Source organism: Ruegeria sp. CDSC051, assembly GCF_059610665.1.
The window spans coordinates 338,945-394,382 of sequence record NZ_JBXWOC010000005.1; the positions used below are offsets into that span (position 1 = coordinate 338,945).

The following is a 55,438-nucleotide window of genomic DNA, read 5'->3' on the forward strand; positions in this document are numbered from 1 at the left end:
GAACCTGGCATCATGACCGAAATGGCCGTTGACGCCTGCAAGAAAGCGCTGGCACAGGCTGGGCGCAACGGGGACGATGTTGATCTGGTAATCTGCGCGGCTTCGAACCATGAACGGGCTTATCCTGCAATCGCGATCGAGATCCAGCAGGCGCTGGGATGCAAAGGGTTCGGATTCGATATGAACGTTGCCTGTTCTTCGGCCACGTTCGGCATTCAGGCGGCGGCGGATATGGTCAGGTCCGGTTCGGTCAAATGTGCGCTTGTGGTAAACCCCGAGATTTGCACGGGCCACCTGGAATGGCGTGACCGAGATTGCCACTTTATTTTTGGTGACGTGGCAACGGCCACCGTGATCGAACGGATCGAGGATGCGACCGGACCGCATTTCGAGATTTTGTCGACCAGCTGCGCCACGGATTTTTCCAACAACATCCGAAACAATAATGGCTTCCTGCGTCGCACTCGGCCAGAGGGATTGACCGACCGCCGCGACATGCAGTTCATGCAAAACGGCCGTAAAGTGTTCAAAGAGGTTCTTCCAATGGTCAGCAAACACATTGCCGATCACATGGACGCCGAAGGGATCAGCAACGCCGATCTCAAACGTCTTTGGCTGCATCAGGCGAACAAAACGATGAATGATTTCATCGGTAAAAAAGTCATGGGCCGCGAGCCCGCCCCCGGAGAGCAGCCAAACATCCTGCAAGACTATGCGAACACGTCCTCGGCAGGGTCGATCATCGCATTTTCGAAATACTCGGACGATTTCACCGATGGCGAGATCGGTCTTATCTGTTCCTTCGGAGCGGGGTATTCCGTGGGTTCGGTAATCGTGAAACGGCACGGTTAAGACAACACTCCGCGCAACTACAAATTCGTACAAGAAAACCGGGCTCATTCTACCCGGCTTGGTTGTTTGATCCTTGTTTCAGCACTGGCATCACCCCGTCCGGCGGCAAGCGGCAAAAGCCCCAGCATGCGAGCGTTCAGATCGGGTCAAGCTTGACCTAGCATGTCATGAGTATCGGTACGCACACCAAACTAGATCAAGACACGCAGCTTCCCTTGCCTCAGCTCACGCTTTCTTCTTCCAGGTGCAGCTTCATTTCGATCAGAACATGCTGCAGCAGGCTGGTTTCCTTCAACAGGCGTTTGGCCTCGTTCACCGTGATGATACCGTCTTCGATAGCAGACTGGTATTCGGTCATAAGCATGGCAAAGCGTTGGCTCAACGCGATGACATCCGAATTCACACCTCCGGTGCGAGGAGCGTCAGTGTTGCGGCCATCATATGACAGCGTAATGTTCTTGAGGTCGGCCAAAGCCGACGTCACATGCGGAAAGTTGGCCACCGCCTCAAGGCGTGCAACTGCATCAACCGGCATGAACCGATCAGCATGCTCTGCATTATCTGAATAATATCGGCCAAGCGTGGCTTTGGATTTACCCGTGATCTCACACGCGGACTCAATTCCAACGTCCTTGACCAACGCTTCGGTGTGCTTTTTGAGATAGGCCCCGATATCTGCCATGTTTTTACCTTTGCTACCTGCCTTCCCCACTACATCTGCCATTGCGGGGGAAAGGGAAATGAAATTTCCCATACCTGAGTCATAATTGAAATGCGATATGTTGGCTATCCCTCAGATATGCGAGGGTTTTGTGAGTGAGTGGCGGCAATAATGCCGGTAGCGAGTGATAGCGGGGCACATATTAGCCCCGCTTCGTTTAGGCCGCTTATAGGCCGAAGGCGTCGCTGTTGTGAGTGCAGGGGCTCCATCCCCAAAGAGCGTGAGCTCATCCCCTAACTGGACAACGGCGGCGTCGCTCATTTCGCCACATGAGATGGCTTGCCCAGGCGGGGCTGGCGAATTAGACCCGAGCCATGGCAAAACTTTACTTCAACTACTCGACTATGAACGCGGGCAAATCGACCGTGTTGCTGCAGGCCTCGCATAATTATCGCGAGCGCGGCATGGATACTTACCTGATGACGGCTGCATTGGATGGACGCGCCGGTGCTGGGAAAATTGCCTCGCGGATTGGGATATCATCCGAGGCTGATACTTTTGACACCGATGATGATGTTTTCGCCATGATCGAAGCCCGTCTGGCGCAAGGCAAAATTGCATGTGTCTTTATCGACGAAGCCCAGTTCCTGACCGAAGATCAGGTCTGGCAACTGGCCCGCGCCGTAGATGACCTGAACGTGCCGGTGCTGGCCTATGGGTTGCGGGTCGATTTTCAGGGCCGGCTGTTTCCCGGGTCGGCCGCCTTGCTGGCGCTGGCGGATGAGATGCGTGAGGTTCGCACGATCTGCGAATGCGGCCGCAAGGCAACAATGGTGATTCGTCAGGACGAGAATGGAAATCCCATCACCCAGGGTGCTCAGGTTCAAATTGGTGGCAACGAAACCTATGTCTCGCTGTGCCGCAGGCATTGGCGCGAGGCCGTGGGCACCTAAACCGGATTTGGCAGCGGACGCCCCTGAACAAAGGCCGCAACATTATCTAGCGCCATGTGCCCCATATCGCTGCGGACCTCCTCAGTCGCGGTACCCAGGTGGGGCAGCAGGGTCACGTTCTGCAAATCTGTCAGAGCTTGCGGCACTGCGGGTTCGAATTCGTAGACATCCAGACCCGCACCCGCGATTTGCTTTTCTTGCAACGCCGAAATCAGGGCCGATTCATCCAATACCTCTCCCCGAGAAATATTGATCAGGATGGCAGCAGCGTTCATCGCCTGCAGCACCTGCGCATTGATCAGATGCCGGGTTTCGGCACCGCCCGGCACAGCCAGGATCAGGAAATCTACACCGGCAGCCAAAGCTTTGAGGTCTGGGACATAATCCGCCGGAAACTCTAGCTCCTTTGGGCTACGCGATTGATAGGCGACGTGCATACCAAACCCATAGTGGCAACGTCGCGCGATGGCTTGCCCAATGCGCCCCATGCCCACAATGCCGACCCGTTTGCCGGTCACGTGATGGCCCAACATCTGTGTCGGGTGCCAGCCCTGCCAAAGGTTTGAACGTACCAGCCGTTCGCCTTCTCCGGCGCGGCGGGCCGTGGACAGCAGCAATGTCATGGCGATATCGGCAGTCGCATCTGTGACAGCGCCCGGCGTGTTGGTCACGGCAATTCCGGCGTTACGGGCCGCGTCCACATCAATGTGATTGTACCCAACCCCGAAATTCGCCAGCAGCTTGCATCGCGGTTTCGGCACCTCAGCAAAGATCTGGGCAGAAAACAGGTCGCCCAAGGTCGGCACCACGACATCGAATTCGGACAGCGCATGCCCCATTTCCTTGGGTGACATCGGCAAGGTTTCACTGCGCATCTCTGCGTCGAACTCTGCGCGTGCACGTGCTTCGACAGAGGCGGTCATCGGTCGGGCAATGAACACACGCATCAGTGCATCCGCCCACCGGTTGGAACCTTGCCATCCGGCCCGATCAGGACGATCTCACCAGTCTCATCGGGCAATCCCAAAACAAGCACTTCGGACATGAACTTGCCGATCTGGCGCGGAGGGAAATTTACCACCGCCATCACCTGCTTGCCCACCAATGAGGCGGGATCATAATGCGCAGTGATCTGGGCCGAGGTTTTCCGCTCGCCGATGTCTCGTCCAAAATCGATCCACATCTTGATCGCTGGCTTGCGCGCTTCGGGGAAGGGCTCGGCGCGGATAACCTCGCCGACGCGAATGTCGACCTTAAGAAAATCGTCGAATGTAATTTCACCCACGAGACAGCTCCTTGGACCGATCGGTTGCGGCTTTAACAGCGCGGTGCAGCAGGTCGGGAAAACCGAATTCGTCGTGCATCAGGACCTCAAGCGCGGCCTGCGTGGTTCCATTAGGCGAAGTGACATTGACGCGCAGTTGCGAAGGGTCCTCGTCAGACGCCATGGCCAAGGCCCCTGCCCCGGCGACCGTGGACTTGGCCAGCCTCATCGCCAAATCATGTGGCAGGCCCTGAGCCTGACCCGCGGCAGCGAGCGTTTCTATAAGGTGGAATACATAGGCAGGGCCGGACCCGCTCAGCCCGGTAACGGCATCAATCTGCGCCTCATCCTGCAATCTGACCGTCTCACCGACCGCAGATAGCAGGTTTTCGGCTAGGGCCAGATCCGCATCCGAAACAGCAGAATTTCCAATCAACGCCGTGATTCCCTGTCGGATCGCCGCCGGGGTGTTCGGCATGGCACGCACGATTGGTGTTTTCTGGCCCAACACCTCTTCGAATGTGGAGATTGAGGTGCCTGCCGCGACCGACACGAACAGGCTGCGCCCGCCGCCCAAGGCTGTAATTGCGGGCAGCGCATCGCCCATCATCTGCGGCTTTACCGCGACCAGCACAACTGCAGGCGCCTCGGGTAGCGGGGTATTGATGTTGACGCCCGACGATTTCAGCCAATCCGACGGGAAAGGGTCAATCACCCAGACTGACGAGGCAGGAAGGCCATGCTCTAACCACCCGGCAAGCATGGCCGATCCCATCTTGCCGCATCCCAAAAGCACCAGCCCCTGTTCGGCGACGCGTGACATGTCCATGATTGCCCCTCCGCTTATTTGGCTCGGGGCAAAGCTTTACGCGCGGCCGTAGGCCTCTGCAATGGCGACTTGCATCGCGTCTTCCGGGGTACGGTTGCCCCATGTGACCAGTTGGATCGCGGGATAATAACGCTCGGCGCTCAGGACCGCTGCAGTGATCATCGTATCAATCTGTTCCGGGCTGGCCATCTGACCACCCGCAAGAACCAGACCGTACCGGTAAACCATCAGCTTCTGATTGGCCCAGTATGTGAAGGCCCCGGCCCAGCACTGATCGTTCATCTTGTTCAGAAGTTCATAAAGCTCGGTCTCGCGCGCCTCAGGTGGCTCCATCTCGAACGAGCACACCATACGCAGCGTTTCGTCATAATTCGACCAGGCCAGCGTAATCGAGTAGGTGCGCCACTGTCCTTCGACAGCCATTGCGATCTGATCATCCCCGATCCGATCAAAGTCCCAATCGTGATGTTCGGCAAGATGTTCAACAATGTCGATCGGATGAAGGTCTTCGTCAAGAAACTGCTCGGAAAGGGCCATAATGCCACCTCACTAATTTCTAGCATTTCGGGGCTGGCAGCGCCCCAGCGCTAGTTGCCTGCTCTACAAGCCGGGCTTCCCCCATAGGCCTGTACTAAATATGGTGCGCTGTGGGTGGTGGCCTGACAACCCCCATTTTTGGGGATAACAGCAATAAGTTGTGGATAGCTGGCAACGGGGATCAAAATATTGGCATCAGATGCAGCTTTGTCTTGATTAATTCCCGCAAGACGGCATGATGCACAACACCGCACAACCCAGAACCGGATTGCGCGGCGTTTGTTTTTTTTCGAAAATTTCGCGGGGGATTATTCGCCCAGCTTGGCTTCCAACGCTGCAATGCGCGCCTCGAGCGCTGTGTTTTCCTCGCGCGCTTTCTGAGCCATGGCACGGACAGCGTCGAATTCTTCGCGTGTGACGAAATCGCGATCAGCCAGCCAACGGTCGATCATCGACTTCATGGCGTTCTCCGCCTCGTCCTTTGCGCCTTGGGCAACACCCATGGCGTTGGTCATGAGTTGGGAAACATCATCCAGAATCTTGTTGCGGGTTTGCATGGTTATCCTCCGATTTGGCGGTTGGTCTCTATATGGGGAATGATTGGCGCAGGCTCAAGGTTGACTTAACCCTCAAAGCCCGGGCAATGAGACGCACATGCAGGCTGTTCTAAATTTCCCCGATCTGTCGCCCGAACTTTTCTCGATCTCGCTGTTCGGGATGGAGTTCGCACTTAGATGGTACGCCCTCGCCTATATCGCCGGGATTGTGATTGCATGGCGCCTGGGGGTGATCGCCCTAAAGCGCCCCGCCCTGTGGCCCGACAAGGCGCCACCGATGCAACCCGCCCAGCTTGAGGATTTGATCACCTGGATCATCCTGGGCGTGATTCTGGGCGGGCGACTTGGGTTCGTGCTGTTTTATCAACCAGCTTATTACCTTTCGAACCCGATCGAAATTCTGATGGTCTGGCAGGGCGGCATGGCCTTCCACGGTGGATTGCTAGGCGTCGTCGTGGCCTCATATATCTATGCAAGACGTCACCAAATTTCGATTTTGCCGCTTGCTGATCTGATCGCGCATACCGTGCCGCCTGGGCTGTTATTGGGTCGTGTCGCGAATTTCATCAACGCCGAACTGTGGGGAAGGCCCAGCGACTTGCCCTGGGCCTTTGTATTCCCCGGTGCCGCCGCCCAAAACTGCCCGACGGTTAGTGGTCTTTGCGCCCGCCACCCCTCTCAGCTTTACGAAGCCGCGCTTGAGGGGTTGCTGCTGGGCGTCCTGCTGTTGTGGCTGGTCTATTGGCGCCGCGCTTTCCTACGGCCCGGTCTGGTCACAGGCGTGTTTATGGCGGGCTATGGCGCATCGCGTTTCATTGTCGAGTTTTTCCGGCAACCCGATGCACAGTTTGTTTCGGCCGGAAATCCGCTTGGACTTGCCTGGCAAATGGGCGGCTACGGCCTGACCATGGGCCAGTTGCTGTCTTTGCCAATGATTGCCTTTGGCCTTTGGCTGGCTTTACGCGCTAAGGCCAAGTGATGACCCTCGCCAACCTCTTACAGGCTCGTATCGCACAAGACGGCCCGATGAGTGTAGCCGACTATATGACCGAATGCCTGCTGCACCCGACACTGGGATATTACACCACCCGCGACCCCCTTGGCCCGCAGGGCGATTTCATCACCGCCCCGGAAATCAGCCAGATGTTTGGCGAACTAATCGGGCTCGGCCTTGCGCATTGCTGGATTGACCAGGGGCGTCCGGACCGTTTCACGCTAGCGGAGCTGGGTCCCGGGCGCGGAACGCTGATGGCTGACATGCTGCGTGCAACACAGGGCGTGGATGGCTTTCACGCGGCGGCAGATATTGTTCTGCTTGAGGCCTCACCAACCCTGCGCACCATTCAGGCAAAGACGCTGGATGCCTATGCTCCGCGCTGGATTACATCAGTCACCGATCTACCCGATTCCCCGCTTTTGCTGGTGGCAAACGAGTTCTTTGACGCTCTGCCCATTCGCCAATTCATCCGCGATGACAGCGATTGGCGGGAACGTTTGATCGGGATGAAGGACGAATCACTGGCTTTTGGCCAGGGGCCACGGTCGCCACAGATCGCTTTGAAGAACCGGCTTGAGGACACGCAGGATGGGGATCTGGTCGAGCTTTGCCCTTCGGCCATACCGATCATCACTGTGATCGCCGGACGGATCGCGACCCATGGCGGGGCAGGACTGATCCTGGATTATGGCGACTGGCATTCGCTTGGGGATACGTTTCAAGCGCTGCATGCCCACAAGCCGATAGACCCGCTTTCCAGTCCCGGACAAGCTGATCTGACCGCCCATGTGGACTTCGAACCTCTGGCGAGCGCAGCGCGAGCTGCGGGCTGCGCCCATTCGCGCCTGACACCCCAAGGCGTTTTTCTGGAACGGCTGGGCATCACCGCGCGGGCGCAAGCATTGGCGAAACCACTCAGCGGGTCCAAGCTTGAGGCGTTGATAGCCGCACATCGCCGGTTGACGCACCCAGAGGAAATGGGAAACCTGTTCAAAGTACTGGGCCTGTACCCATCTTATGCCGCATTGCCACCGGGACTGGAATCATGACGCTGGAAATTCTGACTTCGGATCTCTTGTCATCCGTACGCCATGGTTTTTTCTGCCGCCGTGGCGGGGCCTCATCCGGGATCTTTGCAGGGCTCAACTGCGGTCATGGATCATCTGACCAGACCGAGGCTGTCGCGATAAACCGTAACCGCGTAGCGGATGCGATGGAGGTCGATCCCGGATCCCTTATCGGAGTCCATCAGGTGCATTCACCGACGGTCATAACTGTTGATGGTCCAATCGACGGGGAAAAGCCTAAAGCAGACGCGTTGGTTACGGCCTGTCCCGGACTGGCGCTGACCATCCTCACGGCGGACTGCCAACCTGTTCTTTTTGCCGACACCCACGCAAAAGTGATAGGGGCTGCACATGCAGGATGGCGCGGCGCGCTGGACGGTGTGCTTGAGGCCACGTTGGACTCCATGGAGGCGCTGGGAGCACGGCGCGAGAATACAGTGGCCGTCATAGGGCCCACAATCTCGCAAATTGCGTATGAGGTCGGGCCCGAGTTCCTAGAAGACTTTGCCGCTGAATCATCAGAAAACCTGCGGTTCTTCGCAAATGGGACGGGTGATCGGATGCAATTTGACCTCCCGTCCTATGGGCTGCACCGGTTACGTCAGGCTGGTGTCGGGCATGCAGAGTGGATTCGTCATTGCACCTATTCGGACCCGAACAGATTCTATTCGTACCGCCGATCGGTTCATGCAAAAGAAGCCGACTACGGCCGCCTGATTTCCGCCATCAAACTGTGACGCGTATCCTGATTGTGGCGAAATCGCCGCTTTTTCGCCACATTTGTTGTGTCTATATGAGTCGCCAAAATTAGGTTTTATTGCCCTCTCTCAGATGGTTATCTGCATATTTCTGAATGTGAGCGCGGCTAGATTAAGAAAAGGAAACAACCAACTTTCTTTTGTCCCAGATTCAACCCGCGTCAGCCTTATGGCCGCCTCAATATGGCGACACGTTAGGCCCAGATTGGGTCGTTAGGCACTAAGCCTTGAACGAGTAGGACAACAGGATGAAACAAAGATCCCGCTTTCTCAGCGCTGTTCTAAAAGCGTCCAGAGAGCAAAAACTGGAGATGCCGTGGAAACGGGTTTCCAGTCGTTCTGCCAGTGTGGCGCGCCGTTTGGCTTCGCGACGCTGATTAGACAGGCCTACCAAAGCCATTCTGCCGGCTTTGAGGGTCAAGACACACAGCGGGGGTGCTCCGATCCGGTGTGTGGCGCTTCACAGACGCTTTCTGTGAATGTGTTTAGGAGTTTGTGTGCGTAGACAATTTTCGTCTGCGAGTTGTGAGTTTGTCTGGGGGGTCAATGTGTTGACCAAGAGTTTGCGAAATTCCATCGCACTGCGCGGCCGTTACAGCCGACGTCTCGAAGTCGCCATAGCATTCAAGACAAAGAAAACCGATCAGGCGGGCCTGTACGGGGGTTCAGCCTTCCTGAGCGGATGTTTGAGGGGACGGAATTAGTATGACTATTCCACATTCTTTGGCCCGCGCCGCCAGAAACGCCGTCGATACGTCGACAATGCTGCGCGAGATTCCAAGAAATACAACAAAACAAAAAGCGCAGCTGCGGCGCTATGAGGTCAGTTCATTGTTGAGCAATGGCGAGGTATCCCAAACCCGCCACATCGCGCCAGCGCTGCCCATGTTCGAGGATGCGTTTTGTGCCTTTACGCGGGGTTCGCTTGTCGAAACCGAAAACGGGCCGATAGCGATCGAAGATCTTTTGCCTGGCGATACGGTTTTGACCCAGAATGGAACTTCGGAAACCGTGGTCTGGAAGGGCTCGGTGACTTTGATCCCCGGGCGCGAAGACTCGCGTGGTCGCACACGCCCGCTGACACGCATCATGGCGGATACCTTCGGAATGCAAAAACCGATGTCAGGTGTGACTGTCGGTCCGGCTGCGCGCCTGTTAGGCACCCCAGCACATCTGCGGCACTTGTATGGCGGATCTCCTGTTTTGACGCCCGCGCACGAGTTCCAAGACGGGATGGGTGTCATCGAGATGCTACCGCCTACCCCAATCGAATTGTTTCACATCTGTCTGAAACGCCATTCGGTTATCAAGGTAGACGGATTACAGTTTGAATCATATCATCCAGGCGTAAATGCGGTTCGGATGATCAGCCATTCGCTTCGCTCAATCTATTTGAACTTGTTCGAGCATGTCGAATCGCTGAATGACTTTGGCCCGCTGCAGTTACCGCGTGCCGGAGATGGAGAGGTGGACGCAATCACTGCCTGAGTTTTAACCAGTACTGCAAAGTGGGGGCTTTATGCAGATTTTAATTAGTTGGGTGTTGTTTCTGGTTGTCACGGCGATTTTGCCGCCGTGCACCAGCCGTCACAAAAGGATGCGCTTTACGCCGTCCGGTTCATTCGTTCTTCCAGGACGTCAAACGGTACACCGGGCTCGTCCTTAGCGCCGCGTATCACAAGTGAGGTTTTAACGCTGGCCACGTTTGGCGTGGTCAGCAACTCGCCTGTTAAAAACTGCTGAAAGCTGCTGAGATCAGGAGCGACGCATTTCAGAATAAAATCCACTTCGCCGTTCAGCATGTGGCATTCACGGACAAGTGGCCACTCGCGGCAGCGTTCCTCGAATGCGCTGAGTTCGGCTTCGGCTTGGCTTTCCAATCCGACGCTTGCAAAGACCTGAACCTCAAAACCCAGCTCACGCGCATTCACTTCCGCATGGTATCCGCGGATAAGGCCCGAGTCTTCCAATGTGCGCACGCGCCGCAGGCACGGAGGCGCGGAAATTCCCACACGTTTCGCGAGCTCTACATTGGTCATGCGACCGTCTGCCTGCAATTCTGCCAGAATCTTGCGGTCAATCTCGTCCAGCCGTGTCGCGACCATAAAAAGCTCCTGAATTTTCGGTTGTTATATCAGCACCCAAGGGATGCGCAATAATGTTTCGCGTTTGCGCAATATTCTTTGGTTTTCCAGGTATTTTTCTAGCGCGAGTTGTGAAACGGATTCTCCGATACGGCACGAAGGGGCTTTAAGCGCCTCAAGGGGGTCGCTATATCAATTCGCCAAGGGGCCGCAGGCCCGTATCAGGCAGATCGAGTCGGGGGTATCATGGCCGAAACAAAACACACCAGGGTTCTGATAATCGGATCAGGACCTGCCGGTTATACTGCGGGCGTATATGCCAGCCGTGCGATGCTGGAACCGATACTGGTTCAGGGCATCGAACCGGGCGGGCAGCTGACGACCACCACCGAGGTCGAGAACTATCCCGGCTTTACCGAGGTTCAGGGTCCTGATCTGATGATCAAGATGCAGGAGCACGCCGCCGCGATGGGGTGCGAAATCATCGGCGACATCATCAGCGATCTGGATATCTCGAAACGCCCCTTCACCGCCAAGGGCGACAGCGGCACCATCTACACTGCCGATGCGGTCATTCTGGCCACTGGCGCGCGGGCGAAATGGCTGGGATTGCCCTCGGAAGAGAAGTTCAAAGGCTTTGGCGTTTCCGCCTGCGCCACATGCGACGGGTTCTTCTATCGCGGGCAGGAGATCGTTGTAATCGGCGGCGGCAATACCGCCGTGGAAGAGGCGCTGTTTCTGACCAACTTTGCCAGCAAGGTCACTTTGATCCATCGCCGCGATGAATTGCGCGCCGAAAAGATCCTGCAGGATCGGCTGATGAAGAACGACAAGATCGAGCCCCTGTGGTTCCACGAACTGGACGAGGTCATCGGAACCGATGCGCCTTTGGGTGTCGAAGGCGTGCGCGTCAAGAATGTGAAAACCGGTGAGATTCGCGAAATCCCCTGTAAAGGTGTTTTCATCGCCATCGGCCACGCACCCGCGAATGAGCTGGTCAAGGACTCGCTGGAAACCCATATGGGCGGCTATGTGATCACCAAACCGGGCTCCACAGAAACCTCCATTCCAGGTGTCTTTGCTGCCGGAGACCTGACAGATCACATCTACCGTCAAGCCGTTACCAGCGCCGGGATGGGCTGTATGGCCGCGCTGGATGCTGAACGGTTCCTGGCCGAGCAGGATTAATCAGGTGATCGAATTCTCCGGCCCGATCTGGAGAATTCTGTTCCTGTCACAGATAGACGCCCCTTTGGCCCCAGCACGGGCGCCAGAGGGGCGTTTTCATTATGCGGGCCAATTCGCGCTTTATTCTTCGCTGAGCGCTGAGGGTGCCGAAGTCGCCATCAAACGCTATGTCTGCCCATCCGATCCACCACGCATTCTTCAAAAATGCCGGATCACCGGCGCTCGGCTGGTAGATCTGCGAGGGCGCAGTGAAGCCTCGGTCGTGTGGCAGGATATCCACGAAAAAGAAGGCACCTCACCTACCTGGCTATTTTCGGATGACGCCCGCGCCAAAGGCGCCGACGGCTTGCTATACAGCTCGCGATCCCGGCCAGAACTCAGTCATGCGGTTTTGTTTAGCACCTCGCCAGAGGTAGTGTGCCTGGATGGGGATCCGCATCCCTGGTTGCCGGGGCATAGAGGCTTCGCTTGACCCCCGCTCTGCGCCGTTACAGACTCTGAGATGCGAGCAAAACGAACACAGGTGAACCGAGTGAAAAGCGTACTATGGCAAGGCGGGTGGGCTACCCGGCTGAGGATCATGAGCGGCCTGATCCTGTTCATCTTTGCCTTCTTTCACTTCATCAATATCGGTCTGGGACTGTTTCATACTGATTATCTCCACGAAATGCAGAAAGGCCGCCATGTCATTACGCGCAACAACATCGGCAGCGCGATTCTATATCTGGCCTTGCTCGTGCATTTTGGGCTGGCGCTGTATTCGTTAGCTCAGCGCAGAACCATGCGAATGCCTTTCAGTCTGGGGCTACAGGTGGTGCTTGGATTTGTGATTCCACTGCAACTGATCTCGCACCTTGTTCACACCCGATACGCACATGCAGTTTTCGGGGTTAATGATGAGATGGGTTATATCATCGCGCTAATGTGGCCCAGCTATGCAATCTGGACACAAAGCCTGCTTTTGCTGGTGGTCTGGGTCCACAGTTGCATCGGTCTTCACATGTGGCTGCGCCTGACATCCTGGTGGCAAAGGACGCTGCCTTATCTGATCGGGCTCGCCGTGTTCATTCCGTCTTTCGCTCTGGCAGGTCTTTTGACAGAGGGCCGACGCATCTGGGCTGATTTCGCCGACCCGTTTCTGCGCGATCAGTATATCGAACATTACAACTGGCCATCGCCCGAGGCTTTTCAGGCTCTGATGGGTGTGAGGCAAGATACGCTGCTTGCATTTGGGCTGGCGGTTGGCGCTACATTGCTTGTGTTTCTGGTGCGCAAAATTTTGCGACGCCGACATTCGGTGCGCATCAAATATGTTGAAGGCCCCGAAATTGTGGCCGAAAAAGGCATGACCCTGCTTGAGATTTCTCAGGCCAACGGCATTCCCCACACTGCGCTATGTGGTGGCAAGGGGCGCTGCACCACCTGTCGCGTTATTGTCGAGAATGGTGCAGATCAGCTCCCCGTCCCCAGTGAGATCGAGGCCCGCAGCTTGGCTGCCGTAAAAGCACCCGAAGGCGCACGCCTGGCCTGTCAGATCCGCCCGACCGAGCCAATCACGGCCTTTCGGATGTACAATCCCGGTAGCGGTCGCAATCGCGCCCATGCCAGTCAGGGGCAGGAACGTAAACTGGCGGTGCTGTTTCTGGACATGCGTGGGTTCACGGCACTGACCACCGGGCAGTTGCCCTATGACATTGTTTTCCTGCTCAACCGGTTCTTTGACGCCATCGTGCCAGCCATCACCTCGGATGGGGGTGTGGTCGACAAGTATATGGGTGACGGGCTGCTGGCAGTGTTTGAAACCGCCGATGCTGCAAGTTCAGCACGGGCCGGGATGAAAGCCGCAGCCAATGTCAGCCGCGCATTGCAACGGTTCAACGAGCAACTCGAAACCGAGGGCAGCCCGCTTATTCGCATTGGAATGGGATTACATCTGGGCGATCTGGTTCTGGGCGAAATCGGCGCCGTAGGCACTGCAAGCCGCACGATTATCGGCGACGCCGTGAATGTCGCCAGCCGATTGGAGGCCGAGACCAAGGGGTTGGGTGTCGAGCTTTTGGTTTCGGGCGATCTGCTGAAGGCAGCGGGGCATGAGAGTTGGCAGAACGATCTGCGCCCCTTCCAGTTGCGTGGGGTAACAAGGCCAATTTCTGCCCTGCCGGTCGAACGTGCGTCCGACCTCACCCCCAAGATTGCCGCCTGAGAACACACTCATTCAAACCGGTCTATTTGGCCTTGATCCAAGGGATTGTCGTCGGGTTTCGCGTCAAAATGTGGAAAATCCTTCCAATCCGGAGAAAAACCGCGCATATCGTCCTTTGTTTCATAAATCCATCTGGACTTCACCCGACCGCCGGGGCACATGCCCGGCAAACGCCCCTGAATCACTGGCCAATCCATCCTTCGACAAGAGAATTCCCATGACGATGTTAAGCAATCTGGCGCCGATCTCTGAACTTTATGTTTCGTACGAGTCCGCACAGAAACTGAAAGTAGAAGCTGCCGACCTGACAAGCTGGGACCTGAGCCCTCGTCAGATCTGTGATCTGGAACTGCTGATGAATGGCGGGTTCAACCCGCTGAAAGGGTTCCTAAGCGAGGCCGATTACGACAATGTCGTCGAAAACATGCGCCTGGCCGACGGCACCCTTTGGCCGATGCCAATCACGTTGGATGTCAGCGAAGACTTCGCTGAGGGCATCAAACTGGGTCAGGACATTGCGCTGCGCGACCAGGAAGGTGTCATTTTGGGCACCATGACTGTGACCGACCGCTGGACGCCGAACAAGGCGCGCGAGGCGGAAAAGGTCTTTGGCGCAGATGACGATGCCCACCCGGCGGTCAACTACCTGCACAACACTGCGGGCAAGGTTTACTTGGGCGGCCCTGTTGTTGGTATCCAACAGCCCGTTCACTATGACTTCCGTGCCCGCCGCGATACGCCGAACGAGCTGCGCGCCTATTTCCGCAAACTGGGTTGGCGCCGTATTGTTGCGTTCCAAACCCGCAACCCGCTGCACCGCGCGCATCAGGAACTAACCTTCCGTGCCGCCAAAGAGGCGCAGGCCAACCTGCTGATCCATCCGGTTGTTGGTATGACCAAGCCGGGCGACGTGGACCACTTTACCCGCGTGCGTTGCTATGAGGCTGTTCTGGACAAGTACCCGGCCTCGACAACTTCGATGTCACTGCTGAACCTGGCGATGCGTATGGCAGGCCCGCGCGAGGCGGTGTGGCACGGGTTGATCCGCGCCAACCACGGCTGCACGCATTTCATTGTCGGCCGTGACCACGCAGGCCCCGGCAAGAACTCAGCCGGCGAAGATTTCTATGGCCCCTACGACGCACAGGATTTGTTCCGCCAGTTCCAGGATGAAATCGGCGTCGAAATGGTCGATTTCAAACACATGGTCTTTGTGCAGGAACGCGCTCAATACGAACCGAATGACGAGATCGCCGACAAAGACAACGTCACAATCCTGAACATCTCGGGCACAGAACTGCGCCGCCGTCTGGCCGAAGGCCTGGAAATCCCCGAATGGTTCAGCTTCCCTGAGGTTGTGACCGAGCTGCGCAAGACCAAACCGCCGCGCAGTCAGCAGGGTTTTACCGTATTCTTCACCGGTTTCTCCGGCTCGGGCAAATCGACCATCGCCAACGCGCTTATGGTAAAGCTGATGGAGATGGGCGGTCGTCCGGTGACCCTGCTGGATGGAGACATTGTTCGTAAGAACCTGTCATCGGAACTGGGCTTTTCGAAAGAGCATCGCGACCTGAACATCCGCCGCATCGGCTATGTGGCCAGCGAGATCACCAAGAACGGCGGCATCGCTATCTGTGCCCCAATCGCACCCTACGCCACGACCCGCCGCGCCGTCCGCGAAGATGTCGAAGCGTTTGGCGCTTTCTGCGAGGTTCACGTGGCCACCAGCATCGAAGAATGCGAACGCCGCGATCGCAAGGGCCTGTACAAGCTGGCGCGTGAAGGCAAGATCAAGGAATTCACCGGAATTTCCGATCCCTACGACGTACCTGCCAATCCTGAGTTGAGCGTCGAGACCGAGAATGTGGACGTAGACAACTGTGCCCACCAGGTTCTGCTCAAGCTGGAAAGCATGGGTTTGATCGCCGGATCGTAACCTGCGCAAAGAATCAAGCAAAAGGCCCTCGGTTTCCGGGGGCCTTTTTCTATTGGATTATAGTTCTGCCCGAATGGCGGCGACGGCGCGTCCTTCGAAATCACCAAACTCGGCCGCTTTGGACTGGCTGGCCCGCAGGGCATCTAGACGCGCGGCATAGTCATCGACCGAAGCGGCTTGAATCGCACTCCGAATGTCGGCCTCGGAATCGCACAGGATCATCCCGGATGTGTCGAAGAAATCACCAATATTGGGACAGCCCCAATAGATCGGCACTGTCGAGCACAAGATCGCGTCTGTCAGCTTTTCCGAAAAGTAATTCCGCTCCCGCACATTCTCGATCACCACCGAATAGCGATATGGGGCCAGCCCGTCAGACTTTCGGTCAAACGGAGTATAGCCACGCCCCATAATATCGACATCTGCCCCGGATTCACGAACCCAGTCGATCACGGAATGGCGCAGCTGATGTCCTTCGAGATCACGTTTGGCCGAGGCGATCAAAGAACAGGATTTAGATTTCTCGACTAAAAGTTCTCGCCAATCAGGCACCATCGTCACGCCATAAGGCAGAAACACGGCGTTTGGGATACCTTGCAGCAAAACATCATGAAAGGTCAGCACCCGGAAGAACCGCCGCCAAGTATAGCGCAACATGCGATCATGTTTGGCATGGATGGCCGAAGGCTCTCCCATCATCAAAGATATCCGCGCACGTGTTCCCCGACGAAGACGCAGATGTACCGTGGAATTGGGGTACATGATCAGATGGTCCGTGTGCGCAAGATCGCCCACTGTTTTTCCGATCAGACGATCCGGGCAACCTTCGGGCCAAGTCAGTTCCGACAAAGGAACCGTGGCCAATTTCGGCCCCAACCGATGCCCATAAGGCAGTATGGCGATTGCTGGTTCGGTCATCATCCGACATCCGGCAGATCAACCTGACCCCGCATAAGGATATGCCCGCGACCGGCGACCTTGATGCCTGTCATCGCATCCGATGGACCAGCTCGGGTTACAGTCGCCTGACCGGGGCGCCCCATATCATGGCCTTGCTCGGCAATAAAAACGTCCTTTGGCATCAGCCCATGTTTCCAGAGATACGCCGCCATCGCACCTGTGGCAGATCCGGTAAACGGATCCTCGGGCGGGCTGGGCGGGGCCAACAGCAATCTCGAGAATGTATCGCCCGCTTTGGTCGCGCCTTTGAGCGTTACAAGAAATGGTTCGGCCATATCGGAGCCGGAAAAGCCCGCCTTTTCGGCAATCTCGCGCAAAGGCCCTTCGACCAGTTTTGCCGCGCGCAGGGCGTCGTGATCACGAAGAACAGTGACACAGAAGGGCAGCCCGGTAGAAACAAATTGCGGTGGCGAGATGATCGCCTCTTTGGGCAGGCTGATGGCAGAGGCGACCAGCTCGGCGGGAACATAGGCGCCGAATTGTGGTGCAATCTGCGTCATCTCGATTTCATCACCGCTGATGCAGATCGAAACAATCCCTGCGCCGGTTTCAAGCGTCAGGGTATTGCCTTGCAGCATTCCTCTGGACTGCATTGCAGCTACGGTGGCGATCGTAGGATGCCCGGCAAAGGGGATTTCGCGACTGGCCAGAAAATAACGAACCCGGAAATCGGCCACATCGGACGGGCCAGTAAAGGTGCATTCAACCAAGGACGTCTCGCGCACATAGGCCATGCAGACGTCTTCGGACAGAGCTGCCCCACCATGAACAACAGCGCACCCATTGCCACCAAAGGCGCGATCGCTGAAGGCGTCTACCCAGTCAAAGTCGAACCAATTCATGTGTCGTGCACTCCGATATTCGAACCATCATAGGTTCGACTGTCTCGCCCGACAGGCCATGGATGTCACGAGGAAAACGTACGGAGGTCGCTTTAGTGCACGGCCACCGGCGAAAAATCATGCTCGCGCGCCAGGTTAAACGCCAGCTTGCGATCAGCAACCAGTGCCAGTTGCTGGCCATCAGCATCGTGTACCGCATATAGCAGGCTCAGATCTCCGGCCTGTTCGCGAACTTCCCGAGGTAGATCAGCGACTTCAACTGTTTTGACATAGACGATCCGATCGCCTTCGGCGTTGATTTCAAACGGTGTATTCATTGCTCTTACCCCTTTCTTATGTTGATCGTTTGCACCACGGTTTCGGGCACGGCGCGGGTCAGATCCACATGCAGCAGACCATTTTCAATGATCGCTTCGCCAACCTCGACCCCATCGGCCAACACGAACATGCGCTGAAACTGACGTGCCGCGATCCCACGGTGTAGAAAGATACGTCCTTCGCTGTCGTCGCGCTGACGTCCCCGGATCACCAACTGTCGATCTTCGATGGTAATCGACAGGTCCTCTTCTGCAAACCCGGCCACGGCCAAGGTAATGCGGTAGGAAAAATTCGAGGTCTGTTCAATATTATAGGGCGGATACCCTTCATTTCCGGCCTTTGCAGACCGCTCCAGAAGGCGTTCCAACTGCTCGAACCCCAAAAGATGCGGGTATGAGCCCAGAGTAAGTTTAGACACGTATTTTCGTCCTTTATTGCCAAAGCGACGTGTTGTGCGGCCCCATTCTGGCAACCGCGTATAATAGAATATGGGAATATACAGCGATGTCCACAAGGTCTGGCCGGATCAAGCCTGACACACTATCTTGTGTGACAAGCACCACAACAACTCTGAGTCGCCAATGAACGCGCCCACCGATCTTTCGATGAAAACTGATGAGGTTCTGCGGGTAGAGCTGGAAGTTTTCCGCCGTCAACACCGTGATCTTGACGAAGCAATCGAGGCGCTTCAGGCCACTGGCACCTCGGATCAACTGACGATCAAACGGTTGAAAAAGCAGAAACTGCGCCTGAAAGACATCATTCGCCTGATCGAAGACCGCCTGACCCCAGATATCATCGCCTGAGACATCTGAACCGCATTGCCACAAAGGCGGATTTGGCTATAGTTCGCGCTCTTTCGGAAGGCAGGGACGCAAGCGGATGAGTGACGTTAAAGTGGGGATCATCATGGGAAGCCAGTCAGACTGGTCCACGATGAAAGAAGCCGCAGACATTCTGGATGAGCTGGGCGTGGCCTATGAAAAACGCATCGTTTCAGCGCACCGCACCCCAGATCGCTTGTGGGACTATGGCAAGACTGCTGTCTCGCGCGGATTGCAGGTGATCATTGCAGGGGCCGGCGGGGCTGCGCATTTACCGGGCATGATGGCCTCGAAAACACGCGTTCCTGTGATCGGCGTTCCGGTGCAGACGCGGGCACTGTCTGGCGTCGATTCGCTCTATTCCATTGTTCAAATGCCCAAAGGGTACCCGGTTGCGACTATGGCGATCGGGTCGGCAGGCGGCGCCAATGCGGGGCTGATGGCCGCTGGCATTCTGGCGCTGCAGGATAACGCTCTGGCCGGCCGGCTAGATGCCTGGCGCGACGCGCTATCGGCCTCAATCCCCGAAGAACCCGAGGGATGAGCCGGATCGGATTCATCGGTACGGGCCATATTGCGGCCCCGATGGTGCGTTTTTTGGCCCGTAAAGGGCACGAGATCTCCGTGACAGAACGCAATGACCAGGTTTCAACCGCGCTAAAGGCTGAACTGGGTGTGTCTGTCACGACGCCACAGGCCGTGATTGATGCATCCGAGATCGTGTTCCTGTGCCTGCGCCCACATATCGCTGCGGACGTTCTGGCCGCCTTAACGTTTCGATCCGACCATCAGATCGTCTCGGTCATGGCAGCAGTTTCGAAAGATGAACTAACCGACCTCTGCTCTCCGGCGCCGGCAATCGTGCAAACCATTCCGCTGGGATTTTTGGAAGACGGTGGCTGCCCGCTGGTCGCTTTCGGCAACGATCAACTGCTGGCCGATTTGTTCGCACCGGAAAACCCGGTGATCAAGGTCGCAGATGAGGCGGCACTGAACGCCCATTTCGCCATTTGCGCCATGGTTCCCGGCCTTCTGGACCTGATGGCGACCGGAGCAACTTGGCTGGGAGAAACAACCGGAGACGCAGCCGGGGCCGAATTCTACACCACCCAGTTGGTATCGGGCTTTCTGCACGCGATGGATAAGAAAGCCGCAGGCCGCCTAGCGGCCGAACGCGATGCGCTGGCCACTGACGGCACGCTGAGCCTGCAAATGACACAGACCCTGCAAGATCAGGGCGCGCACAAGGTATTGCACGCAGCACTTGGCGCTATTGGCAAACGTTTGGAGAGTTGAGAATGGTGGAAATGCTTGCCCCCGGCGCGACAATCGGGATTTTGGGCGGCGGTCAACTGGGCCGTATGCTGTCCGTTGCTGCAGCCCGGCTGGGTTTTGTGTCGCATATTTATGAGCCCGGTGCGACCCCGCCTGCGGGTCATGTGGCGGATCGTGTGACCACCGCCTCTTATGATGATGCCGAGGCCCTTAAGGCCTTTGCCGAAGCAGTCGATGTCATCACCTATGAGTTCGAGAACATCCCCACCGAAGCACTGGACATTCTGGAAGTCCACCGCCCCATCCGCCCGGGGCGCGAGGCGCTGCGGGTCAGTCAGGATCGACTGAACGAAAAGGTTTTCTTGCAAGGGCTGGGCCTAAATACAGCGCCCTTCGCCGATATCACGGATCTGGACAGCCTGAAGGCTGCAATTGACCAGATCGGCACCCCTGCCATCCTGAAGACCCGCCGATTTGGCTATGACGGCAAGGGACAGGCCCGGTTGCGCAGCCCCGATGACGCTGAAACTGCTCTGGCTGATATGGCGGGCGCGCCTGCGATCCTGGAAGGCTTTGTCGATTTCAGCCATGAGGTATCAATCATCGCCGCGCGCGGATTGGATGGTCAGGTCGCCTGTTTCGACCCCGGTGAGAACGTGCATCGCGATGGCATTTTGCACACCACCTCCGTCCCTGCCCGCCTGCCCGCAGCAAAGCGCACAGATGCGATCCTGTTGGCGGCAAATATCCTGAACGCCTTGGACTATGTCGGCGTCATGGGGGTCGAGTTGTTCGTGACCCCGCAGGGTCTGATCGTGAACGAGATCGCACCGCGCGTGCATAACTCGGGCCATTGGACACAGAATGGCTGCGCGGTGGATCAATTCGAGCAACATATCCGTGCCGTGGCAGGCTGGCCTCTGGGCGACGGGCAGCGTCATTCAGACGTGGTGATGGAGAACCTGATCGGCGACGATATGGACCGCGTACCTGAACTCGCGACCGAACGTGATGTTGCGCTGCATCTTTATGGCAAGGCCGAGGTGAAGGCAGGCCGCAAGATGGGTCATTTTAACCGCATCACGCGGTAAATCAGCCGACAAACCGCGCGGCGATATCCCCGGCCATATAGCTGACGCGCCCGGCAGCCAGCGTTGCCGCGACACGGTTTGTATCTGCCTCCAGAATGACCAGATCGGCACGTTGCCCGGGGGTGAGCGTGCCGCGATCTTGCAACCCAAGTACGCGGGCTGGCCCTGATGACACCAGCGCCCATGCGCCCGCCATGTCCAGAAGGCCGGATTTGGCCAGCATCAAGGCTGCCCGGCGCGGGCTGGGATAGTGATAATCCGAGGCCAGCGCATCGCACAGCCCCATCGCAATCAGGTCCAGCGCGCTAACATTCCCTTTATGCGACCCGCCGCGCACCACATTGGGCGACCCCAGGATGATGTGATCCCCGGCGGTGCGGGCGGCCTCGGCGGCTTCCAGCGTTTCGGGGAACTCTGAAATCCGCGCGCCCCGCGCGCGCCAATCGGAGCGAGTTTGGGCAGTGGCGTCATCGTGGCTGCCCATGCGGACGCCCTGCTTTGTCAAATCAGCACAGAGTATATCCAGTGCGGTATACACCTCATCCCGGCGAGCATGCATCGACAGCAGCATTTCGAAATGCACCTCGGGATTGCGACCGGCCTTGAGCGCCTGTCCGGTCAGACGCGGGGGCTTACGCCCCTCAGCCAGACGGTCATGTGGCAGGTGGTCGTTGAACACGACATAGGGCACCTGCCAAGCCGCAATCTTTTCTGCCAGTCCGGCGTAATCGTCCAGCATATGCGTTTCGAACCGAAGCTGGGGCATCAGATCGGTGACGGTGTGGTCCTTGACTGCCGCAATGGCATCAAACACCTGCCCTGCGAACTCAGGCCCGCGCACCCCACCTTCCCAACTGTAAAACTGGGCCAGAACGGCTGTGGTGATGCCATTGGCCGCCAGTTCAGCCTCGACCGAGAGGATCCCTTCGTTCATCTGCTTCATGGCACCGCGACGGGGCGCGATGTGCCGTTCAAACCCATCACCATGCAGGTCGATAATACCGGGCAGAACCAGATATCCTGACAGGTTGATCTGCCGCCCGGCAGGGCCTGTCTGAACCACGCCATCGGCAATAGACAGATCGGCATCCGTCAGCCCCTCGCCGGGCAGAAGAACCTCTGCACCGGTCAGGGTCAGGCTTAATGCGGTCATTGCGTGGACTCCGAGTCAGGTTCCGAGCAATCTTGTCCGATGCAGATCTCGTCAATAGCTTCCATCACCCCGTCAAGCCAGGTGATCTGCGGGTCGAACTGGCCGAATTCAATGAAGTGCAGGGCCTGAGCTATGACCCGCGGATTGTTCATCATGAACGTATGCGTCACCGGCAGAACCAGGTGATCAGTCATTCCTTCGACCTTGGTGCTTTCAACCGAAACCTTACCGTCATCAGGCCCATCAATCAGTGAAGAAAACACCGGGTTTAATGAGTTCTCGCCTGCGATAACACCCAGTTCAAAATCCACCGGCGGTAGACGACCCGGGATCCCTTCGGCGCCTGTGCCCAGTTGAAGGCCCGCAGGTCCGTTGAGATAGCCGAACACCTCCCACGCGCTAAGTTCATCGACCAGTTGGCTGCCCTGATTGGGCGGCCCCAGCATGACGACACGACCCAGGTTTTCCGGGTTATGATCCTTGAGCCAATAGCGCAACAAAATGCCGCCCATCGAATGTGCCACCACATTGACAGTGTCATCGCCACAAGACGCAAAGGCATCAGGAATGGTTTGTTCGGCCAGTTCGGGAATACCGATCTCGGTCGAGGGATAGCCCGGGCGCACAACCGAATAGTCATGTGACTTGAACAGCTGCTCCATCACGGTGAAAGAGGCCTCGGTCCGCGCAAGACCATGCAACAAGACCACGCATTTCGCGCTGGCCGCGGCAGGAAGCAGAAAGATAAGCAGGGCGATCAGAATTTTCATAAGCGCCAGATAATGCCTTAGCGCCGCTGATGAAAGCCCTACCCCCGCTGACGTCGCAGCACCGCCAGCGCAATGCCGCCCAACACAAGCGCTGCGCCAATCAAAAGCCGGGCCTCTGCTGTTTCGCTCAGCAAGAGGACACCGCCCAGAATAGCAATCACGGGCACGCTCAACTGCACTACAGCTGCAACGGTCGGTGCCAGTTGTGGCAAAACACGGTACCACAACGCATATCCCAGCCCCGAAGTGACCGCCCCGGATATTGCCGACAGCAACAAACCGGTGCCCGTCATCTGCCAACCTCCGCCGAGCAACAGCAAAGCTCCGGCCGTCACCGGAAGGGCAATAACGAAATTCGCCGCCGTCCCGGCAAGCGCATTTGGCTCGGACCGTCCCGCCAGAGAATATGCTGCCCAGCCAATCCCGGCAGCGCACATCAGGGCGGCTCCGACCGGGTCCACGCGAACCGTGCCCGACGGCCAAAGCACATAGGTGAGGCCACCCAATGCAATCGCCGCCCCCAGAAGTTGCTGTCGTGTCGTTGAATTTCCAGTCACGGCAGTGGCCACGAACATCGTGATTTGCACCACCCCGAAAAGGATCAAGGCGCCCAGCCCAGCATCCAGTGTAAGATAGGCGATCGAGAACCCGATCATGTAAAGCGACAAGGCGCCAGCGCCAATGAACCGGCGAGAGCTGCGCAACGGCAGGCTGCCGCCACGTATCAAAACCAGCACCGCCAGCATGAGCGCCCCTGCCAGAACGCGCATAACCGCAAACCCGGCCGGGTCGCTATCGCCGCCTTCAACGGCCATCCGGTTCAGAATAGAGTTCGCTGCAAAGGCGCACATGGTGAGGGCGGTCAGAAGGAACAGTCGCATATCAACCCGATATCGGTTTCACACCGGTTTGGGTACTCACTTTCCTGAAGGGACCGGTTAGACCGTCGACCTCGGAACAGTTTGAGCCACAGTTTCAGTCAAAAGCGGCGTGTCAAAACGAAACGGGGTCGCCCGAAGGCGACCCCGTTCCTTAGCTCTGCAGCTCCCCTCTGGGCGGTTTGGCTATGCTGCCAAGCGCCTGTGGGGCCGTCAGAATTCGCCTAAGCGAATTCGACGTTTTACATCATGCCGCCCATGCCGCCCATGTCGGGCATGCCGCCGCCAGCAGGTGCATCTTTCTGCGGCTTGTCAGCAACCATTGCTTCGGTAGTGATCAGCAAGCCAGCAACCGACGCTGCATCTTCCAATGCGGTACGGACAACTTTGGCCGGGTCAATCACGCCGAATGCGAACATGTCACCATATTCTTCAGTCTGCGCGTTGAAGCCAAATGCCACATCGTCGCTTTCGCGAACTTTGCCAGCAACAACCGCACCGTCGACACCTGCGTTTTCAGCGATCTGGCGCAGAGGCGCTTCGATTGCCTTACGAACGATGTTGATGCCTGCGTCCTGATCAGCGTTTGCGCCTTGCAGAGTGTCCAGTGCTTTACCGGCCTGAACCAGAGCAACACCACCGCCCACAACAACGCCTTCTTGAACAGCAGCGCGGGTCGCGTTCAGAGCATCGTCCACACGGTCCTTACGCTCTTTCACTTCAACTTCGGTCATGCCGCCGACGCGGATAACAGCAACACCGCCTGCCAGTTTGGCAACACGTTCTTGCAGCTTCTCACGGTCGTAGTCCGACGAGGTTTCTTCGATCTGGGTGCGGATCTGAGCAACACGTGCTTCGATCTCGGCTTTTTCGCCAGCACCGTCGACGATGGTGGTTTCGTCTTTGGTGATCTCGATTTTCTTGGCTGTGCCCAGCATGTCCATAGTCACGGACTCAAGCTTCATGCCCAGATCTTCGCTGATGACCTGACCACCGGTCAGGATTGCGATGTCCTGCAGCATGGCCTTACGGCGATCGCCGAAGCCCGGTGCTTTGACAGCAGCAATTTTCAGGCCGCCGCGCAGTTTGTTAACAACCAGAGTTGCCAGCGCTTCGCCTTCAACGTCTTCTGCAATGATCAGCAGCGGCTTTTGCGACTGGATCACCTGCTCGAGCAGCGGAACCATCGGCTGAAGCGAGGACAGTTTCTTTTCGTGCAACAGGATCATGCAGTCTTCGAGGTCTGCAACCATCTTATCAGCGTTGGTGACAAAGTAAGGCGACAGGTAGCCGCGGTCGAACTGCATGCCTTCGACAACATCGGTCTGGGTTTCCAGGCCTTTGTTTTCTTCGACGGTGATAACACCTTCGTTGCCGACCTTCTGCATCGCGTCTGCGATTTGCTGGCCGATCTCGGTTTCACCGTTGGAAGAAATGGTGCCAACCTGAGCAACTTCAGCCGAGTCCTTGACTTCACGCGAGGCGTTCTTGATGCCTTCAACAACCTTGGCAGTTGCCAGGTCGATGCCGCGCTTCAGATCCATCGGGTTCAGGCCCGCTGCAACCTGCTTCAGACCTTCTTTGACGATGGACTGAGCCAGAACGGTTGCGGTGGTGGTGCCGTCGCCGGCCTCGTCATTGGTGCGGCTGGCGACTTCTTTCACCATCTGCGCGCCCATGTTTTCGAACTTGTCTTCCAGTTCGATTTCCTTGGCAACCGAAACACCGTCTTTGGTGATGCGCGGCGCGCCGAAAGATTTGTCCAGAACCACGTTGCGGCCTTTGGGGCCCAGGGTCACTTTGACAGCGTCGGCCAGGATGTTCACACCTGCCAGCATGCGGTTACGGGCATCGGTGTCGAACTTGACGTCCTTAGCAGCCATGTCGTTTCTCCTTGAGAAAATGTATTGGGATGAAGATCAGAGGAAGCGCGTGGGCTTACTCGATGATCCCCATGATGTCGCTTTCTTTCATCATCAGCAGCTCTTCGCCGTTGACTTGGACCTCGGTGCCCGACCATTTGCCGAACAGGATCTTGTCGCCAGCTTTTACAGCCATTGCGATCAGCTCGCCGCTGTCCTTGCGTGCGCCTTCGCCGGTCGCAACAACTTCGCCTTCGCTGGGCTTTTCTTTCGCGCTGTCGGGAATGATCAGACCACCAGCGGTTTTCTCATCGCTTTCGGTACGGCGAACCAACACGCGGTCATGAAGCGGTTTCAATGCCATCTTTGCAGCTCCTTGGGCTCAAAGTTTATTTATCCTCCCCTCACCTTGCGGCGAGGCGTTAGCACTCGACCCTTGCGAGTGATAACGGCGTATAGCTAGGGGGTCGAAATCCCTGAGTCAACAAGCGTGAAGAATTTTTTATCCTTGGGACTCAGTCAGGCTGATCCCAGCTATAGGCCCAGTGCTTCAGACCCTCTTGTCCGGATTCCGACAAGGCGTAGACGCCTTTTTCAATTTTGTCGAACCAGCCATAATGGTTTTCGCGCATCAGCCGGGTCGCAATCGAAACACCGGTTGCCTTAGCAACATCTGCCCCTTTTGTGGCACCACATTCTGCAAGATGCGCCGCACAGCGCAAAGCATCCTGACGATAGGCGGTGACGAGGCCGTGGCGTGTGGCGCCGCCTGCGTTCGGATCACCTTCAAGCCTGTCAAACTCGCGCAGCAGCCGCGCTGTTTTGGCCTTGTCTTTTCGCGGGGCGTAGGGCCCAGGATCACAATGCACCTCGACAACGCCATCCGCCCGAACAGTTATCAGGCCAAGGCCCAACATTCGACATAGCGCCGTGTTGTCCTTCAACGCCCGCCTGGCCGTGCGTCCGCGGGGCTTGAGAACACAGATATAGACATTTTCAGTAACCTTCAGTCGGGTGATTGCCTGGTGAAACAGCGCCAATGAGAAACGCAACTTCAACTCTACAATCACAGGCTCTTCACCCTCACGAACAGCCATGACATCGACCGCACCGACCTCGCCTTTGACGGTATAGCCCTGACGCTCTAACAGCGCCTTGATTGGGGGGTAGAGATCCTGCTCGCGGTCCATGTGGCTCATGCTATTCGAATTACTGTGGAATGCCAGACACAGATCAGGTCAGTGTCCATCCGGGCAGGTTGAACACCGGCCTTGGCCCCGGCAAGGTCGCACCCCATATAGGGATTGATCCAACCAGGATGGTACGATGCGTTTTTTGATCTTTTTGGCTTGTCTGCTGGTACCTTTCTCAGCCCAAGCGGCCTGCGAGGGGCGCGACCTGAGGTCTGACCTAAGTCCAGAGGCGCAAGCTGATTTGCAGCAGGCTTTGGCCGACTTCCCGTACCCGGAAGGAAATCACTGGATCGCGACAAAAGGCGATACAGTTCTGCATCTGATAGGAACGCTGCACACAAACGACCCGCGTATGGACGCCGTCACAGAAAGGCTGGAACCGACACTCAGCCAGGCGGATGCGTTCTATTTCGAAGTGATCCAGGACGAAATGACTGCATTTGAACAGGAACTGGCCAAAGACCTCAGCCCTATTCTGATCACCTCAGGTCCCACCCTGATTGAGCTGATGCCGGAAGAGGACTGGGCCGCCCTGTCCAGCGGCCTGGCAGAGCGTGGCATCCCCAGTTGGATGGCTGCAAAAATGCGCCCCTGGTTTCTGAGCATGATGCTGGGTGTCCCCCCATGCATGACCGAGAATCCGGAAGCCAGCTATGGAATGGACGCGCGCCTGACCGACATGGCCGAAGCCCATGACATCCCCCAGTACTCTTTAGAGCAGATTGACGATCTGATGGCGATGTTTGACCAGCACCCGATCGAAAAGCAGGTGCAATCACTGATCCGCATGGCCAGTGCCTTTGAAAGCAGCGAGGATCAGTTGGCGACTATGGTCAATGCCTATCTAGAAGAAAAGCACGCAGAGATCATCCAATTTGCCAGACTACAGGGGCTTGAAACATCCGGTCTGTCGCAAGAGGTCTTCGACGAAGAGTGGTCCAGTTTCGAACAGCAACTTCTAGTCGGACGCAACAACAACTGGATGCAGCACATATTGGCCATTCAGGACCAAACGGTGGTCATTGCTGTGGGCGCCGGACATTTGGGCGATGACCATGGTCTGTTGAACCAGTTGGAACAGGCCGGATACACGCTGAAACGTGCCGCTTTCTAGGCCCGGCCTTACCCTTCGTCGCAGTTTACGCAGGGGCGGGTGACAAGTGTGCCAGACCACCCTATAAGGCGCCCAAATCTACTCTCCTCAGGACGCTGAAATGACAACCCTCGTATTTGGACATAAATCCCCCGACACTGATTCCACCGGTTCGCCGATCCTGTGGTCATGGTACATGAACGAAATCAAAGGCGAACAGGCCGAGCCTGTCCTGCTGGGCGAACCCAACACTGAAGCAGCCTTTATGCTGCAGCACTGGGACCTGCCCAAGCCGCGCATCATCACAGACGTAGAGGCTGACGCGCCGGTTGTTATTGTCGACACGAACAACCCCGCCGAGCTGCCCGCCAGTATCAACGGCGCCGATATCCGCGCCATTATCGACCACCACAAACTGGTCGGCGGTCTGGAAACCAAAGGCCCGATCGACATCACCGTGCGGCCGCTGGCCTGCACCGCCACTATCATGGTCGACATGATCGGCGTCGATGCCGCCAAAATGCCCGATGCCATCAAAGGCGCGGCGCTGACCTGCATCCTGTCGGACACGTTGGAATTCCGCTCGCCCACCACAACCGCGCATGACCGCGCTGTGGCCGAAAAACTGGCCGCGGATCTGGGTCTGGACGTCTCGGCCTATGCTGCAGAAATGTTCGCGGCCAAATCAGATGTGTCCTCATTCTCGGACGCCGAGCTGATCCGGATGGACAGCAAGGAATACGAAGTCGACGGCACCAAATTCCGCGTTTCGGTTCTGGAAACCACAGCACCGGGTGTCGTGCTGGACCGCAAAGACAGCCTTGCGGCGTCGATGGCCGACGTAGCAAAAGAGGACGGTGTCGATCAGGTATTGCTGTTCGTGGTCGATATTCTGAACGAAGAAGCCACCCTGCTGGTTCCCAACGATCTGGTCAAAGCCGTGGCCGAGAAAAGCTTTGGCGCTTCGGTTGATGGCGACGCGGTCGTTCTGCCCGGGATCATGAGCCGTAAGAAACAGATCATTCCGAACCTCAAGGTCTGATCCCAAAATCACCAAAGGCGCCTTGATCGGGCGCCTTTTTTGCTAGGCATTGCCCTTACCGGCCAAACACCACACGCACTGTCTTAGGCTGAAACGACACTCTTTCCAGATCAATGGGGGCCCATCATGACGCAGATCATCCACGCATTGCCCGAGGTTTCCAGCCGGTATAAAGCCCTATTCGTCGATCTTTGGGGCTGTGTTCACAATGGCATCACCGCTTACCCCGAAGCGGTTGCGGCCCTGCAGGCCTATCGCGCGCAAGGCGGCATTGTTGTCCTGGTGACAAACTCACCCAAGCCGCGTGCTGGCGTCGCTACCCAGCTGGCGCAATTCAATGTCCCAGACGACGCCTATGACACGATTGCAACCAGCGGAGATTCGGCCCGGTCGGCCATGTTCCGTGGCGCAGTGGGCGAAAAGGTCTATTTCATGGGCGAATGGCAGCGGGACGCGGGATTCTTTGAACCGCTGAAGTTGTTGGACCACCCGATTCATATCGAGCGCGTGCCGCTGGCCGAGGCAGAGGGCATTGCTTGTTGCGGCCCCTTCGATCCTATGGCCGATCCGTCTGTGAACCGCGCTGATTTCCTGTACGCCAAACAAAAGGGGCTGAAGCTGCTTTGTGCCAATCCCGATATTGTGGTGGACCGCGGCGAGGTTCGGGAGTGGTGCGCTGGTGCATTAGCCAGGCTTTATACGGAAATGGGTGGCGAAAGCCTATATTTCGGAAAGCCTCATCCGCCGATCTATGATCTTGCCCGCCGCAGGTTGCAGGAACTTGGCCACGACATCCCCAATGAGGACATTCTTGTCATCGGAGACGGTCCGCACACCGACATTCTGGGTGGAATGGGGGAAGGCATTGATTCTCTTTTCATCTCGGGCGGGCTAGCCGCGGCCGAGACAAAAACCGAGGCACATCCGCATCATGACTCCCTAACTGATTATATTCAAAAGGAAAAGATAAACCCGACCTATACGATCGGCCGCCTTAGGTAGTCAAAAAAGGCTTGATTTTCTGCAGTTGCAAAGTAATAAAGTTTCCCAACAGGGGTGACTTTGATTTTTTTGTTGCCCGATGAATTCGAGTGAGGGCAACATGTTGGATAATCTTCCACGCGGCACGATCTGTATTGAAGACATCGAGATGGGCATGTCCCGTCACCTTCGCAAAGTGGTGACGGACGAGGATATCGAAATGTTCGCTCAGGTGTCGACCGACAGAAACCCCGTACATCTGGACGACGATTACGCCCGCGACACGATCTTCGAGGGGCGCATCGCGCATGGGATGCTGACCGCGGGTCTGATCTCGGCCGTGATCGGCGAGCAGTTGCCGGGCCACGGCACAGTTTACATGGGGCAGTCGCTGAAGTTTCTCGCTCCTGTTCGCCCGGGTGACATGGTCTATGCCGAGGTCAAGGTGATCGACATTGATTTTGCCAAACGTCGGGTCAAGCTCGATTGTCACTGCGCAGTGGATGGCAAGAAGGTGCTGGTCGGCGAAGCCATGGTGCTGGCCCCGTCGCGCAAATTCGACTGAGCGTTTCCGGGAGTCTCAGACCCTTGAACAAGCGCGCCTGTCCCGCTAGGCAGTCGCTATGCGCATCATTCGTGACCTCCAATTCATCGAACCCCAAGATCGCGGCGCCAGCGTGGCGATCGGGAATTTCGACGGCGTTCATATCGGCCACCAATCTGTGATTGAACTGGCCCTCAGCGCCGCGCCGAGTGCACCTTTGGGCGTACTGACATTCGAGCCGCATCCCAGAGAATACTTCGCCCCGGACACCCCGCCCTTTCGCCTGATGCGCGGCAATGCCCGCGCGCACCGGTTAGCAAAACTGGGGGTCGAAAAGCTGTATGAGCTGCCGTTCAACGCCGCATTGGCTGGCCTGACGCCCAGGGAATTCGCCCGCAACGTGATCTGCGACGGGCTCGGCCTGTCGCATGTCGTCGTAGGTGCCGATTTCTGTTTCGGCAAAGGCCGCAGCGGTACTGCTGATGACTTGGTGCTCTTTGGGCAAGAGATGGGGTTCGGTGTCACCATCGCTCCGTTGATGGAGCGGTCCGAAAATGTCGTTTCTTCCACTGCGATCCGTACTGCACTGACCGAGGGCCGCCCGCAGGATGCCGCTACTATGTTGGGTCACTGGCACCGGATCGAAGGCGAGGTGATCGGAGGAGAACAACGGGGCCGTGAACTGGGATTTCCCACCGCAAACATGTCCATTGAGGGGCTGCATCCGCCAAGATTCGGCGTCTATGCCGTACTGGTCGATGTTCTGGATGGACCTCATCTGGGCAGCTATCAGGGCGCAGCCTCGGTTGGGACGCGACCGATGTTCAATGGTGAGGTCCCCAATATCGAAACCTTCCTGTTCGACTTCTCGGGTGACCTTTATGGCGCGACCCTGTCGGTGGGTCTGGTAGAATACCTGCGCCCCGAGATGACCTTTGACGGTCTGAACGGCTTGATCGCGCAGATGGATGCCGATTGCGACAAGGCCCGCTGCCTGCTGGCGGACCGATGACAACGGATCCGATCGACCGCACCGGCCTGGCCCCCAGGTTCTGGGAACGAAAACCGCTAACCCGCATGAACCAGGCCGAATGGGAAGCTTTGTGCGATGGCTGCGGCAAATGTTGTCTGAACAAACTGGAAGATGAAGACACCGGCGAGGTTGCCCTGACCTGCGTCGCCTGCCGTCTGCTGGATGACGAAAGTTGCCGCTGCACCCAATACGATATCCGCCACCAATTTGTGCCGGAATGTATCGTGATGACGCCGGGCAACATCAACGATCACGCCTATTGGCTGCCACAGACCTGTGCCTATCGCCTGCTGTGGGAGGGCAAACCCCTACACGACTGGCACCCCTTGATTTCTGGCACACCGGACAGCGTTCATGCCGCCGGAGTCTCGGTTCAGGGGCGGACCGTGTCCGAATTCGAAACTCCGCTGGAGGAGTGGGAAGATCATATCATCGAGGAGCCCAGCTAATGTACTTTGCCTCTGACAATTCGGGGCCGGTTCACCCGGCGGTCATGGAAGCGCTGAATGCTGCCAATCAGGGCTATCAGATGGCCTATGGAACCGACACCCTGATGAATGAGGTCCGGGATCGCATTCGCGGGGTGTTCGAGGCACCTGGCGCCGCCGTGTATCTGGTGGCCACCGGGACGGCGGCGAATTCGCTGGCGCTGGCGACCCTGGCGCAGCCGTGGGAGACGGTGTTCTGCTCACCTGTGGCCCATATCCACGAGGATGAGTGCAACGCGCCCGAGTTTTTCAGCGGCGCCAAGCTGACGCTGGTTCCGGGCGCGGACAAGATGGCGCCGGACGCGCTGCGCGGCTCGATTCTGGCCGAAGAAACACGCGGCGTGCATGGACCGCAGCGCGGACCTGTATCCATTACGCAGGTGACCGAACGAGGGTCTGTTTACACCCTGTCAGAATTGCAGGCGCTCTGCGCTGTGGCCAAAGAGTATGGGCTGCCTGTCCATTTGGACGGTGCGCGTTTTTCCAACGCCCTTGTTGCGTTGAACTGCTCACCCGCCGAGATGACGTGGAAAGCAGGCGTGGATGCGGTCAGTTTTGGCGGGACCAAAAACGGGCTGATGGGCGTCGAAGCCGTTGTCTTCTTTGATGAAAGCAAAGCCTGGGAATTCGAATTGCGCCGCAAGCGCGGGGCGCACCTGTTCTCCAAGCACCGCTATCTGTCCGCACAAATGGCGGCGTATCTGCAGGATGATCTGTGGCTGACACTGGCCCGTCAGGCCAATAACAACTGCGCCCGTCTGACCGAGGGATTGCGGTCCAAAGGTGCCTCTTTCCTGCACGCGCCGCAGGCGAATATGATTTTTGCCCAATTTTCACGCGCCCAACACAAGCAACTGCATGCCGCAGGTGCTGTTTACCACCTGTGGGGGGCAGAGCTGGACGGGGCAGATGACAGCGAAATTCTAGCCTGTCGGCTGGTTTGTGACTGGTCCATCGAGCCTGCGCAAATTGATCGGTTCATCGCGCTCTTGTAACGACGCGCCCGAAGCTTCAGGCAGTGGCAGGCAGTCTGTTCCAAAAAGCCTCGATCAGAGCGCCGGTCTCTGTCGGGTGAGAGATCGGAGCCATATGCCCTGCCCCTTCGATCACGGTGCTTTCGGCCATTGGAAGACGGGATTTCAATCCAGAGTTTATCGCGACCATCACTGGGTGGGTGAGCGCGCCATGCAGCAGCAATACCGGCATATTGGCGTGTGCGATCCGCTCGGGCCGTAGCAAGCCTTTGGAATCCATTATCAGTTCGTTTTCGACCTCGGACACCAGATGAATTCCACGCACCATCCCCGCCCGTGCAGTTTCGGGCATGTCTGACCAACGCGGTCCCCTATCTCCGGCCCACAACCGGTTGAACAGCCTTGCCGCCAAAGGTTCGTCGCCTGATGCAAGCGCGTCCATACAGGGTTGGGCAACATGCGCGTATTCCGCCACAAGGTCCGGGGCATCCTGCTGTGCCACCGCAAAATACACCGGTTCGATCAGTACGACACTGCGAACCAATGTTGGGTGCTCGACCGCCAGCCGCAATGCAATCGCCGCGCCAAAAGAATGCCCGACCACGTCCATCGACTCGTTCAAATGTTCAAGTGTGGCTTCGGTCAGCCGGTCATACAGATCCCCCTGGCGATCCCAGTCCGGGCTGCGCCCATGGGACAGCATATCCGGTGCAATAAAACTTGCCTGCCCTTTCATCGCCGCGGCTAGGCCTGCCCAGACCCCGGAATGAGCAATGGTACAATGCAAGGCCAGCACAGGGCGATCACCCTGCCCCAGCCGCGTGACATGCAGGTTCTGCGCAACAGCCATTATCGTGTCCTATTCCTTCAGCCCGGCCAGATGCCTGTCCAGATCGTCCAACCTGTCTTGGCCCCAGAACCGCTGATCGTCTTCCGTTATATAAAACGGAGCTCCAAAAACTCCGCGTTCCACGGCTTCTTCCAGATTGGCGGTATAGGTCTCAGCCCCGAGCAGCAAGCCGCTATCGGCCAGATCCGGGGAAAACCCAGCGTCAGCCAGGCAAGCGCGGATTACGTCGTCCTGCGCGATGTCCTTTTCCTCGGCCCAGCAGGCGCGCACAAAGGAATGCACCAGCTGCCCCACATTCCCCGACCCGTCCTGAATGGCCGCGATAATGGCATAGGAAGACGGCGCCGCATTGGTGGGCCAATGGGCCGGCCGCAGATTGAACGCCATGCCCAGCTTTTTCGACTGTCGCTGCATTTCTTGCGTCCGGTATTCGATGCGCGAGATATGGCGGTCCTTGGGCGGAACACCTCCCGTGCGTCCGAACAGGGCGACGATATCAAGCGGCTTGTAGTTGATTGTCGCACCATGTTTGGCCGCAATCTCCTCCAGGCGCAGTCCGGCCAGGTAGGTGTATGGCGAGAGTGTCGCAAAATAGTAGTCAATTTGGGCCATGTTCACTTTCTCCGCAGCGTTATCTTTGCTGGACGGTAAGGCCATGCTAAGCGGTGTCAACATCACGAATCTGTCACATTTGCCATTGCTGCCCGGGGACCTCAGCCGATGCCGACACTTCACGAACCCAAGTTAATCGCTGGGAACGCTAATCTTCCGCTTGCCGAATCCATTGCACGCCGAATGAGCCTGTATCGCGGCGTCGATCAGGGTCTGGTCGATGCCCGGGTCGAACGGTTTAACGACGGTGAAATCTTTGTCGAAGTGTTCGAGAACGTGCGCGGCGAAGATATGTTCATCGTCCAGCCCACCTCGAACCCGGCCAATGACAATCTGATGGAGCTACTCATCATTGCTGATGCGCTGCGCCGTTCGTCGGCCCAACGGATTACCGCCGTGATCCCCTATTTCGGCTATGCCCGCCAGGACCGCCGCACCAAGGCCCGCACACCGATCAGCGCCAAGCTGGTGGCCAACATGCTGACTGGCGCCGGGATCGAGCGTATCCTGACCATGGATCTGCACGCAGCGCAGATTCAGGGGTTCTTCGACATGCCTGTCGACAACCTTTATGCCTCGCCGATCTTTGCGCTGGATGTGAAACATCAGTTCAAGGACAGCCTCGACGAGATTATGGTCGTTTCGCCCGATGTGGGCGGCGTGGCCCGGGCGCGCGAGTTGGCCAAGCGGATCAACGCCCCGCTGTCGATCGTGGACAAACGCCGCGAAAAAGCCGGCGAAGTCGCTGAGATGACCGTAATTGGCGATGTCAGAGACAAGATCTGTTTGATCGTGGACGACATGTGCGACACGGCCGGTACTCTTTGCAAAGCGGCGCAAGTACTGCTGGATAATGGTGCGAAAGAAGTTCATTCCTACATCACACACGGCGTCATGAGCGGCCCTGCGGTCGAACGCGTGACCAATTCGGTGATGAAATCTCTGGTGCTGACCGACACGATCCAGCCGACAGAAGAAATTACCAAGGCAAAGAACATCCGCATCGTGCCCACAGCCCCGATCTTTACGCAGGCGATCCTGAATATCTGGAACGGCACCAGTGTATCGTCACTGTTCGAGGATAAGACCCTGACGCCGATCTACGAGTCGATGTATCATAGGGATTGATCGAACGCGGCGGCCCAAGGGCCGCCTCTTTTCTTTCTGCAATACAGGTCGGAGTTTACCGTGACAGCCTCAAAACGCATTGTTCTATCCAGCGACCACGCAGCTATCGAATTACGCCAGGCGGTTGCCTCTCATATTGCGGCCCAGGGATGGGACGTTGTCGATATCGGCCCCAAGACACCTGAGAGCACCCATTACCCTGTTCATGGCAAAGCCGCCGCCCAAGCAGTGGCTTCCGGGGATTGTCAGCTTGGCATCGTTCTGTGTGGAACGGGTCAAGGTATCATGATGGCGGCCAACAAGGTCCCCGGCATTCGCTGCGGTGTCTGCTCGGATGCCTTTTCCGCACGCATGATCCGCCAGCATAACGACGCCAACATGCTGTCTGTCGGCGCCCGAGTCGTGGGTGAGGGTCAGGCGCTGGATATAGTGGATGCGTTCCTGTCAGCCGAATTCGAAGGCGGACGGCATGCACACCGGGTCGCCATGATTGAGGCATCGGACGAGTCCTAAACCCAAGGCTGGCTTCACAGAATATCCCAGTCATCCTCATGCGGCACCTCGCCGAACGCTGTCCAAGATATTCGGATGCGCGCGATGCGGGTATCCGACCAGGTACGGAACACCGCAGAAAATCCCACGGGCGTGATGTCCTCGGCCTTGACCTCGGCACGCAATGCCGAAGATGTATCAACATCCCACAGTGACACGCTGATCTGTACAACAGGCGCGGAACGGTATGGCTGGCTGAATTCAATGTCCGAGCGTCGTTCGCGCGGCCCCTCGCCTGTCCACATGTCACCGCCATCTGCGAAGTCGGAGAACAGCACAACTTCGCCTTGGTCGATACCAATCGGATGGGTACTAAAAGTCTGCATTTTGTCGTCTTTTATAAAGAATTACGGAACCTTAGACCGCCCTTCATCCAAAATCACCACAAAAAAACGGCCCCGCACAGGCAGGGCCGTTTCTAAATCTACATGTCCTGAAACTTACAGGCTCATATGTGTCCCAAGAGCTTCCATATCGGCCAGCAGCTTGGCCGCATCGTCGACGACTGATTGATCGTCGCCGCCTTTGGCCGCGTCATGCGACGCACGTGCCTCGGCGATCAGATCGTCCAGATGCGCGCGGGTCACTTCAGAGACCGGAATGGCCTTTTCGGCCAGAACCGACATGCTGTCGCCATTGATCTGGGCAAACCCGCCGGTGACCAGGTATTCGCTGGACCCTTCGGGTGCCTCGACCTTTAGCAGGCCGGGGCGCAACGTGGTGATGGTGGGGGCATGATCGGGCATCGCCGTCATGTCCCCGTCCGCGCCGGGAAGCTGGACCGCAGTCACCGCGAGCGAAGCAAGGCTCCGCTCGGGGCTGACGAGGTCAAAGTGCATCGTGTTTGCCATCAGGTGTGCTCCTTAGGCGGCTTCTGCGGCCATCTTTTCCGCTTTGGCGATCACTTCATCGATGCCGCCAACCATCAGGAAGGCTGCCTCGGGTAGGTGATCGTATTCGCCGGCCACAACGGCCTTGAACGACGCGATGGTGACATCCAGAGGAACCTGAACACCGGGCGAGCCAGTGAAGACTTCGGCCACGTCAAACGGCTGCGACAGGAAGCGTTCAATCTTACGGGCACGGGCCACGGTCAGTTTGTCTTCTTCCGACAGTTCGTCCATGCCGAGGATCGCGATGATGTCCTGCAGCGACTTATAGCGCTGGAGGATCTGCTGAACGTCAGTCGCAACGGTATAATGCTCTTCACCGACGATGGCCGGGTCGAGCAGACGCGAGGTCGAGTCGAGCGGGTCAACGGCAGGGTAGATACCCTTTTCCGAGATCGCACGGTTCAGAACGGTTGTCGCGTCCAGGTGTGCAAACGAGGTGGCCGGCGCAGGGTCGGTCAAGTCATCCGCAGGAACATAGACGGCCTGAACCGACGTGATCGAGCCGGACTTGGTCGAGGTGATGCGTTCCTGCATCGCGCCCATGTCGGTCGCCAGTGTCGGCTGATAACCCACCGCCGAAGGAATACGACCCAGCAGAGCCGAAACCTCGGAACCCGCCTGCGTAAAGCGGAAGATGTTGTCGACAAAGAACAGAACGTCGGCACCGGTTGCATCACGGAACTGTTCCGCCAGGGTCAGACCCGACAGAGCGATCCGCATACGGGCTCCCGGAGGCTCGTTCATCTGGCCGTAAACCAGCGCGATTTTCGAATCTTCCAGCTTGTCGGGAACGATAACGCCGGATTCAATCATCTCGTGATACAGGTCGTTGCCTTCACGGGTCCGCTCACCAACACCGGCGAACACGGACACGCCAGAGTGCACTTTGGCGATGTTGTTGATCAGTTCCATGATCAGAACGGTTTTGCCAACTCCGGCGCCGCCGAACAGGCCGATCTTACCGCCTTTGGCGTAAGGGGCCAGCAGGTCAACAACCTTGATGCCGGTCACCAGAACTTCGGATTCAGTGGCCTGATCCGCGAAATCCGGCGCGTCCTGGTGGATGGAGCGCGTTTCGGTGGTTTCCACGGGACCTTTTTCGTCGATGGGCTCGCCCACAACGTTCAGGATACGGCCCAGGGTGGCGTTGCCGACCGGAACCGCGATGGGTGCGCCGGTGTCCGTGACTTCGGCACCACGTACAAGACCTTCTGTCGCGTCCATCGCAATGGTGCGGACAGTGTTTTCGCCCAGGTGCTGTGCCACTTCCAAAACCAGCTTCTTGCCGTTGTTGGTGGTGTCCAGCGCGTTCAGAATTTCAGGCAGTGCGTCATCGAACTGCACGTCGACGACGGCACCGATAATCTGAGTGACTTTGCCTTTTGCATTCGCCATGTTTCGTCTCCGGTTTGTCTCTACAGCGCTTCGGCGCCGGAAATAATTTCAATCAGCTCGTTGGTGATCACGGCCTGACGCGAACGGTTGAACTGGATCGTCAGCTTGTCGATCATCTCACCCGCGTTGCGTGTCGCGTTGTCCATCGCGGACATCCGTGCACCCTGTTCCGAGGCCCCGTTTTCGAGCAGTCCCGAGAAGATCGCAGTCGCAACCGCCTTGGGCAGCAGATCGGCCAGGATGGCCTCTTCACTGGGCTCATAATCAAAGACCGCGCCGCTGTCGTCCCCTTCGACATCCTCGAACGAGGCAGGGATGATCTGCTGTGCCGTCGGGGTCTGGCTTACGACGTTGACGAACTTCGAGTAGAAGATCGTGGCAACGTCGAACTCACCCGCGTCGAAACGGGACAGGACGTCTTTGGCGATGTCCTGCGCGTTGGTATACCCCAGACGTTTAACTTCGCTCAGATCGACATGGCCCACGAACAGATCGCCAAAGTCGCGCTTGATTGCGTCACGACCTTTTTTGCCAACGGTCAGAATCTTAACCGTTTTGCCCTTGGCCTTCAGCTCATATGCTTTGGCGCGGGCCAGCTTGGCGATGTTCGAATTGAAGCCGCCACACAGGCCGCGTTCAGCTGTCATGACAACCAGCAGATGGACATCATCACTGCCCGTACCCCGGAGCAGCTTGGGGGCGCTGTCGCTGCCCCCGACCGATGCCGCCAGCCCCGCCATCACGGCATTGAACCGTGCGGCATAGGGGCGCGAGGCTTCGGCAGATTCCTGGGCGCGGCGCAGTTTTGCGGCCGCGACCATCTGCATGGCCTTGGTGATCTTGCGGGTCGATTTGACCGACTCGATCCTGTTTTTTAGATCCTTAAGATTTGGCATGTGCCCGCCTCTCCCTTAAGCGAAGGTTGCGGCGTATTCGTCCAGCGCAGCCTTGATCTTGTCGGAAGCGTCGCCCTTGATCTTGGGGTCCTCGTCCGTGATCCACTGAAGCAGATCCGCGTGCTTGCCACGCAGATGCGCCAGCAGGCCAGCTTCATAGCGGCCAACATCGGTGACGTCGATCTTGTCGAGGTAACCGTTGGTGCCAGCGAAGATGACGCAAACGATTTCAGCGTTGGTCAGCGGCGAGTACTGCGGCTGTTTCATCAGCTCGGTCAGACGCGCACCACGGTTCAGCAGCTGCTGGGTTGCGGCGTCAAGGTCGGAACCGAACTGCGCAAAGGCAGCCATTTCACGGTACTGAGCCAGTTCCAGCTTAACCGGGCCAGCAACCGACTTCATCGAGTTGGTTTGAGCCGAGGAGCCCACACGCGAAACCGACAGACCGGTGTTCACGGCAGGACGGATACCCTGATAGAACAGTTCGGTTTCAAGGAAGATCTGGCCGTCGGTAATCGAGATCACGTTGGTCGGAATAAACGCCGAAACGTCGCCACCCTGGGTTTCGATAACCGGCAGAGCCGTCAACGAGCCCGCGCCGAAGTCTTCGTTCAGCTTCGCCGAACGCTCCAGCAGGCGGGAGTGGAGGTAGAAAACGTCGCCAGGATAGGCTTCACGTCCGGGCGGACGGCGCAGCAGCAGCGACATCTGACGATAGGACACGGCCTGTTTCGACAGGTCATCATAGATGATCAGCGCGTGGCGGCCGTTGTCGCGGAAGAATTCAGCCATCGCGGTCGCGGCATAGGGTGCCAGGAACTGCATCGGCGCCGGGTCGGACGCGGTTGCGGCCACAACGATCGAATATTCAATCGCACCGGATTCTTCCAGTTTCTTCACCAGCTGAGCAACGGTCGAACGCTTTTGGCCGATGGCCACATAAACGCAGTACAGCTTCTTGGACTCGTCGTCGCCTGCTGCTTCGTTGTACACTTTCTGGTTCAGGATCGCGTCCAGAGCAACGGCAGTTTTACCGGTCTGACGATCACCAATGATCAGCTCTCGCTGGCCACGACCAATCGGGATCATCGCGTCGACCGATTTCAGGCCGGTTGCCATCGGCTCGTGAACCGATTTACGCGGGATGATGCCCGGCGCTTTGACGTCTGCAACGCCGCGCTCGGTGGATTCGATCGGACCCTTGCCGTCCAGCGGGTTGCCCAGGCCGTCAACAACACGACCCAGAAGACCGTTGCCGATCGGCACGTCCACGATCGAGTTGGTGCGCTTAACAGTGTCACCTTCTTTGATGTCACGGTCAGAACCAAAGATAACAACACCGACGTTGTCGCTTTCCAAGTTCAGCGCCATGCCCATGATGCCACCGGGGAATTCGACCATCTCACCGGCTTGCACATTGTCCAGGCCGTATACACGGGCAATCCCGTCACCGACGCTTAGCACGCGACCGATTTCGGCCACTTCGGCTTCCTGACCAAAATTCTTGATCTGGTCCTTCAGGATTGCAGAAATCTCTGCAGCTTGGATTCCCATTTATCCGACCTCTTTCATTGCATTCTGTAGGGAGTTGAGCTTGGAGCGGATCGAGCTGTCGATCATCTTCGAGCCCACTTTAACGACAAGACCGCCGATGAGGCTTTCATCAACGGTCGCATTTATTGTCACGGTCTTGCCCACACGCTCGGACAGCGTTTTGGACAGTTTATCCATCTGTGTCTTAGTCAGCGCCTTGGCCGAGGCGACATCGGCGGTCACTTCGCCACGCTCTTCGGCCAGCATGTCGCGCAGAACCTGCACCAGTTGCGGCACAACGAACAGACGGCGTTTCTGCGCCATCAGACCCAGCGTGTTGCGCAGGATGGCGTTCAGACCCATCTTGTCGGCAATCGCTGTAATCGCGCCTTCTTGTTCAGCGCGCGAAACCAGAGGCGAGGCGATCAGGTCGCGCAGATCGGCACTGTCGCCCAATGCTGCTGCCAGATCGTTGATTCCGGTTTCCAGACCTGCGAGGTCTTTATTCTCTTTAGCGATCTCAAAAATCGCTGTGGCATAGCGCTCGGCGATGCCTGTGGAAATCGAAGCTGGTTCGGACACGTCCACCCTTCCGATATTTTGGGCCCCGAATTCGCGTTGCGGCAGCTACCCGGGGGCGTGAAGAAACCCCGTCCATAAGGCCGGGGATCAAAATCAACGGGGATGTAGCAGAGGTAAACCCAGCTAGCAACATATTATCACCATGGGCACCTTATCCACAAAGCGTTCTATTTCAGATACTTAGCTTGGGTGCGACCCTTTTATACGGCTGATGAGGGTGAAAAATGTTACCAAACCGCAAGGTTTTGCGATTCCTGCAGCCATTTTCGCGTGTTTCGGCCTTATGATGGAAGCTAGTACCGGCGTTGCGCTAGGCTGGCTTGAGCAGGCCATCCAGCGCCTTGATCTGACGGCGCCCTGTCGCTTTGGTGACGGTTCCGCTGGGCGGTCTGATTTGCTTTGTCGCCTCAACCATCAGAACGCCGCCTGCCATGATCGTCGGCAAGCGCTGGCCAGTTTTCTCTATCAGGCTGCCGGATTTCAACCAGAACCGACGGAAGGACGGAGGCAAATACAAGGCGGAACAATAGTTATCCGTCATAAAGTGATGCGCTCTTAGCTGGCTTTCCAACTGCGAGGCAGAATAAGGGCGCCCGAATCCAAATGGCGTTCGATCGGTCCGTGACCACAGCCCCGCACGGTTCGGTACGATAAAAAGCGCCCGTCCACCGGGACCAAGCACACGCCAGCATTCCGCCAGCAATTCGGCGGGACGTTGTGACGTTTCAAGTCCATGCATCACCACCAGCTTGTCCACATGGCCCGTTTCAATCGGCCACAAGGTCTCTTCCGTCAAAACAGATACGTTGGGCATTCCCGCAGGCCAGGGCATCACCCCCTGCGGCCCGGGCATCAGCCCGATGACGCGACGCGCATCTTTCAGGTAGGGCCGCAACAACGGCACAGCAAAGCCAAACCCTACGACGGTTTGACCTTTGGCCTCGGGCCACAGATCAATCATTCGCCCACGAATGGCCGCCTGCGCTGCACGACCAAGAGTGCTGCGGTAGTAGAAATTCCTCAGATCCTGCACATCAAGATGCATTGCGGACACCTGGCCAATCGGATTAGCTGAGCGCAGTCTAGCAACGAAAGGGCAAAAGGCCATGCCTCTTGAGATCGTCACTATCCCATGTCTCAGCGATAACTACGCATTTCTGGCGCATGACGCGGTTAGCGGCAACACCGCATTAATCGACGCGCCCGAAAGCGGCCCGATTCTGTCAGAACTGGAACGACGTGGCTGGGGCTTGTCTCATGTGTTGCTCACGCATCACCATTTCGACCACGTAGACGGGTTGCCGGCCATTTTGGAACAGCACCCGGCGACGGTGATCGGCGCGGCAGCCGACGCACATCGCCTGCCACCCTTGGATCAACAGGTCAATGACGGCGACAGTTTTGAAATCGGCGGGGAACCCGTCCTTGTTCTGGACGTTTCGGGGCATACTCTTGGTCATATCGCCTTTCACATGCCGCAAAGCGCGGTGGTCTTTACCGCCGACAGCCTGATGGCAATGGGTTGTGGACGCCTGTTTGAAGGCACCGCACCGCAGATGTGGGAATCGCTGTGTAAACTGAGCGCCTTGCCGGATGACACGCTGGTTTGTTCGGGGCACGAATACACGCAGTCCAACGCCAAATTCGCTCTCACCGTCGATCCAGGAAATTCTGCGCTGCAGAAACGCGTCGCAGAAATTGACAGCACCCGAGCCGCCCAACAGCCTACAGTTCCCTCCACTCTGGCGTTGGAAAAGGCCACTAACCCCTTCCTGCGCGCTGCTGACCCGGCGATTCAGGCGCATCTGGGTATGGCAGGCGCCGAACCAGCCAAAATTTTTGCTGAAATCAGGGCTAGAAAAGATCGGTTTTGATACCTATTTCACCTACTTCACAGCCACGGTCACAACAAATGTGACTGTCAAGAGCAAGAAAACCCTTGAAGCCGGGCTCTGATCAACCAAACTCTAATAGTATGAGGACATGGTTGGGATGGGGATCCGGCCTTCAGCCCGCCCCCTTCTGACCCAAGACAGAGGAGCACCCGCGTGCCTTCATTCTCGAGCACACTAGAACAAGCCATCCACGCGGCCCTGGCGGCTGCGAATGAACGGCGACATGAATTCGCAACGCTGGAGCATCTGCTTCTGGCATTGTTGGAAGAGCCCGATGCGATCCGCGTGATGAAAGCCTGCAGCGTCGATCTTGACGAGTTGCGCAGCACTCTGGTGGAATTCATCGACGAAGACCTTTCGAACCTTGTCACCGATATTGACGGGTCCGAGGCTGTACCGACAGCCGCTTTCCAACGTGTGATCCAGCGCGCTGCGATCCATGTTCAAAGTTCGGGCCGGACCGAAGTGACCGGGGCGAATGTTCTGGTCGCAATCTTTGCCGAACGCGAAAGCAACGCAGCCTATTTCCTGCAGGAACAGGATATGACCCGGTACGATGCGGTGAATTTCATCGCCCATGGTGTGGCCAAGGACCCGGCCTACGGCGAAAGCCGTTCGGTATCGGGCGCGGATCAGGCGGAAGAGGAATCTCCGGCCAGCACTGCCGATGGCGAGCAAAAAGAAAGCGCGCTGGGGAAATACTGCATCGACCTGAACGCGAAATCGCGCGCGGGCGATATCGACCCGCTGATCGGTCGTGCTGATGAGGTTGAGCGCTGCATTCAGGTGTTATGCCGCCGGCGCAAGAACAACCCGCTTCTAGTCGGTGATCCGGGCGTTGGCAAAACCGCAATTGCAGAGGGACTGGCATTTAAGATCATTTCTGGCGAGGCCCCCGATGTCCTGTCAGAAACCACCATCTATTCGCTGGATATGGGTGCATTGCTGGCGGGCACCCGCTATCGCGGTGATTTCGAAGAACGCCTGAAAGCGGTCGTGACCGAGCTTGAGGATCACCCAGACGCGGTTCTGTTCATTGATGAAATCCACACCGTCATCGGTGCCGGTGCCACCTCGGGCGGGGCAATGGATGCCTCGAACCTGCTGAAGCCGGCCCTGCAGGGTGGAAAACTGCGCACTATGGGTTCGACCACCTACAAAGAGTTTCGCCAGCATTTCGAAAAGGATCGCGCGCTGAGCCGCAGGTTCCAGAAAATCGATGTGAATGAGCCTTCGGTTGAAGACAGCGTGAAAATCCTGCGCGGTCTGAAGCCCTATTTCGAAAAGCATCACGAGATCAAATATACAGCCGACGCGATTAAAACCGCGGTCGAGTTGTCAGCACGCTACATCAATGACCGCAAGCTGCCCGACAAGGCGATCGACGTGATTGACGAAGCCGGTGCAGCCCAGCATCTGGTTGCTGAAAGCAAGCGCCGCAAGACCATCGGTGTCAAAGAGATTGAGGCCGTTGTTGCCAAGATCGCCCGGATTCCACCCAAGAACGTCACCAAGGACGATGCCGAGGTTCTGAAAGACCTTGAAAAGTCGCTCAAACGGGTGGTCTTCGGACAAGACGTGGCGATAGAGGCGCTCTCCAGCGCCATCAAACTGGCGCGCGCCGGTCTGCGCGAGCCGGAAAAGCCCATCGGCAACTATCTGTTTGCTGGCCCAACCGGTGTGGGAAAGACCGAAGTCGCGAAACAGCTGGCGGATACGCTGGGAGTGGAACTGCTGCGTTTTGATATGTCGGAATACATGGAAAAACACGCGGTCAGCCGCCTGATCGGTGCGCCTCCGGGCTATGTCGGGTTCGACCAAGGCGGTTTGCTGACTGATGGTGTCGACCAGCATCCGCATTGCGTTCTGCTGCTGGATGAGATCGAAAAAGCCCACCCGGACGTGTTCAACATCCTGCTGCAAGTGATGGACCACGGAGAGCTGACCGACCACAATGGTCGCACGGTGAACTTCCGCAACGTGGTGCTGATCATGACCTCGAATGCGGGGGCGCAAGAACAGGCAAAGGCGGCCATCGGCTTTGCCCGCGACCGCCGCGAAGGTGAGGATACCGCCGCGATCGAACGTATGTTCACGCCGGAATTCCGCAACCGTCTTGATGCTGTCATTTCCTTCGCGCCGCTGCCGAAAGAGGTCATCCTGCAGGTGGTCGAGAAGTTCGTGCTGCAGCTTGAAGCACAGCTACTGGACCGCAATGTGACCATCGACCTGACGCCAAAAGCCGCCGAATGGCTGGCCGACAAAGGCTATGACGACAAGATGGGCGCACGCCCATTGGGACGCGTCATTCAGGAACACATCAAGAAACCTCTGGCCGAGGAGCTGCTGTTCGGCAAGCTGGCCAAGGGCGGTGTCGTTCGCGTCTCGGTCAAGAAGGGAGAGCTGGATCTGGACATTTTTGGCCCCGATCAACCGCGCATCCCTGGCGACAAACCCCCGCTTCTGACTGCAGATTAAAAGCAGCGCATCAAATCAAAGCCCGGCTTCTACGCCGGGCTTTTTTCTTGCCCGAGCCGAGTCACCTGTCTCAAAAGAAAATCTCAGGGGCGCCCGGAAAACCACCCAACTCTGACAATGGGCCTTCCTTGCTGCAATCAGCGCTCGGTCAGCTTCAATTCGATCCGGCGATTCTGAGCGCGCGCTTCTGGGGTGTTTGCGGGGTTGAAGGGTTGGAATTCACCAAAGCCATTGGCCGCCAGACGTTGCGGTGGAATACCCAGCGCATCGACCATATAACGGACAACCGACAAGGCGCGTCCCTGGCTAAGCTCCCAGTTGTCCCGATAGCGGCCAGTTCCGGCCAGCGGGACATTGTCGGTATGGCCGTCCACGCGAATAACCCAGTTCAGGCCTTCGGGAATTTCAGCCGCGACACTGCGCAGTATATTGGCCACCTTGGCGATCTCAAGCTGACCCTTGGGCGACAGCACTGCTGATCCTGTATCGAACAGTACTTCGGACGAGAACACAAACCGATCGCCTTCGATCCGAACGCCTTCCTGATTACCCAGCACATCGCGCAACCGGCCGAAGAATTCCGAGCGATATCGCTGAAGATCCTCGGCCTGCGCCGTAAGTTCTTGGTTCTGACCCGAAAGGGCCTCGGCCTCGGCCTCAAGCCGAGCGCGCTCGGCCTCTTCCAACAGACGACGACGACGCTCTTCCGAGGCGGCTCGGGCGAGTGCGGCGTTCAGATCCTGACCCAATGTTTGAATACGAATATCAGCGGCGGCGTTGCGGTCTTCGTAATCGTCCAGCAAGGCCTGCAATCCACCCAACTGCTCGCGCAGGGCTGCCATCTGCTGATTCAGCAAGGCAGTCTGACGCTGCGCCTTTGCTGAAACGGCTTTCTCGGCAGAGATTGCCTCACGCGCAACGGCCAGCAAGGCTGCGCGTTCTTCGGCCAATGTACGCTGAATCTGTTCCGCTGACAGGGCCTCGGTCTGGGCGGCCAATGCCGCTTGCAGCTGGGCCTGCAACTCCTGACTATCAAGTTCACCAAACTGCCGCTCAAGCTCGGCCTTGGCAGCTTGCGCAGCGGCCAACAGGGTAAGGGTTTCTTCGGCTTGCTTGCGTTGCGCTTCCAGAGCCAGCGTCATAGCGGTCAGTTCCGCATCCGCGTCCTGCAGACGATTGCGCAGGTTTTCGGCCGCCGCAGCTTCGGCCAGGCGCGCGGCCTCTTCGGCGTCAAGCTGGCCTTCAAGCTCGGTGACCAATGCGGCCTGCGCGGCCTCATTTTGTTCCAGATCCGCCACCAACGCTTCAAGCGCTTCGCGGCGGGCAGCATCGAGCCGGGCGGCCTCGGCCTGGGCATCGACCTCGGCACGGCTTTGGGCAAGGGCCAGGTTCAGGGCCTCTTGTTCATTCAGCAATTCCGAACGCTCAGATTCCAGTGAGGCGATAACCCCCAGCGACCGCTCCTGATCGGCCAACAGAGATGCGACCTGTGCTTCGAATGACGTGATCCTGGTTTCCGCCTGCGCCAGATCATCCTCGGCCTGCGTCAGGGTCGCATTCAGCGCCCCTAACCGGGCCTGAAGGCGGCTGTTTTCCCGTTCTTCCAACCCAAGCGCACCGGCAAGGGCCGCCACTTCGCCGGACAGGGCGGTCAGTTCATCCTCTTGCCCTGAAATCGTCTCGCGCAGCACGAATTGCACCACCATGAAGATGGTCAACACAAAGGTCAGAACCATCAACAGCCCGGTCATCGCATCCACGAAACCAGGCCAGACCGACCCCTGAAACCGCTGACCTGTGCGACGGGACAGAGCCATGGATTACTCTCCTTCCGGAGCGGTTCGAACGGCGCCTCTGGGCAATGTAAGAGCTTTGACCAACAGTTCGATGTCCTTGCGCAGCTCGCTCATGCTTTCTTGGCGGCCTGCAGAAATTTCTTCGAGGATACGCAGCAACTGAACATCCATCGAGCGCAGGCGCATGCGGCTTTCTGCGTCTATTCCTTCGCTGGTCCCCTGTTCCCGCAGATGATCCAGCAGAGCGTCCTGCCCCAGTGCGACACGTTCCAGCGCAGCGGTGACATTCTCGGTCTCAGACTGACGCTGGTTCATATCTCCGATTGCGCCGACAAGATGCCCCAGCTTGCCCGACAGCTCGGCCCGGTCGGTTTCCTGCGCCGAAAACAAGTCCTGCAGGGCGTTCATCTGTTCGGACATTGCATCCAGAACCGGTGTCAGAACCGCCAGTTCGGTGCTGCTGCCGTCATCGCCTGCTGCAAAGCCGACACGGGTGATCGAGGACAACCATTCTTCGAGCTCTCGATAAAACCGGTTCTGCCCGTGGCCCGCGAACAGTTCCAGCAACCCCACAATCAGCGATCCGGCAAGGCCCAGCAACGAAGACCCAAAGGCCACGCCCATTCCCTGCAGTTGGGTTTCAAGGCCAACCATCAGGCGATTGAACACCGCCAGCCCTTCTTCGCCATCCTGCGGATTGAGACTGCGGATCGTGTCGACAATAGCGGGGACCGTCGTGGCCAAACCAAAAAACGTTCCCAAAAGCCCAAGATAGATCAGAACATTGGTGATATAACGCGTGATCTCACGCTCTTCCTCGACCCGTTCGGCCACCGAATCCAAAATAGATCGGGTCGAACTGGAACTGATCTGTGATCGCGCACCCCGGTCCCGCAGCAGCGACGCCAGCGGTGCCAAAAGCTGAGGCGTGCGCGCGTCCTCATGAACAACGCCACCAACGAAGGACTCGATCCAGCGCACCGAACCGATCAACTGTGTCACCTGATAAAAACAGGCAATTACGCCGACAAAAAATACCAGAAGGATAAAACCGTTCAGATAGGGGTTTGCATAGAAAACCGGCAAAACGTAAGGCAGCGCCATGAAGATGCCCATACCAGCCAGGCCGATCGCCACAAGCATCGTTACGATCTGACGAATGGGTTGCGAGAAATGCGGTCTCGCGCCCTGTTGTGCCTGCGCCATGCGCGTTTTTCCCGGTTCTTTTCTGCTCTGACGCGAATCTACCGAAAATCTGCCGGTGACGCCAAGGGTTTATGAGGTAATGCTTCGCACCCGTTGCGCTAACCACTCAAGATCGGGATCACGCAGACCAATCTCGGTCAGATGTTCAGCAGTGTTATAAAGGTATTCGGTATTTGGACCACGCCCGCCAACAGCATGGGCAATGATCTGCGCCTGGTCTTCCAACGGCATGCCCCCGCAATACTGCACGTGATCTGCGTCGATAACATAGGTGACTGCCGTTACGACCTCGTCCGTTTCCAAATGCACATCCAGCATCTTTTCGACATAGGCCGACGAGATCAGCTCGCGCTCGCGCAGTTCATGCAAGGTACGCTCTTCGTGGCCTGCTTCGACGGCGAGGGCCAGACCTTTGCACAGGGTGTCTTGCTGTTCATCCAACGCCAGAACAAGGCCGGGTTTCTCTTCGGTTCCGCGGTGATGAATCGAACTCATGCAGAAAGACCGCGCATATCCATTCAGGGTTGCGCGTTCGCTGCGGGACACGGGAAAGCCGGGATTCCACAGCAGCGACCCATATCCGAAAACCCACATCGTCATAGCACTGGTCCTTGCCCGTTTGCGCCTATAAACATCAATTTCAAGGCGGGAAAAAGGGCCATTAGCAATGCGCGGGCTAATACGAGTAGTCATTTTCATCACTGCGATCTGGAGCGCCTATTGGTTCGTCGCCGGATATGGATTGCGCAACGCGATCACAACATGGTTCGACAACCAACAAGAAAGAGGCTGGCTGGCCGATTTTTCGGACGTAGCCACAGCAGGCTATCCGTTCAACCACGTCACCCGACTGAACAGCCCCGCACTGGCCGACCCGGTCAACGGCACCGCCTGGAGCGCCGACTGGATCGAATTCCAAAGCCCCGCGATCTGGCCGGGTCGGCAAGTTCTGCGTTTCGCGGAAACGCCGCAGCTGCTGTCCTATTTCGATCAAACGTCGACCATCGTTGCAGCTGACCTGCAGGCCGAGCTGCAGTTGCAACCTGGTGTCGCGCTGATGCTAGAGAAAATGTCTCTGACTGCCGGACCATGGTCCGTTGCCAATGATGCTGATTTGCTAGCAGCGGGAACCACGCTTGGTCTGGTGATGGAGCAAACCGAAAATCCTCAAGCCTATGCGATCAGCGCACGGATCGACGGCTTTTCCCCCGGCGATGATCTGCGCGCCATGATGCATTCCGCCACCACACTGCCCCAGACATTCGATGCGCTGGAATTGGACATGGTCGCCACCTTTGACAAACCCTGGGACCGATCCGCGTTGGAGCAAAGCCGGCCTCAGCCCACCCGGATCGCCCTGCGTCTGGCCGAGATGAAATGGGGTGCACTACGCTTGTTTGCAGCCGGAGAGCTGGATGTGGACGATCAGGGCATCCCAACAGGCGAGATCTCGATCAAGGCCGAAAACTGGCGCGAGATGATCGCCATGGCCAACGCCGCTGGGGCTCTGCCCGATCAGGCCGTTGATCCGGTAACGCGTGCGCTGAAATTCATGGCCGGTCTGGGAGGCAATCCCGATGCGCTGGATCTGCAGTTGAACTTCCGTGAGGGCTATGTGGCGCTTGGCCCGCTACCCCTTGGTCCGGCCCCGCGGTTGATCCTGCGTTAACGGCAGTACGGGCCACGGCGATACCGGGCTGTGTCCAAGTGAAAATGATCCCGGTGATACCGGTCCGCATTCGGGCCAAGTACCGTTCCGAACGGCCCGCAGGCGGCGCGCCAGATCTTGGTCAGTTGCTTCTTTGACGGGTTCTTGCGCCAACCGTTCAGAACGGTCACAACCTCGCCATTCGCCATCTTGAAACCTGATATGTCTATGGCCCGACCCTTGCCATGCTCGGATATCCGCGCACCTTTGCGGTTGTTGCGTGTCCGGCACGCATAGTGGGCCGCAACCTGTAGCTCCACCACGGGACCGCGCCTTTTGAAGGTGGGCTTCACGCTTTTATCGACCCACTCATTCAACGCAATCGCCGTGCCGCAATCCATGGTGGACGGACGGCTCAGCAACACGCCGGACACCGAGGTGATCTGTACCGCTTCCTTGATCCCGCAGGCTTTGATCTTGCCGGGAACAGAACCCACCGGCTTGCCCTGGATGTCAATATTCCCGCAGACCGAAGTTTTGCGCAGCTTGCGCTTTTTGAACAGCACTTGCTGTATCAGCGTATTCGGCTGCAGCTCTGGCTGTATCCTGACCGGGGCCGCAAAAGCCAGAACCGGTTGGTCGCCGGGGATCGTTGGTTGATCCGATGGTGCAGCGTTGCCCATTGTGGCGCCAAGCGCCAACCACCCGATCGACAGAACCCTCCAACCGCGCCTCATGGGTTGGTCTTCCCACGACCGAAATCCGGGGCGTCCGTATCCTGCCCCGCATCAATGATACCGCGCCGGATCGCACGTGTACGGGTGAAATAGTCGAACAGCTGATCGCCATCCCCGGTCCGAATGGCCCGTTGCAGGGCGAAGAGCTCTTCGGTGAAACGCCCCAATATTTCCAGTGTCGCATCCTTGTTGGTCAGAAACACATCGCGCCACATAGTCGGGTCCGAGGCCGCGATCCGGGTGAAATCCCGAAAGCCCGCGGCCGAGTATTTGATGACCTCGCTATCGGTCACACGGCGCAGATCATCCGCTACGCCGACCATCGTATAGGCGATAAGGTGTGGCGCATGGGATGTCACTGCAAGAACCAGATCATGGTGATCGGCATCCATCTCATCAACATTCGAACCCAAACCCGTCCACAATGAGCGCAGGCGCGCAACGGCCTCCGGGTCCGAGCCCTCTACCGGCACCAATAGGCACCACCGATTATCGAACAGCTCGGCAAATCCGGATTCAGGGCCGGAATGCTCGGTCCCGGCCAGCGGATGCGCGGGGATGAAATGAACGCCCTGCGGGATGTGAGGCGAGACATCCTGAATGACATGCCGCTTGACCGAACCCACATCTGACACGGTCGCGCCCGACTTCAGGGCAGGCGCAATCTCCTGCGCTACCGCGCCCATCGCGCCAACAGGCACGCACAGAACTACAAGGTCTGCACCCTCAACGGCCTCTTGCGCGGTGTCACAGATCCGGTCGCATAGGCCAATCTTGCGCGCGGTGTCGCGCGTGGCCTCGGACCGGGCATAGCCGGTTACTTCGGCGGCCAATCCAGCACGTTTAATCGCCCAGAACATCGACGATGCGATCAGGCCCAACCCGATCAGCGCAACGCGGTCATATACCTGGCTCATGCGGCGCCCCCTTTGAAAGCGGTTATGGCCGCAACGACACGGCGACAAGCCTCCTCGTCCCCAACCGTGATCCGAAGAGCATTTGGCAGGTTATATCCCGCCACGCGGCGCACGATCAAACCCTGTGTCTTGAGGTAATCGTCGCACGCTTCGGCCTCGGCCTGATCCTTAAAGCGGGCGAGAATAAAATTAGTGCTGGACGCATCCGAAGATACGCCGATTTTGGACAACTGGGCCGAAAGCCAAACCCGCAAGCGTGCATTTTCGCTGTGGCAAAAGGTCAGGTACTCTTCGTCCTTTATGGCGGCTTCGGCAGCGGCCAACGCAGTCAGCGACAGGTTGAAGGGCTGGCGCACCCGGTTCAGCACATCAATGATCTCTTGCGCCGCATAGCCCCAACCGACCCGCATCCCACCCAGTCCATAGATCTTGGAAAAGGTCCGCGTCATGATCACATTCTCGAACCGATCCACCAGAGCGCGGCCTCCGTCGAACCCTTCGACAAACTCGGCATAGGCGCCATCAATCACCATCAGACAGGTCTGCGGCAAGCTTTCGGCCAGTCGGATAAGATCAGCCTCGGGGATCATGGTCGATGTCGGATTGCCCGGATTGGTCACGAACACGATCCGGGTCTGGTCAGTCACAGCGGCAAGAATGTTGTCCACATCCACGTGACGATCGGTTTCAGGCACCATCACCGGAGTTGCCCCCGCCATCCGAGCGATGATCGGGTACATCGAAAATCCGTGTTCGGTATAGATAACCTCATCCCCCGGACCGGCATAAGCCTGTGCCACGAATTGCAGCACCTCGTCACTGCCCACGCCGCAGATAATTCGCGCCGGGTCCAGCCCGTGGCGTTCGCCAATGGCCATACGCAGACTGGCGTGATCTGTACTGGGATACCGGTTCAGGGTGGCCGCACTGTCACGCACTGCTTCGATCGCTTTGGGGCTAGGGCCAAAGGGGTTTTCGTTCGAGCTCAACTTGATCACATGGTCGACCCCCGCCACCTTCGACTGGCCGCCCTGATAAAGCGCGATGTCCATAATGCCGGGTTGAGGGGTGATCTGGGTCATAAGAGGCTCCGTATTTAGAAGCCCCTCATACCCGTCTCAAAGCGTTGAGAAAAGCGGCAATTCCCTTATGCCGCCTTGAAGCGGGCTGTCGCCGGGTCGGCGTCGTAAAAGGGGGTAAATTCTTCGGTCCGCCGGGAAAGGTCATTGACGCTGTCGATGATGAAGCGGACAGTCTCTTGGGACATCAGATATGAAAAGTTCAGACGCACCCAACCGGGTTTTTTCAACTCTTCACCAGCACCAAGCGCCGCATGCAACTGCTCCGAGGCTGCACGATCAATACCCAGCAACCGATGGGCATAGGGCCCTGCACAAGCACACCCGCCCCGCGCTTGAATGCCATAAACATCACTCAGCATCCGGGTGAATAACTGCTGGTGCACCGGCTGACCTTTACTGTCATGAACAAGAAAGGAAAAAATCGGCAACCGATGTGGATTGTCCGCGCCCAACAAGGTCAGACCTGGGTTATCTCCCCACCCTTCCAATGCCATCTGGTTATAAAGCGCCTCGCGCCTTGCGATTTCGTCTGCGCCAACCGCATCCTTGACCATGAAAGCCAACGCGGCACGGATGTCGCCTATGACATTCGGCGTTCCCGCCTCTTCGCGCGTTGCAAGATCGGCGCTGTAGTCATGCCCCCAAGGGGACACGAAACTCACAGTGCCACCACCGGGCCAGCTGGGGCATGTTCGCTGCACAACGTTTTGATTGACGATCAATACACCAGACGCGCCGGGTCCACCGGCAAATTTATGAGGAGAGACCACGATCGCATCCTTGCGCGCATCCGCCGGGCCCATTTCCATTGGCAGATAAGGCCCACCGCCCGCATAATCCCAAACCGCTACAGCACCATTAGCCTTGAGCAGCCGCGTAACCGGGTCGGGATCAGTGATTATGCCCGTCACATTCGAAGCGGCCGAAAATGATCCGACGATCAGATCCGCATCCGCGTTTTCCGCCAAGGCACGCTCTAAAGCCGACAGATCGACACCCCCTTCGGGTGCTTCGGGGATTTCAATCACCAGCGCTTTGCTTTCCCGCCACGGCAGGATGTTCGAATGGTGCTCATATGGGCCGATCAAAACCACTGGTCGCGCAGCAGCCTCGATCCCCAACAGGTTGACCAGCCGGTTGAGACCCGCTGTAGCGCCCGATCCCGTAAAGATCACCGCATCATTTTCCCCGGCGCCAACAATCCGGGAGATTTCCGCACGGGCCTCGCGGCGCAGTCGGGTCATGTAGGCCCCGCAATAAGACGCCTCGGTGTGGCTGTTGGCATAAAACGGCAACACATGCGCGGCCACAAAATCCTCGACCTGCTTCAATGCGCGGCCCGACGCAACATAATCCGCGTAAACCAAAGGTATGTCCCCGCGCAGCCCCGGGATCATAACATTCTCGCCGATTAAGCCATCGCGCAACGTGTCGCTACGAACAGCAGCTTCAATGTCAGAACGAAATTGGGAAAGTGTCATTATATGGACTCCGAAGTTTCCCAACAAATATGATTGATATGTGTTGTGTATATAATGCATATTTTTAGATGGTTTTCATAAATCATGTGTCATATGATTTGGAATGTCAAAAAATCTAGATCATATTGACCACCGCCTGCTGCGTGAATTGCAAACCGACGCTACGCTGTCCCAACGAGAACTGGCCGACCGCATCGGGCTGTCGCAAAACGCCTGCTGGCGTCGGCTGAAGGCCCTGAATGATCAGGGCGTCATCATCGGATCGACGGCGCAAATCGCGCGCGAAAAACTAGGGCTAAGCCTTGTAGTCTTCGTCATGCTGCGTACGCGGCACCACTCGGCCGAGTGGTTACAGGCCTTTCGCAGGCATGTTCTGACGATACCAGAGGTCGTGGACTTCCACCGCATTGGCGGCGACTACGACTATCAGCTCAAGGTTGTTACGCAGGATATGGCTTCGTACGACAAGGTCTATCAACGCCTCATCGAAAAAGTCGAGCTGGACAGCGTAACCTCATATTTCGCGATGGAGGCAATTGCAGAAGGACGA

General features: G+C 57.5%; 60 protein-coding genes (2 of these 60 cut by a window edge). 27 read left to right on the top strand and 33 right to left on the bottom strand.

Features of this window, described 5'->3' with window-relative positions:
• A protein-coding gene (locus AC2FH0_RS14350) for a beta-ketoacyl-ACP synthase III (protein WP_496789642.1) crosses the window boundary here: on the top strand, positions 1-852 show its 3' portion. It extends 273 nt beyond the left edge of the window; 852 of the gene's 1,125 nt are visible here — the last part of the coding sequence; the start codon falls outside the window, past its left edge; the stop codon is at positions 850-852.
• Positions 853-1,072: 220 nt separating this feature from the next.
• Here the strand turns inward: AC2FH0_RS14350 and AC2FH0_RS14355 are convergent, their stop codons facing one another.
• Positions 1,073-1,534, bottom strand: coding sequence for a hypothetical protein (locus AC2FH0_RS14355; RefSeq protein ID WP_142636888.1), 462 nt, complete (start codon positions 1,532-1,534; stop codon positions 1,073-1,075).
• Positions 1,535-1,887: 353 nt separating this feature from the next.
• Between AC2FH0_RS14355 and AC2FH0_RS14360 the strand changes: the two genes are divergently transcribed.
• A complete protein-coding gene (locus AC2FH0_RS14360) occupies positions 1,888-2,466 on the top strand; it encodes a thymidine kinase (RefSeq protein ID WP_142636576.1) in 579 nt (192 codons plus the stop codon).
• On the opposite strand, the gene AC2FH0_RS14365 is transcribed toward AC2FH0_RS14360, so the two are convergent.
• From AC2FH0_RS14365 to AC2FH0_RS14385, 5 genes are all read right to left on the bottom strand, one after another.
• A complete protein-coding gene (locus AC2FH0_RS14365; protein WP_496789644.1) occupies positions 2,463-3,413 on the bottom strand; it encodes a 2-hydroxyacid dehydrogenase in 951 nt (316 codons plus the stop codon). The two genes, AC2FH0_RS14360 and AC2FH0_RS14365, sit on opposite strands and share 4 nt — an antisense overlap.
• Entirely contained in the window at positions 3,413-3,751 is a 339-nt protein-coding gene (locus AC2FH0_RS14370) for a tRNA-binding protein (RefSeq protein WP_282021513.1), read from the bottom strand. Before AC2FH0_RS14370 ends, AC2FH0_RS14365 begins: the two co-directional genes overlap by 1 nt.
• Positions 3,744-4,559, bottom strand: a complete 816-nt coding sequence (proC, locus tag AC2FH0_RS14375; protein ID WP_496706683.1) for a pyrroline-5-carboxylate reductase — start codon at positions 4,557-4,559, stop codon at positions 3,744-3,746. The genes AC2FH0_RS14370 and proC overlap by 8 nt, the downstream gene beginning before the upstream one ends.
• Positions 4,560-4,595: 36 nt before the next feature.
• The gene (locus AC2FH0_RS14380; RefSeq protein ID WP_496691006.1) at positions 4,596-5,096 is read right to left on the bottom strand and encodes a type III secretion system chaperone family protein; all 501 of its coding nucleotides are present in this window, start codon (positions 5,094-5,096) and stop codon (positions 4,596-4,598) included.
• 308 nt (positions 5,097-5,404) lie between these two features.
• A complete protein-coding gene (locus tag AC2FH0_RS14385; protein ID WP_142636566.1) occupies positions 5,405-5,653 on the bottom strand; it encodes an accessory factor UbiK family protein in 249 nt (82 codons plus the stop codon).
• A 97-nt stretch (positions 5,654-5,750) separates the two neighbouring features.
• Between AC2FH0_RS14385 and lgt the strand changes: the two genes are divergently transcribed.
• The 4 genes from lgt to AC2FH0_RS14405 all read left to right on the top strand — a co-directional run bounded on the left by lgt (position 5,751) and on the right by AC2FH0_RS14405 (position 9,963).
• Positions 5,751-6,632 (top strand): prolipoprotein diacylglyceryl transferase, encoded by an 882-nt coding sequence (gene lgt / locus AC2FH0_RS14390; protein WP_496789645.1) that lies wholly within the window; start codon positions 5,751-5,753, stop codon positions 6,630-6,632.
• Positions 6,632-7,699 carry a class I SAM-dependent methyltransferase gene (locus AC2FH0_RS14395; protein ID WP_496789646.1) on the top strand — a complete coding sequence of 356 codons (1,068 nt, stop codon included), beginning with the start codon at positions 6,632-6,634 and terminating at the stop codon, positions 7,697-7,699. The genes lgt and AC2FH0_RS14395 overlap by 1 nt, the downstream gene beginning before the upstream one ends.
• Positions 7,696-8,454 (top strand): peptidoglycan editing factor PgeF, encoded by a 759-nt coding sequence (gene pgeF, locus AC2FH0_RS14400; protein ID WP_496701915.1) that lies wholly within the window; start codon positions 7,696-7,698, stop codon positions 8,452-8,454. Before AC2FH0_RS14395 ends, pgeF begins: the two co-directional genes overlap by 4 nt.
• Before the next feature lie 726 nt (positions 8,455-9,180).
• Positions 9,181-9,963, top strand: coding sequence for a Hint domain-containing protein (locus AC2FH0_RS14405; RefSeq protein WP_271949219.1), 783 nt, complete (start codon positions 9,181-9,183; stop codon positions 9,961-9,963).
• Positions 9,964-10,079: 116 nt separating this feature from the next.
• Here the strand turns inward: AC2FH0_RS14405 and AC2FH0_RS14410 are convergent, their stop codons facing one another.
• A complete protein-coding gene (locus AC2FH0_RS14410; protein WP_142636556.1) occupies positions 10,080-10,580 on the bottom strand; it encodes an Lrp/AsnC family transcriptional regulator in 501 nt (166 codons plus the stop codon).
• A 225-nt stretch (positions 10,581-10,805) separates the two neighbouring features.
• Between AC2FH0_RS14410 and trxB the strand changes: the two genes are divergently transcribed.
• The 4 genes from trxB to AC2FH0_RS14430 all read left to right on the top strand — a co-directional run bounded on the left by trxB (position 10,806) and on the right by AC2FH0_RS14430 (position 15,886).
• Complete coding sequence (trxB, locus tag AC2FH0_RS14415; protein WP_496789647.1) at positions 10,806-11,747, top strand: thioredoxin-disulfide reductase; 942 nt, start codon at positions 10,806-10,808, stop codon at positions 11,745-11,747.
• Between the two features lie 4 nt (positions 11,748-11,751).
• Complete coding sequence (locus AC2FH0_RS14420) at positions 11,752-12,219, top strand: RES family NAD+ phosphorylase (RefSeq protein WP_281972662.1); 468 nt, start codon at positions 11,752-11,754, stop codon at positions 12,217-12,219.
• A gap of 108 nt (positions 12,220-12,327) precedes the next feature.
• The gene (locus tag AC2FH0_RS14425; RefSeq protein WP_496789649.1) at positions 12,328-13,950 is read left to right on the top strand and encodes an adenylate/guanylate cyclase domain-containing protein; all 1,623 of its coding nucleotides are present in this window, start codon (positions 12,328-12,330) and stop codon (positions 13,948-13,950) included.
• Positions 13,951-14,167: 217 nt separating this feature from the next.
• On the top strand, positions 14,168-15,886 hold the full coding sequence (locus AC2FH0_RS14430) for a bifunctional sulfate adenylyltransferase/adenylylsulfate kinase (RefSeq protein ID WP_142636548.1): 1,719 nt from the start codon (positions 14,168-14,170) through the stop codon (positions 15,884-15,886).
• A 57-nt stretch (positions 15,887-15,943) separates the two neighbouring features.
• Here AC2FH0_RS14430 and AC2FH0_RS14435 read toward each other — a convergent pair whose 3' ends face one another.
• The 4 genes from AC2FH0_RS14435 to AC2FH0_RS14450 form a co-directional block, all read right to left on the bottom strand.
• Entirely contained in the window at positions 15,944-16,804 is an 861-nt protein-coding gene (locus tag AC2FH0_RS14435; RefSeq protein ID WP_496789650.1) for a hypothetical protein, read from the bottom strand.
• Positions 16,804-17,688, bottom strand: coding sequence for a PhzF family phenazine biosynthesis protein (locus AC2FH0_RS14440; protein ID WP_496789651.1), 885 nt, complete (start codon positions 17,686-17,688; stop codon positions 16,804-16,806). The genes AC2FH0_RS14435 and AC2FH0_RS14440 overlap by 1 nt, the downstream gene beginning before the upstream one ends.
• A 92-nt stretch (positions 17,689-17,780) precedes the next feature.
• The gene (locus AC2FH0_RS14445; protein ID WP_142636543.1) at positions 17,781-18,005 is read right to left on the bottom strand and encodes a DUF1150 family protein; all 225 of its coding nucleotides are present in this window, start codon (positions 18,003-18,005) and stop codon (positions 17,781-17,783) included.
• A gap of 5 nt (positions 18,006-18,010) precedes the next feature.
• The gene (locus AC2FH0_RS14450) at positions 18,011-18,424 is read right to left on the bottom strand and encodes an Hsp20 family protein (protein ID WP_142636541.1); all 414 of its coding nucleotides are present in this window, start codon (positions 18,422-18,424) and stop codon (positions 18,011-18,013) included.
• Positions 18,425-18,587: 163 nt separating this feature from the next.
• Here AC2FH0_RS14450 and AC2FH0_RS14455 point away from each other — a divergent pair, with 163 nt between their 5' ends.
• The 4 genes from AC2FH0_RS14455 to AC2FH0_RS14470 all read left to right on the top strand — a co-directional run bounded on the left by AC2FH0_RS14455 (position 18,588) and on the right by AC2FH0_RS14470 (position 21,196).
• The gene (locus tag AC2FH0_RS14455) at positions 18,588-18,812 is read left to right on the top strand and encodes a YdcH family protein (RefSeq protein WP_037308505.1); all 225 of its coding nucleotides are present in this window, start codon (positions 18,588-18,590) and stop codon (positions 18,810-18,812) included.
• Between the two features lie 76 nt (positions 18,813-18,888).
• Positions 18,889-19,374, top strand: a complete 486-nt coding sequence (purE, locus tag AC2FH0_RS14460) for a 5-(carboxyamino)imidazole ribonucleotide mutase (protein WP_496789653.1) — start codon at positions 18,889-18,891, stop codon at positions 19,372-19,374.
• Positions 19,371-20,126: an NAD(P)-binding domain-containing protein gene (locus tag AC2FH0_RS14465; RefSeq protein WP_496789654.1), complete on the top strand. Its 756-nt coding sequence runs from the start codon at positions 19,371-19,373 to the stop codon at positions 20,124-20,126. The genes purE and AC2FH0_RS14465 overlap by 4 nt, the downstream gene beginning before the upstream one ends.
• A gap of 2 nt (positions 20,127-20,128) precedes the next feature.
• Complete coding sequence (locus AC2FH0_RS14470; RefSeq protein WP_496789655.1) at positions 20,129-21,196, top strand: 5-(carboxyamino)imidazole ribonucleotide synthase; 1,068 nt, start codon at positions 20,129-20,131, stop codon at positions 21,194-21,196.
• 1 nt (position 21,197) lies between these two features.
• Here AC2FH0_RS14470 and AC2FH0_RS14475 read toward each other — a convergent pair whose 3' ends face one another.
• From AC2FH0_RS14475 to AC2FH0_RS14500, 6 genes are all read right to left on the bottom strand, one after another.
• Positions 21,198-22,349 (bottom strand): alpha-D-ribose 1-methylphosphonate 5-triphosphate diphosphatase, encoded by a 1,152-nt coding sequence (locus AC2FH0_RS14475; RefSeq protein ID WP_496789657.1) that lies wholly within the window; start codon positions 22,347-22,349, stop codon positions 21,198-21,200.
• The gene (locus tag AC2FH0_RS14480) at positions 22,346-23,119 is read right to left on the bottom strand and encodes an alpha/beta fold hydrolase (RefSeq protein ID WP_496789658.1); all 774 of its coding nucleotides are present in this window, start codon (positions 23,117-23,119) and stop codon (positions 22,346-22,348) included. Before AC2FH0_RS14480 ends, AC2FH0_RS14475 begins: the two co-directional genes overlap by 4 nt.
• A 38-nt stretch (positions 23,120-23,157) precedes the next feature.
• Positions 23,158-24,000, bottom strand: coding sequence for a DMT family transporter (locus tag AC2FH0_RS14485; RefSeq protein WP_496789660.1), 843 nt, complete (start codon positions 23,998-24,000; stop codon positions 23,158-23,160).
• A 239-nt stretch (positions 24,001-24,239) separates the two neighbouring features.
• Positions 24,240-25,880, bottom strand: coding sequence for a chaperonin GroEL (gene groL, locus AC2FH0_RS14490; protein ID WP_496691017.1), 1,641 nt, complete (start codon positions 25,878-25,880; stop codon positions 24,240-24,242).
• A 55-nt stretch (positions 25,881-25,935) separates the two neighbouring features.
• A complete protein-coding gene (locus tag AC2FH0_RS14495) occupies positions 25,936-26,223 on the bottom strand; it encodes a co-chaperone GroES (RefSeq protein ID WP_120632017.1) in 288 nt (95 codons plus the stop codon).
• Positions 26,224-26,374: 151 nt separating this feature from the next.
• Positions 26,375-27,049: a DUF2161 domain-containing phosphodiesterase gene (locus AC2FH0_RS14500; RefSeq protein ID WP_496789675.1), complete on the bottom strand. Its 675-nt coding sequence runs from the start codon at positions 27,047-27,049 to the stop codon at positions 26,375-26,377.
• A gap of 136 nt (positions 27,050-27,185) precedes the next feature.
• Here AC2FH0_RS14500 and AC2FH0_RS14505 point away from each other — a divergent pair, with 136 nt between their 5' ends.
• The 7 genes from AC2FH0_RS14505 to AC2FH0_RS14535 all read left to right on the top strand — a co-directional run bounded on the left by AC2FH0_RS14505 (position 27,186) and on the right by AC2FH0_RS14535 (position 33,228).
• Entirely contained in the window at positions 27,186-28,166 is a 981-nt protein-coding gene (locus AC2FH0_RS14505) for a TraB/GumN family protein (RefSeq protein WP_496789661.1), read from the top strand.
• A 100-nt stretch (positions 28,167-28,266) separates the two neighbouring features.
• On the top strand, positions 28,267-29,187 hold the full coding sequence (locus tag AC2FH0_RS14510; protein ID WP_496789662.1) for a manganese-dependent inorganic pyrophosphatase: 921 nt from the start codon (positions 28,267-28,269) through the stop codon (positions 29,185-29,187).
• A gap of 126 nt (positions 29,188-29,313) precedes the next feature.
• Positions 29,314-30,189 carry an HAD family hydrolase gene (locus tag AC2FH0_RS14515; protein ID WP_496789663.1) on the top strand — a complete coding sequence of 292 codons (876 nt, stop codon included), beginning with the start codon at positions 29,314-29,316 and terminating at the stop codon, positions 30,187-30,189.
• 100 nt (positions 30,190-30,289) lie between these two features.
• A complete protein-coding gene (locus AC2FH0_RS14520) occupies positions 30,290-30,733 on the top strand; it encodes a MaoC family dehydratase (RefSeq protein ID WP_074736482.1) in 444 nt (147 codons plus the stop codon).
• 58 nt (positions 30,734-30,791) lie between these two features.
• Entirely contained in the window at positions 30,792-31,724 is a 933-nt protein-coding gene (locus AC2FH0_RS14525) for a bifunctional riboflavin kinase/FAD synthetase (protein ID WP_496789665.1), read from the top strand.
• Positions 31,721-32,194: a YcgN family cysteine cluster protein gene (locus tag AC2FH0_RS14530; protein ID WP_142636512.1), complete on the top strand. Its 474-nt coding sequence runs from the start codon at positions 31,721-31,723 to the stop codon at positions 32,192-32,194. The genes AC2FH0_RS14525 and AC2FH0_RS14530 overlap by 4 nt, the downstream gene beginning before the upstream one ends.
• Positions 32,194-33,228, top strand: coding sequence for a threonine aldolase family protein (locus tag AC2FH0_RS14535; protein WP_496701486.1), 1,035 nt, complete (start codon positions 32,194-32,196; stop codon positions 33,226-33,228). Before AC2FH0_RS14530 ends, AC2FH0_RS14535 begins: the two co-directional genes overlap by 1 nt.
• A gap of 16 nt (positions 33,229-33,244) precedes the next feature.
• Here the strand turns inward: AC2FH0_RS14535 and AC2FH0_RS14540 are convergent, their stop codons facing one another.
• Both AC2FH0_RS14540 and AC2FH0_RS14545 read right to left on the bottom strand, forming a co-directional pair.
• Positions 33,245-34,057, bottom strand: coding sequence for an alpha/beta fold hydrolase (locus tag AC2FH0_RS14540; protein WP_496789666.1), 813 nt, complete (start codon positions 34,055-34,057; stop codon positions 33,245-33,247).
• A 9-nt stretch (positions 34,058-34,066) separates the two neighbouring features.
• Entirely contained in the window at positions 34,067-34,669 is a 603-nt protein-coding gene (locus tag AC2FH0_RS14545) for a 2-hydroxychromene-2-carboxylate isomerase (protein ID WP_496701482.1), read from the bottom strand.
• Between the two features lie 108 nt (positions 34,670-34,777).
• Here AC2FH0_RS14545 and AC2FH0_RS14550 point away from each other — a divergent pair, with 108 nt between their 5' ends.
• Both AC2FH0_RS14550 and rpiB read left to right on the top strand, forming a co-directional pair.
• Positions 34,778-35,797: a ribose-phosphate pyrophosphokinase gene (locus AC2FH0_RS14550; protein WP_142636504.1), complete on the top strand. Its 1,020-nt coding sequence runs from the start codon at positions 34,778-34,780 to the stop codon at positions 35,795-35,797.
• A 60-nt stretch (positions 35,798-35,857) separates the two neighbouring features.
• Positions 35,858-36,310, top strand: coding sequence for a ribose 5-phosphate isomerase B (gene rpiB / locus AC2FH0_RS14555; RefSeq protein ID WP_142636502.1), 453 nt, complete (start codon positions 35,858-35,860; stop codon positions 36,308-36,310).
• A 14-nt stretch (positions 36,311-36,324) separates the two neighbouring features.
• Here the strand turns inward: rpiB and AC2FH0_RS14560 are convergent, their stop codons facing one another.
• The 7 genes from AC2FH0_RS14560 to AC2FH0_RS14590 form a co-directional block, all read right to left on the bottom strand.
• Positions 36,325-36,675 (bottom strand): H-type lectin domain-containing protein, encoded by a 351-nt coding sequence (locus AC2FH0_RS14560; RefSeq protein ID WP_281994982.1) that lies wholly within the window; start codon positions 36,673-36,675, stop codon positions 36,325-36,327.
• 114 nt (positions 36,676-36,789) lie between these two features.
• Complete coding sequence (locus AC2FH0_RS14565; protein ID WP_142636498.1) at positions 36,790-37,200, bottom strand: F0F1 ATP synthase subunit epsilon; 411 nt, start codon at positions 37,198-37,200, stop codon at positions 36,790-36,792.
• 12 nt (positions 37,201-37,212) lie between these two features.
• Complete coding sequence (gene atpD / locus AC2FH0_RS14570) at positions 37,213-38,637, bottom strand: F0F1 ATP synthase subunit beta (RefSeq protein ID WP_142636495.1); 1,425 nt, start codon at positions 38,635-38,637, stop codon at positions 37,213-37,215.
• 20 nt (positions 38,638-38,657) lie between these two features.
• A complete protein-coding gene (locus AC2FH0_RS14575) occupies positions 38,658-39,533 on the bottom strand; it encodes a F0F1 ATP synthase subunit gamma (protein WP_496691024.1) in 876 nt (291 codons plus the stop codon).
• A 15-nt stretch (positions 39,534-39,548) separates the two neighbouring features.
• A complete protein-coding gene (gene atpA, locus AC2FH0_RS14580) occupies positions 39,549-41,087 on the bottom strand; it encodes a F0F1 ATP synthase subunit alpha (protein ID WP_142636491.1) in 1,539 nt (512 codons plus the stop codon).
• Positions 41,088-41,648 carry a F0F1 ATP synthase subunit delta gene (locus AC2FH0_RS14585; RefSeq protein ID WP_142636489.1) on the bottom strand — a complete coding sequence of 187 codons (561 nt, stop codon included), beginning with the start codon at positions 41,646-41,648 and terminating at the stop codon, positions 41,088-41,090. It lies immediately after the preceding gene.
• 310 nt (positions 41,649-41,958) lie between these two features.
• Positions 41,959-42,693, bottom strand: coding sequence for a class I SAM-dependent methyltransferase (locus AC2FH0_RS14590; RefSeq protein ID WP_142636487.1), 735 nt, complete (start codon positions 42,691-42,693; stop codon positions 41,959-41,961).
• 61 nt (positions 42,694-42,754) lie between these two features.
• On the opposite strand from AC2FH0_RS14590, the gene gloB reads away from it, so the two are divergent.
• Both gloB and clpA read left to right on the top strand, forming a co-directional pair.
• A complete protein-coding gene (gene gloB / locus AC2FH0_RS14595; RefSeq protein WP_271949161.1) occupies positions 42,755-43,522 on the top strand; it encodes a hydroxyacylglutathione hydrolase in 768 nt (255 codons plus the stop codon).
• Positions 43,523-43,696: 174 nt separating this feature from the next.
• The gene (gene clpA / locus AC2FH0_RS14600; RefSeq protein ID WP_496693892.1) at positions 43,697-46,021 is read left to right on the top strand and encodes an ATP-dependent Clp protease ATP-binding subunit ClpA; all 2,325 of its coding nucleotides are present in this window, start codon (positions 43,697-43,699) and stop codon (positions 46,019-46,021) included.
• 137 nt (positions 46,022-46,158) lie between these two features.
• On the opposite strand, the gene AC2FH0_RS14605 is transcribed toward clpA, so the two are convergent.
• The 3 genes from AC2FH0_RS14605 to AC2FH0_RS14615 form a co-directional block, all read right to left on the bottom strand.
• Positions 46,159-47,838: a peptidoglycan -binding protein gene (locus AC2FH0_RS14605; protein ID WP_496789667.1), complete on the bottom strand. Its 1,680-nt coding sequence runs from the start codon at positions 47,836-47,838 to the stop codon at positions 46,159-46,161.
• A gap of 3 nt (positions 47,839-47,841) precedes the next feature.
• Positions 47,842-49,023, bottom strand: a complete 1,182-nt coding sequence (locus tag AC2FH0_RS14610) for a biopolymer transporter ExbB (protein WP_282021534.1) — start codon at positions 49,021-49,023, stop codon at positions 47,842-47,844.
• 69 nt (positions 49,024-49,092) lie between these two features.
• Entirely contained in the window at positions 49,093-49,623 is a 531-nt protein-coding gene (locus AC2FH0_RS14615) for a gamma-glutamylcyclotransferase (RefSeq protein WP_496691028.1), read from the bottom strand.
• 67 nt (positions 49,624-49,690) lie between these two features.
• On the opposite strand from AC2FH0_RS14615, the gene AC2FH0_RS14620 reads away from it, so the two are divergent.
• Entirely contained in the window at positions 49,691-50,692 is a 1,002-nt protein-coding gene (locus AC2FH0_RS14620) for a DUF2125 domain-containing protein (protein WP_496691029.1), read from the top strand.
• On the opposite strand, the gene AC2FH0_RS14625 is transcribed toward AC2FH0_RS14620, so the two are convergent.
• The 4 genes from AC2FH0_RS14625 to AC2FH0_RS14640 form a co-directional block, all read right to left on the bottom strand.
• On the bottom strand, positions 50,689-51,408 hold the full coding sequence (locus tag AC2FH0_RS14625; RefSeq protein WP_496789668.1) for an extensin-like domain-containing protein: 720 nt from the start codon (positions 51,406-51,408) through the stop codon (positions 50,689-50,691). The two genes, AC2FH0_RS14620 and AC2FH0_RS14625, sit on opposite strands and share 4 nt — an antisense overlap.
• Positions 51,405-52,325, bottom strand: coding sequence for a prephenate/arogenate dehydrogenase family protein (locus AC2FH0_RS14630; RefSeq protein ID WP_496708681.1), 921 nt, complete (start codon positions 52,323-52,325; stop codon positions 51,405-51,407). Before AC2FH0_RS14630 ends, AC2FH0_RS14625 begins: the two co-directional genes overlap by 4 nt.
• Positions 52,322-53,407 (bottom strand): histidinol-phosphate transaminase, encoded by a 1,086-nt coding sequence (hisC, locus tag AC2FH0_RS14635; RefSeq protein ID WP_142636470.1) that lies wholly within the window; start codon positions 53,405-53,407, stop codon positions 52,322-52,324. Before hisC ends, AC2FH0_RS14630 begins: the two co-directional genes overlap by 4 nt.
• Positions 53,408-53,472: 65 nt before the next feature.
• Entirely contained in the window at positions 53,473-54,888 is a 1,416-nt protein-coding gene (locus AC2FH0_RS14640) for an aminotransferase class V-fold PLP-dependent enzyme (protein ID WP_496789670.1), read from the bottom strand.
• 103 nt (positions 54,889-54,991) lie between these two features.
• Here AC2FH0_RS14640 and AC2FH0_RS14645 point away from each other — a divergent pair, with 103 nt between their 5' ends.
• Positions 54,992-55,438, top strand: partial view of an Lrp/AsnC family transcriptional regulator gene (locus tag AC2FH0_RS14645; protein ID WP_142636466.1) — the 5' portion only. The gene runs 15 nt beyond the window's last position; the window shows 447 of its 462 coding nt (coding positions 1-447); its start codon is at positions 54,992-54,994; the stop codon falls past the right edge of the window.

Coding starts and splice junctions, on each gene's coding strand:
- AC2FH0_RS14355 (WP_142636888.1), bottom strand. CDS start 1,534: ATGGCAGATATCGGGGCCTATCTCAAAAAGCACACCGAAGCGTTGGTC.
- AC2FH0_RS14360 (WP_142636576.1), top strand. CDS start 1,888: ATGGCAAAACTTTACTTCAACTACTCGACTATGAACGCGGGCAAATCG.
- AC2FH0_RS14365 (WP_496789644.1), bottom strand. CDS start 3,413: ATGCGTGTGTTCATTGCCCGACCGATGACCGCCTCTGTCGAAGCACGT.
- proC (WP_496706683.1), bottom strand. CDS start 4,559: ATGGACATGTCACGCGTCGCCGAACAGGGGCTGGTGCTTTTGGGATGC.
- AC2FH0_RS14380 (WP_496691006.1), bottom strand. CDS start 5,096: ATGGCCCTTTCCGAGCAGTTTCTTGACGAAGACCTTCATCCGATCGAC.
- AC2FH0_RS14385 (WP_142636566.1), bottom strand. CDS start 5,653: ATGCAAACCCGCAACAAGATTCTGGATGATGTTTCCCAACTCATGACC.
- lgt (WP_496789645.1), top strand. CDS start 5,751: ATGCAGGCTGTTCTAAATTTCCCCGATCTGTCGCCCGAACTTTTCTCG.
- AC2FH0_RS14395 (WP_496789646.1), top strand. CDS start 6,632: ATGACCCTCGCCAACCTCTTACAGGCTCGTATCGCACAAGACGGCCCG.
- pgeF (WP_496701915.1), top strand. CDS start 7,696: ATGACGCTGGAAATTCTGACTTCGGATCTCTTGTCATCCGTACGCCAT.
- AC2FH0_RS14405 (WP_271949219.1), top strand. CDS start 9,181: ATGACTATTCCACATTCTTTGGCCCGCGCCGCCAGAAACGCCGTCGAT.
- AC2FH0_RS14410 (WP_142636556.1), bottom strand. CDS start 10,580: ATGGTCGCGACACGGCTGGACGAGATTGACCGCAAGATTCTGGCAGAA.
- trxB (WP_496789647.1), top strand. CDS start 10,806: ATGGCCGAAACAAAACACACCAGGGTTCTGATAATCGGATCAGGACCT.
- AC2FH0_RS14425 (WP_496789649.1), top strand. CDS start 12,328: ATGAGCGGCCTGATCCTGTTCATCTTTGCCTTCTTTCACTTCATCAAT.
- AC2FH0_RS14430 (WP_142636548.1), top strand. CDS start 14,168: ATGACGATGTTAAGCAATCTGGCGCCGATCTCTGAACTTTATGTTTCG.
- AC2FH0_RS14435 (WP_496789650.1), bottom strand. CDS start 16,804: ATGACCGAACCAGCAATCGCCATACTGCCTTATGGGCATCGGTTGGGG.
- AC2FH0_RS14440 (WP_496789651.1), bottom strand. CDS start 17,688: ATGAATTGGTTCGACTTTGACTGGGTAGACGCCTTCAGCGATCGCGCC.
- AC2FH0_RS14445 (WP_142636543.1), bottom strand. CDS start 18,005: ATGAATACACCGTTTGAAATCAACGCCGAAGGCGATCGGATCGTCTAT.
- AC2FH0_RS14455 (WP_037308505.1), top strand. CDS start 18,588: ATGAACGCGCCCACCGATCTTTCGATGAAAACTGATGAGGTTCTGCGG.
- purE (WP_496789653.1), top strand. CDS start 18,889: ATGAGTGACGTTAAAGTGGGGATCATCATGGGAAGCCAGTCAGACTGG.
- AC2FH0_RS14465 (WP_496789654.1), top strand. CDS start 19,371: ATGAGCCGGATCGGATTCATCGGTACGGGCCATATTGCGGCCCCGATG.
- AC2FH0_RS14470 (WP_496789655.1), top strand. CDS start 20,129: ATGGTGGAAATGCTTGCCCCCGGCGCGACAATCGGGATTTTGGGCGGC.
- AC2FH0_RS14475 (WP_496789657.1), bottom strand. CDS start 22,349: ATGACCGCATTAAGCCTGACCCTGACCGGTGCAGAGGTTCTTCTGCCC.
- AC2FH0_RS14480 (WP_496789658.1), bottom strand. CDS start 23,119: ATGAAAATTCTGATCGCCCTGCTTATCTTTCTGCTTCCTGCCGCGGCC.
- AC2FH0_RS14485 (WP_496789660.1), bottom strand. CDS start 24,000: ATGCGACTGTTCCTTCTGACCGCCCTCACCATGTGCGCCTTTGCAGCG.
- groL (WP_496691017.1), bottom strand. CDS start 25,880: ATGGCTGCTAAGGACGTCAAGTTCGACACCGATGCCCGTAACCGCATG.
- AC2FH0_RS14495 (WP_120632017.1), bottom strand. CDS start 26,223: ATGGCATTGAAACCGCTTCATGACCGCGTGTTGGTTCGCCGTACCGAA.
- AC2FH0_RS14500 (WP_496789675.1), bottom strand. CDS start 27,049: ATGGACCGCGAGCAGGATCTCTACCCCCCAATCAAGGCGCTGTTAGAG.
- AC2FH0_RS14505 (WP_496789661.1), top strand. CDS start 27,186: ATGCGTTTTTTGATCTTTTTGGCTTGTCTGCTGGTACCTTTCTCAGCC.
- AC2FH0_RS14510 (WP_496789662.1), top strand. CDS start 28,267: ATGACAACCCTCGTATTTGGACATAAATCCCCCGACACTGATTCCACC.
- AC2FH0_RS14515 (WP_496789663.1), top strand. CDS start 29,314: ATGACGCAGATCATCCACGCATTGCCCGAGGTTTCCAGCCGGTATAAA.
- AC2FH0_RS14520 (WP_074736482.1), top strand. CDS start 30,290: ATGTTGGATAATCTTCCACGCGGCACGATCTGTATTGAAGACATCGAG.
- AC2FH0_RS14525 (WP_496789665.1), top strand. CDS start 30,792: ATGCGCATCATTCGTGACCTCCAATTCATCGAACCCCAAGATCGCGGC.
- AC2FH0_RS14530 (WP_142636512.1), top strand. CDS start 31,721: ATGACAACGGATCCGATCGACCGCACCGGCCTGGCCCCCAGGTTCTGG.
- AC2FH0_RS14535 (WP_496701486.1), top strand. CDS start 32,194: ATGTACTTTGCCTCTGACAATTCGGGGCCGGTTCACCCGGCGGTCATG.
- AC2FH0_RS14540 (WP_496789666.1), bottom strand. CDS start 34,057: ATGGCTGTTGCGCAGAACCTGCATGTCACGCGGCTGGGGCAGGGTGAT.
- AC2FH0_RS14545 (WP_496701482.1), bottom strand. CDS start 34,669: ATGGCCCAAATTGACTACTATTTTGCGACACTCTCGCCATACACCTAC.
- AC2FH0_RS14550 (WP_142636504.1), top strand. CDS start 34,778: ATGCCGACACTTCACGAACCCAAGTTAATCGCTGGGAACGCTAATCTT.
- AC2FH0_RS14560 (WP_281994982.1), bottom strand. CDS start 36,675: ATGCAGACTTTTAGTACCCATCCGATTGGTATCGACCAAGGCGAAGTT.
- AC2FH0_RS14565 (WP_142636498.1), bottom strand. CDS start 37,200: ATGGCAAACACGATGCACTTTGACCTCGTCAGCCCCGAGCGGAGCCTT.
- atpD (WP_142636495.1), bottom strand. CDS start 38,637: ATGGCGAATGCAAAAGGCAAAGTCACTCAGATTATCGGTGCCGTCGTC.
- AC2FH0_RS14575 (WP_496691024.1), bottom strand. CDS start 39,533: ATGCCAAATCTTAAGGATCTAAAAAACAGGATCGAGTCGGTCAAATCG.
- atpA (WP_142636491.1), bottom strand. CDS start 41,087: ATGGGAATCCAAGCTGCAGAGATTTCTGCAATCCTGAAGGACCAGATC.
- AC2FH0_RS14590 (WP_142636487.1), bottom strand. CDS start 42,693: ATGCATCTTGATGTGCAGGATCTGAGGAATTTCTACTACCGCAGCACT.
- gloB (WP_271949161.1), top strand. CDS start 42,755: ATGCCTCTTGAGATCGTCACTATCCCATGTCTCAGCGATAACTACGCA.
- AC2FH0_RS14605 (WP_496789667.1), bottom strand. CDS start 47,838: ATGGCTCTGTCCCGTCGCACAGGTCAGCGGTTTCAGGGGTCGGTCTGG.
- AC2FH0_RS14610 (WP_282021534.1), bottom strand. CDS start 49,023: ATGGCGCAGGCACAACAGGGCGCGAGACCGCATTTCTCGCAACCCATT.
- AC2FH0_RS14615 (WP_496691028.1), bottom strand. CDS start 49,623: ATGACGATGTGGGTTTTCGGATATGGGTCGCTGCTGTGGAATCCCGGC.
- AC2FH0_RS14620 (WP_496691029.1), top strand. CDS start 49,691: ATGCGCGGGCTAATACGAGTAGTCATTTTCATCACTGCGATCTGGAGC.
- AC2FH0_RS14625 (WP_496789668.1), bottom strand. CDS start 51,408: ATGAGGCGCGGTTGGAGGGTTCTGTCGATCGGGTGGTTGGCGCTTGGC.
- AC2FH0_RS14630 (WP_496708681.1), bottom strand. CDS start 52,325: ATGAGCCAGGTATATGACCGCGTTGCGCTGATCGGGTTGGGCCTGATC.
- hisC (WP_142636470.1), bottom strand. CDS start 53,407: ATGACCCAGATCACCCCTCAACCCGGCATTATGGACATCGCGCTTTAT.
- AC2FH0_RS14640 (WP_496789670.1), bottom strand. CDS start 54,888: ATGACACTTTCCCAATTTCGTTCTGACATTGAAGCTGCTGTTCGTAGC.